Genomic DNA, 57,671 nt, shown 5'->3' with positions numbered 1-57,671 from the left:
GGTCATGTATTTCATCGTGATTGGCGAGTCTTATTCAGGTAATGCTATTCTCTGAATATCTAAACTGATGGGGAGATGAATGAGTAGATTATTGATTGTTCTGGGGTTGCTGCTGGTTACGTTCGGTAGTTTTGCTGCCAGTGATGACGAAATTGCAGATAGTGATAGAGATGATGCAATTTATGCTGAGTTATATGGTTCATGTACGCGACAGACTTGTCCGCCTGGTTCAACCGTCATTGTAACGGCGACAAAAGGGGATAGTGGTCTTGCCACAACGCCAGACGGTCAGGATTATGATCTTCTTGGGCTCAGAAAAATAAAGTTTATCGTGCTAAGTAACGATGATAGATATCTGTCTTTAGTTAATGTAAAAGCTCCTAGCGGGACTATTTATTCAATCCAAAGAATGTTCCTCAAAAGAAAATAATAAACAATAGTCCTACGACAACCTAGTTATAACGCTGGGTTTTTTATTGCTGTTCTTAAATCAGTAGAAGCCGGGCTTACCGTCAAAGATGTTTGTCGCGAGTCTGCCATTTCAGAATGCCTTTATCGAATGTTTCAATCGAACTTACCGTACAGAAATACTGGATTTCTATCTGTCCAGAAAACTGAATGAAGCACGGGAAATTACAGAGCGCTGTCTGAATGAATACAACACTGAACGCCCATGATGAACCCCGAACACCAATAAATTGCGATAAAAACATATGGAAACTGTATGGGTAATAACATTTATTTTACAGTGGGTTACGAAGAATTATGGAGTGCTATCGAAGGTGTGATGGTGTCCCTACAGGAATCGAATTGAACTTCAATTTATTGAAATTAAATGAATTTATTTTAATTGCTGTATTTTATACCCCTATTTGTACCCATTAATATTACCTTAATAGGTTAGTAGGGGCACCTGTGTCGACGCTTTGATGTGCACGGCTATTTAGGGTTAAAATTATGGACAATACTAACGATAGTATGTGGGATTGGTTCTTCAATTCTAAATCCTTCATCACTGAAGAAAACAAAATTCTTCCCTAAACCAAACGAACTTTCAAAAGCAATACCATCACAACTACTAAAACTCTTAAGAAATTCGCAAAGAAACTGTGTAGGTATATAATCTATACTTGAGCTTTCTGGTTTTACTGGTTTTGATAGCTCATTAGATAAAGTTTCTAGTAACTTGATTATTCCTATAATGGTTATGAAACGAGCTTCATCAAAGGCACAAACTGATAATTTTTTCCTTGGTTGAGTCAGGTCAATAATCGATAATTTTCTATTCGAAATAAAACTTGATATGTATATTGTACTTGTATTATTAGGTCTGACTTCTGCAATACATGTGTTTTTTTGATTGGCAAGATACAGATAGGATATTCCGATAGGATTTGCCCTGCCAGCTGTAGCCTTTTCCTTTGGCGGCATCCTCATCTCTTGTTGAGATAATGGGGTTTCATGTATTCTGGCGCGAAAAAAATCCTCACCTTCATCATATTCGACTTTTAACTGTTCAATTATTTGGAATAAATCACTTTCTGTGTTGCTAATCGTTGGATCAAATAAAGATGAGTAGAGTGTATTCTTGGGGAAAAATCTATTTTGATGTTTAAGTTCTTCTTTAAAATTTTCCCATTCACTGATGTGTTCTTGAAAACCCTGCTTCAAAGTATATCTTTTATCTTCGTAATCCTCACCCAAAACTTCTGATGTCAGGCGTTGAATAGATTTAACATCCCTATTAAAAATATAAAATAGCTCATTTAATATTTCACTTAATGGCAGACCATCATCTGACTCGATTACTAAACCTAAAAATGGTTCAAAAAAACGAGATAGTTCCTTAGGTTCAATGATGAACGTATTTTCTTTACGGCAATGACCACATCTTCCACTATGATGTGCCTTACCAATGAACTCAAATATTTCTTTATCATGAAAGCATTCAGAGCAACAGTATGGCATATACTATCTCACTTTTTTAAATAATTACAAATAGTCTCAATATGATGCTGTACTGTGATTTTTTTGACTAAACCCAACCCAGGGAAATGTTCAGTAATATGCAGTCTTCTTAATTCCTCAATGCCAAAAGTATCATCAAATATCGAAGGGTTTTTATCAATAAAGTGGATAGCATTATTTAATGCTTCTTCAAATTTCCCACCGGGGTTAGCAGGACTATTGCTTGGTGATGAGGAAAAATGTCGTACAAACATTTGCTGACTTTCTTTATCAATATAAGATAAATGGATCGTTACAACATATGCTGGCCCACCAGATTCAGAATATTCAGAGCCAACTATATTGTAGTCACTGAAACCGATAGTATTAGGTCGAAAACTATAATTTGTATGCAACGATGAAAATTTTGACCTGTCTCTGTAATCAGCGTTTCTACTTTTCTTCTGAAAAGGGTCATCGAGAAGAACAATGTTATTTATTTTTTCTATTTCGCTATCCGAGCTATCTGCAGGAACGATATTAAAATTTGATAATGAAAAAATTGCAGGATTTACATCTTCGACTATGTCTGGCACAAATATGGCTTTATCATTTTTAGGTAATTCTTGCAAAATTATTGAGTAGTCAACGATTCCATCTTGAATTTGAATGCATGGAGTAAAATTTAATGAGTTATCTAAAGACAAAAGTCTGGGGTAGAGATTAATGTTTTTAGATTTAAAATCCCCCAGTGAAGGATTGATAATAATTATTGGTTTAATGTTAAATTCATTTATAGACTTTATTGTTTTTACTAAAGGTAAAAGATTTTCTCTTACCGGCTCAACTATAGGTTTAAAAAGATAGTTAGGCAGCTTTGGAGCTAATTCTCTTATCGCTACCAATTCAAACTGCTTACCTCTTATAAATGGAAAGTACATTTTCTGTCCTTATTAATGGCTTGAGTAAGTATTTCTCCGAATGCCAATTTTTTTGATTTTGATAATTTAAAGCTAATTGCTGTGTTAATAAGAGATGGCGGTAATTTACTGACAAAAATAGAATCTGCCTTTCTGTTCATCTTAAGAACATGTTTAAATAGCACTCTTAGTTCCTTTGAACTAGCTTGGTTGAAAATATCAAGACACTGAGAGTATGTGTTCATATTGGATGTTGTTACGGGTTTATTTGTTAAACTCTCGGCCATATAAACATACTCAGGTTTTCTTAACGAACCAATTAGAACTTCTCGATCTATTTCGTGATTATTGATCTTGGCTTTCTTGATCTCTTTAAGAGCACCTCTTACTGTAAACTCTATAACACCAACCTCATCAGGAATACAAGACAATACGTTATTAATGTGGCAACCATCACAAACAACATATACTTTCTCAAAGATTTTTATATATGCTGAAAGCTGATCTTGCAATCTTTTTAAACTATCAAATTTAGTTTTTATTTCGTAGCATGTCGTATGACCGTTAACAATCACACAATCAGCTTTATTGCTTCCGACTCTGAACTCAGAAAGCATTGTGGCTTCTCGAGCAGAATGCCGCCCCAAATAAAGCTTATTAGCTATTGCATTTTTAAAAAAATACTCTGTTTTATAATCAGTCAATAGCTTGCTGAATGCTAGTTCAAATACCTGAGCAACGCGAAGGTTAGGAGTTCGAGGTGTTAAAAAATCGTTCAAGATACGATAGAGAAATGAAAGGTCACCATCGGCTATTTTATTGATAGCCTGACTAGTGAATAGTTGCGCCAAAACGCGGCTATCAACTCGTTTTTTCTCTACTGAAAACATAAAAACACCATCATATTCAATGAACCCAACCATAATGATAGCTCATTTTTTTCTTGCACCTCAACACCTCTTTCCAGATGCTATAGCAATCTTGAATAGCCCCGGGTTTCGTAGACACTTTTTTGCCTCATAATGGAGGCTCAATGAAGGAGTGTTTATGTCAGCCAAAAATTTCACTGAAGAATTCAAAATTGAAGCCGTAAAACAGATTAACGAGCAGGGATACCCTGTTTCTGAGGTTGCGGCTCGACTCGGTGTTTCCACTAACAGCCTTTACGCGTGGATCAAGCGTTACCAAAAACCTGAGCGATGCTATCCAGCTTGAAGTAAAACGTCTCAGACAAGAGCTTAAGCGGGTAACTGAGGAACGCGATATTTTAAAAAAGGCCGCGTACTTTGCAAAAACATCCGGCTGAAGTACGCCTTCATTAAAAAAATGTCGCCCTTTTACGCTGTACGCCGCCTGTGTCTGGTCCTTGGACTTCATTACAGCGGCTATTATCAGTGGCTAAAGCAGCCTAAATCGTTGCGTGCCCGACAGGATGAACGCCAGACAGGCCTCATTAAACAACGGTGGCTTGAAAGCGGTACGGTTTATGGGTATCGGAAAATCTGGCTCGATATGAAAGCTCTGGGTGAACGCGCTGGACGTAACAGGGTTGCGCGGTTAATGAGGCTCGCAGAATTAGCCTCTCAGACTGGATACCGAAAACGACGTTACTACGGTGGTGGAAAACCTTCGGTTGCCAGTCCCAATTACCTTGAACGGCAGTTCGTTGTCCCGACCCCAAATACGCATTGGGTGAGTGACATGACCTATGTAAGGACGCATGAAGGCTGGTTATATTTGGCCGTTGTTCTCGATCTCTTCTCACGGCGGGGTATCGGCTGGAGCATGGGAAGGCGAAGGACAGAAGAGTTAGTGATGGATGCAATATTTATGGCGGTATGGCGACGTAAACCACCGGCCGAGGTGTTGATCTATACAGATCAGGGTTCTCAATATACGAGCGAAAGATGTCAGCATTTTATGACAGCTCACAATTTAAAAAGCAGCATGAGTCGTGGGGGTAATTGCCATGATAACGCAGTGGCAGAAAGCTTTTTCCAGTGGCTAAAACGGGAACGGATAAAGAAACGGATCTATAAAAATAGGGAAGAAGCGAAGGCAGATATCTTCGATTATGTGGAGATGTTTTATAATGCTAAACGCTGCTACAGTGCCAGTGAGGGTCAACCCCCTGCAGTTTATGAAAGTGCCTGGTTCATGAGACACGGAACCGTCTAGGAAATTCGGATCTATTCAGTGATTCACATTACTAATCGAGAAATCTTCACCGTTTTTCAGTTTAAAGTCCGCTTCGGCCTGTCGTACTTCAGGATAAAGGCTAAAAGTCAGCGTTTGTTAAATCGGTAGCAAAGCTGCAAATGTCTGCAAACGATAAGACTTAGCCTGAAATTTGGCCGCCTCACCTGTTGATGAGAAGTGTGAGTAAAATCTTGGGGGTAAAAACTTTACCCACGTTTTCCCCATGATGAACTCTGAACACCAATAAATTGCGATAAATACATATTGAAACTGTATGGGCGATAACGCTTATTTTACAGTGGGTTACGAGGAGTTATTGAGTGCTATCGAAGGTGTAATGGTGTCCCCTACAGGAATCGAACCTGTAACTAGCCCTTAGGAGGGGCTTGTTATATCCGTTTAACTAAGGAGACGGTGCGGCATAAGCAGCGCGGGCACAGTATACCCATTTTTACCTGAAAAATAAGGCACTGCGGGTTTGTTTGCTTAATTCTTGGTCATTTTCCGGCTTTGCGGGTTGTTTGACGATCCTGTTTGCCGTTTTTACGCGCGTGGCTTAAATCGTTTCTAATTTGCGCATGGCTGATTAGCGCAAAGATAAAGGTGCCGCCGATGATATTGCCTGCCAGCGTTGGCAAGGCAAAGGGCCAGATAAACTGTTGCCAGGGCAGGGCACCAGAAAATACCAGATAGAGCACTTCCACCGAGCCGACGACAATATGCGTCAAATTGCCAATTGCCACCAGATAGGTCATCAGCAGGATCAGCCAGATTTTTGCTGAACCGGCACCGGGCAGCATCCATACCATGGTGGCGATTAACCAGCCAGAAACCACGCCGCCAACAAACATCTCACTGGGCATTTTTTCCATCACTTCCTGGCTGATTTGCTGGAAGGCCTGCATCACCTCGGGTGTAAACAGCGGCATAGCGATAAATGCCAGCGAGGCGCAGGCGGCGCCGACGACGTTACCGGCCAATACCACGCCCCACAGGCGAAAAAGAATCGCGAAGTTTTTTGCCGTTGGCTTATGCATCACCGGCAGTACCGCGGTGACGGTATTTTCGGTAAATAGCTGCTGGCGCGCCATAATCACGATAATAAATCCCACGGTATAACCGAGGTTTTCAATAAAGAAGCGAGCGGGGGTATCGGCCAGGCGGGCATGCAGTATGCCTTTGGTCACCAGCGATGCACTGATAGATAATCCGGCGGCAATCGCCGACCACATCAGCGCCAGGCTGTCACGCTCCAGCTCTTTTTCGCCTTCCATGCGGATTTGCTCATGGGTCGCGGCGGCGCGGGAAGGCAGGTTGTGTTCATCGGTTTCTATCTCAGTGCCTTGTTCACTTTCCTTGCTGTCAACGCGAGGGCCGTGAGAGGGGGAACCTTGAGTCGGAGCCGGGTTGTCGCGTCGGTTGATCATTTATTCCCTCGCTGGAGCTTGCAGATAGCCATGCAGTGCCAAGGCGGGTTTACCTTGGCTATCATTTTACAAGCTTAGGTCAGGACGGCTTTTTCTTTGTTGATTTGTTAAATTAAATTTAAAATAAGCGCGACATTGCGGGGTCATTGTGGCTACCGCTGGCGGCGAAAAATGCGCTAAATCGCTGATGGCTGGATAGTAAACTCCGCAGCCATAGCCTACAGGCGTGGTTAGGCTTATGTTATGATACTGTTCCCCATGCCAAGAGACTGGTCCCATGTTTGCAGCGCTTAACCTCAGTTGCGTTCGCGATGAGCGAACCCTGTTTAGCGGCTTGAGTTTTACTATCGAACCCGGTGAGATTGTGCAGATTGCCGGTCATAACGGCGCCGGTAAAACCAGTTTACTGCGTATTTTGGCCGGTCTTGCCAGCCCCGATGAAGGAGAAGTGACCTGGCAGGGGCAAAACACCCGGCGACAGCGTGAGCTTTTTCATCAACAGCTGTTGTTTCTTGGTCATCAACCTGGCATTAAATCTGTATTGACTGCCTATGAGAATCTGGCCTTTTATTATGATGTTAGCAATGGTGACGCCGCGCAGGCGATTTACCAGGCGCTGGAGCAGGTCGGTTTATTAGGCTATGAAGATGTGGCAGTGGCGCAGCTTTCTGCCGGGCAGCAGCGCCGCGTGGCGCTGGCCAGACTGTGGCTCAGTGACGCTCTGTTGTGGATCCTTGATGAACCGCTAACGGCAATAGATAAAGACGGTGTGGCAGCGTTGATGGCCCTGTTTGAACATCATGCCCTACGAGGCGGCATGCTGTTGTTGACTACCCATCAGGATTTGCCGGGCATAACGCGGGAAGTGCGTAAAATTCGTCTGACCAGTGCAGAGCTAGCATAATGTTTATAAAAGTATTGCGCCGCGAGCTGAAAATCGCATTTCGCAAAAGCGCGGAAATTATCAACCCGCTGTGGTTTTTTTTAATTGTGATCACCCTGTTTCCCTTAGGTATTGGCCCGGAGCCAAAACTGCTGGCCCGCATTGCGCCAGGCATTGTCTGGGTTGCGGCTTTACTCTCTTCATTACTCTCCCTTGAGCGTCTGTTTCGTGACGACTATCTTGATGGTTCATTAGAACAGTTGCTGCTGTTGCCTGCGCCCTTAACGCTGACGGTGCTGGGCAAGGTGTGTGCCCATTGGATGGTCACCGGATTACCGCTATTGATTATCTCCCCGCTGATTGCACTGCTGCTGTCTTTGGATTTTCATACCTGGCAGGCGGTGGCATTGACGCTGTTGCTGGGCACGCCGACGCTGAGTTTTATTGGTGCCATTGGTGTCGCTCTAACCGTCGGGCTGCGCAAGGGAGGCGTGTTGCTGAGTTTGCTGGTGCTGCCGCTGTATATTCCGGTATTGATCTTTGCCACTGGCGCGATAGATGCCGCCTCTATGGCCATGCCGATTGGCGGATATTTGGCTATTTTAGGGGCGATGCTGGCGGGCAGTGTTACGCTGGCTCCTTTTGCCACTTCGGCAGCGTTAAGAGTCAGCGTGCAATAGCGCCAAAACTTTGACGATAGGGCGCAGGCGGCAAGAGAAGCCTGCTGATTTTACTTGCGGTTACAATAAGCCTGAAAAAACGCAACCTTTGACTAACATCACACTTCTCGATAGGGAACAATAGGGGCGATACTGAAAAAGTACGCCAGGGGCCAGGCAGCTCGTCGGCATAATATGGCAACAACCTTGGGTTTACGGCTTTGTACGCCCTGTGATTTTAACGTGAGCAATGACAAATAATGTGGAAATGGTTACATCAACTCGCAAAGCCTGAGCGGCTTTACCACCTTTGCGGACGTTTTATTCCCTGGCTGGCCATGGCGGGTCTGGTTTGTCTGCTGATTGGCTGGGTGTGGGGTTTTGCCTATGCACCGCCGGATTACCAGCAGGGCGATAGCTACCGTATTATGTACATTCATGTGCCGGCGGCAATCTGGTCGATGGGCATCTACAGTGCAATGGCTATCGCCGCCTTTATCGGTCTGATCTGGCAAATGAAGATGTCTGAGCTGGCCCTTGCCGCCATGGCACCGGTGGGAGCAGTGTTTACCTTTATTGCGCTGGTCACCGGTTCGGCCTGGGGTAAACCCATGTGGGGAACCTGGTGGGTATGGGATGCGCGACTGACTTCCGAGCTGGTGCTGCTGTTTTTATATCTCGGGGCGATTGCTTTATATCACTCCTTTGACGATCGCCGCATGGCCGGGCGCGCAGCGGGTATTCTGGTGCTGGTGGGCGTGGTCAATCTGCCGATTATTCATTATTCGGTGCAGTGGTGGAATACGCTGCATCAGGGCTCCAGTGATTTTGGCAAAACCATCGATCCCAGTATGCGTTACCCGCTGTTCTGGTCGGTATTCGGCTATTTATTCTTCTTTATTACGCTGACATTAATGAGACTACGCAATCTGATTATCCATCAGGAGCGTTTACGCCCCTGGGTGGCTGCTTTGCTGCAAAAGGAGCGCGGTTAATGAATACTGCATTCCCCACCTGGCAGGCGTTCTTTGCCATGGGCGGTTACGCCTTCTATGTCTGGCTGTCGGTTATTGTCACGCTGAGTGCGCTGTTAGGGCTGGTAATGCATACCCTATGGCAACGGCGGCAACTGCTGGCTGATATTCGTCGTCGTCTGTCGCGCGAACAACGCATTAGTCAGTCGAAAAAATCGGTCGTTGCCGCGCAGCACACGGCGGACCCGGTATCATCGGGATCCAGCCGGGAGAAGTTATTGTGAATCCTCGTCGTAAAAATCGTCTCTACCTGGCGCTGTTTGTGCTGGTGGGACTCGGGCTGGCCATCAGCCTGGTGCTCTATGCGCTGCGTTCCAATATTGATCTGTTTTATACCCCCAGCGAAATTTTGCAGGGCAAAGGCCCGGATCATGAACTGCCTACTGTCGGCCAGCGTTTGCGCATTGGCGGTATGGTGATGCCCGGTTCGGTGAAAAGGGATGATAAAACCCTCGAAGTGCATTTTAAAATTTACGATGCCCGCGGTGCCATTGCGGTGACCTATTTTGGCATTTTGCCTGACCTGTTTCGCGAAGGGCAGGGCGTGGTGGCGCAGGGGGTGATGCAGGAAAACAATGTGGTGATGGCCAAACAGGTACTGGCCAAACATGATGAAAAATATGTGCCACCGGAAGTGGCAGACGCCATGAAAGAAAATCATACCGGACCCGCTTCGGCTTATGTTTCGCCTGTAAAAGGAAGTAGTCAGCCATGATCCCTGAAATTGGCACTTTTTCGCTTTGCCTGGCTTTAGGCCTGTCAGTATTACTGAGTATTTATCCCCAGTGGGGGGCGGCACGGCAGGATCATCGCATGATGGCGATGGCCCGTCCGCTTTCCTATGGCATGTTTGCCTGTATCGCGCTGGCGTTTATTATTCTGGTCCACGCTTTTGTGGTTAACGACTTCTCTGTGGCTTATGTTGCCAATAACTCCAACAGCCATTTGCCGGTATATTACCGGATGGCGGCGACCTGGGGAGCGCATGAAGGCTCGCTGCTGCTCTGGGTGCTGTTACTGAGTTGCTGGACCACGGCGGTAGCGCTGTTTAGCCGCCGCATGCCGAATGATGCCGTATCCCGCGTGTTGGCAGTAATGGGCATGATCACCTCGGGTTTTCTGCTGTTTATTCTGCTGACCTCCAACCCTTTTTTGCGTACTTTGCCCAATTTCCCTATTGACGGCAGTGACCTTAATCCGGTGTTGCAGGATATCGGACTGATCTTCCACCCGCCGATCCTCTATATGGGTTATGTGGGCTTCTCGGTGGCCTTTGCCTTTGCCATTGCCTCGCTGATGGCCGGTCGGCTGGATACGGCCTGGGCGCGCTGGTCGCGGCCCTGGACGCAGGCAGCCTGGGTATTTCTGACCCTCGGTATTGTGCTCGGCTCGGCCTGGGCTTATTACGAACTGGGCTGGGGCGGCTGGTGGTTCTGGGACCCGGTAGAAAACGCCTCCTTTATGCCCTGGCTGGCAGGCACCGCGCTGATCCACTCTTTGGCAGTCACCGAGAAACGCGGCACCTTTAAAGCCTGGACCGTGCTGTTGGCTATCACCTGCTTTTCACTCTGCCTGCTTGGTACCTTTCTGGTGCGCTCCGGCGTATTGGTTTCGGTTCACTCCTTCGCTTCGGATCCGGCACGTGGCATGTTTATCCTCGCCTATCTGGTGATCGTGATCGGCGGTTCCTTGTTGCTGTATGCCATTAAAGGCAATTCCGTCCGCGCGCCAAGCCGTCACGAACCCTATTCCCGGGAAAGCTTTCTGCTGGGCAATAATGTGCTGTTGGTGGCGGCGATGTTGGTGGTGCTGCTCGGCACCTTGCTGCCGCTGATCCATAAACAGCTGGGTCTGGGAAGTATCTCCATTGGCGAACCTTTCTTTAATACCATGTTCACCTGGCTGATGGCACCGCTGGCGTTGCTGCTGGGGATAGGTCCCCTGGTGCGCTGGCGTCGCGATGAGCCGAGTAAACTCTGGCGTCGGCTGGGCGTGGCGCTGCTGGTTACGCTGTTACTCTCTATTCTGTTGCCATGGTTATTGCAGGACAAGATTGTCGGTATGACGGTGGTCGGCATGTTGATGTCGGTGTGGGTGATTTTACTTACCCTGATGGAGCTGCACGAGCGCGCCACCCATCGCCACAGTTTCTGGCGCGGATTGACGCATTTGTCCCGCAGCCACTGGGGCATGGTGCTGGGGCATTTGGGCGTGGCGGTGACGGTGATCGGTATTGCCTTTAGCCAAAACTACAGCGTTGAGCGTGATGTGCGCATGAAGGCCGGGGATAGCGTTGATATTCAGGGCTACCATTTTGAATTTCGCAGTCTGAGCGATATTACCGGCCCCAACTACAGCGGTGGCGAAGCCAATATCGATGTCACCCGCAACGGCAAGTTTATCACCGTGCTGCATGCGGAAAAACGCTATTACAGCGTGGCCCACAGCATGATGACCGAAGCGGCCATCGACGGTAACCTGGCGCGCGATCTTTATGCCGCGCTGGGGGAAGAGCTGGATGATGGCTCCTGGGCGGTGCGTCTTTACTATAAACCCTTCGTTCGCTGGATTTGGCTGGGCGGGATCTTTATGGCTCTCGGCGGCGTGCTCTGTATTCTCGATCCGCGCTATCGTATGACCAAAAAACTGAAACGTCAGGGCAAAGACGCGGCGGAGGAAGTATGAATCGCAAAATCCTGTTTATCCCGCTGTTTCTCTTTCTGGCGCTGGCGGCGGCGTTTTTGCTGCAATTGACCCGCAATGCCCAGGGCGACGACCCTACGCTGCTGGAATCGGCGCTGGTGGGCAAACCTGTGCCACTCTTTAAACTGGAGTCGCTGTTCGAGCCGGGTAAAACTTTCGATCAGTCGGTCCTGCACACCGGTAAGCCGATCCTGCTTAATGTCTGGGCAACCTGGTGTCCAACCTGCCGCGCAGAGCACGATTATCTCAATTCGCTGGCGGCAAAAGGTGTACATGTTATTGGGCTGAATTATAAAGACGATCGCAGTAAGGCGATTAACTGGCTCAATACGCTGGGTAATCCCTATGCCCTGAGTCTGTATGACGGCGACGGCATGCTGGGGCTGGATCTTGGTGTCTATGGCGCGCCTGAGACCTTCCTGATCGACGGTAACGGTATTGTGCGCTATCGCCATGCCGGGGATGTCAATGAGCAGGTGTGGCAGCAACAGCTGCGTCCGTTGTACATCAAGTATGGAGGTCAGGCATGAGGCTGTTATCTCTGTTTCTCGGGCTGGTACTGAGCTTTAGCACGTTGGCGGCCATTGATACCTATCAATTTGCCTCGCCGCAGCAGGAGCAGCAATATCGTCAGTTGACCGGGCAACTGCGTTGTCCGAAATGCCAAAACACTAATATTGCCGCTTCCGACTCGATTATTGCCGCAGATATGCGCAGCAAAGTTTATCAGTTGCTGAAGGAAGGCCAGTCCAACCAGCAGATTATCGATTATATGGTGGACCGCTACGGCAATTTTGTAACTTACCAACCGCCAGTCACTCCCTCGACGCTGATTTTATGGGTGGGACCGGCGCTGTTTGTGATTATTGGCGCACTGGTTATTATTTTACGCGCCCGCGGCCGTTACTCGGTTGAGCAGATATCGTGGCACGATCAGCAGCGTCTGGCACAGTTGCTGGCTGACAACGACAGGAAAGAATCATGATTGTTTTTGCGCTGATCGTTATTACGCTGCTGGTGATGGCCACGGCGTTGTTTATTGTGCCGGTTATGCGCGGTGAACGGGGGGAACTGACCGCCAGTCGCGATGCACTGAATAAAGCTTTCTATCATCATCGCCTGAGCGAGCTGGAGCAAGACGAGGAGCAGGGCGTGGTGACCGAACGTCCGTTGTTTATCCGCGAACTGCAGGAAAATCTGCTTAGTGATATTCCCGGACAAACTGCCAGCGCGGCACGGCCTATTGCACGCTGGACGCTGGCTCCCGGAGTGATATTGTTGCTGGTGATCACCTGCGGTTTTTATCTCTATGCCGGGGGGCTCGGTCAGGTTAGCAACTGGCATCAGGTGATGAAACGCCTGCCTGAGCTGCGCGCGCAGGTGGCGGATGAAAATGCCAAACCGCTGACCATGGCGGATATCCAGGATCTGGGGCTGGGGTTACGCAGCGATTTGCAGGCTAATCCTGATAATGCCCGCGACTGGCTGATGCTTGGCCGGGTGGGGATGGCGCTGAATAATGCCAGCACCGCTACCCAGGCCTTTGCCCGCGCCTATCAGTTGTCGCCTGACGATGTGGATATCAAGCTGGGTTATGCCGATGTGCTGACGCGATCCGCCGATCCGCAAGATAACATTAACGGCGGCAACATCCTGCGCAGTATGCTGGCGCATCAGCAAGGTAATCTGCAAGTATTGAGTTTGCTGGCATATAATGAGTATCAGCAAGGTCATTATCCGCAAGCGATAGGGGCGTGGCAGGTAATGTTGAAGATCCTGCCGGCGGATGACAAGCGTATTGAAATGGTAAAAGCCAGCATTGCCCAGGCACAGGCCAAGTCCGGTATGGATAAGGTCAGGCTGGCAGTCGCCGTAACTTTGTCAGCGAAAGCGCAGCAGCAATTGCCGCAGCAGGGCGCGGTATTTATTTCGGTAACCGATGGTAGTAGTCCTGTGCCGGTGGCGGTGAAAAAGTTGCCACTTAGCCGTTTTCCACTGTCGGCCACGGTGGATGATACTAACGCCATGATGCCAGAGCATTTGCTCTCTTCATTGCATCAACTGCGTGTTCGGGTACGTATTTCGCAAAATGGCCTGGCGACACCCGCCTCGGGTGACTGGTATGGCGAGAGTGCATTGACCGAATTTTCGGGGAATAGCCAGGTCAATATTGAGATTAATCAGCAGGTTCCTTGATTAAGGAACCGAAGCATAAACAGGGAGAACAACATGGACTTTCGCCTGACTGGGCTGGCGTTTGCCACGGTATTATTAATCGGTTGCGCCAGTTCGTCGGATAAGCCGGCATCACTGGTGACACCGAGTGCGACCCCGCCGGCAAAATCGGGTACGGCGGTAGCCACGGATCTACAGAAGGTGGATCCCAAAATACAGGGGCGCAGCGATCCGTTGCAAAGCTTTAACCGTTCAATGTTCAACTTTAACTATAACGTACTGGATCCCTATATTGTGCGGCCGGTGGCGGTGGTATGGCGTGATTATCTGCCTATGCCAGCGCGTAATGGCATGAGCAATTTCTTCAGTAACCTCAGTGAGCCTTCGACCATGGTCAACTATTTTGTTGAAGGCAATGTCTATGCCGGGGCGAAGCACTTTACTCGTTTCTTCCTTAATACCATTTTGGGGATGGGTGGCCTGATTGATGTGGCGACCATGGCAAATCCAAAACTGGCAAAAGAAGAACCGCGTCGATTCGGCAGTACACTGGGTCATTATGAAGTGGGTTACGGCACCTATGTGGTATTACCGGGTTACGGCAGCTTTACCCCGCGTGAAGACGCCGGTGGCATGGTCGATCTGCTTTATCCACCGTTGAGTTATCTGACCTGGTGGATGTCGGCGGGCAAATGGGCCCTCGAAGGCATTGAGACCCGGGCACAGTTACTGGATTCTGACGGTCTGCTAAGAAACAGTGCCGATCCATACCAGTTTGTGCGTGCTGCTTACTTCCAGCGTCATGACTTCCTGGCCAGTGATGGCAAGTTGACACCGCAGGTTAACCCTAACGCGGCGGCAATTCAGGGTGATCTTGGCAGTATCGATGCCCCATAATGGCCGCGATATTTACCGATAATAAAAAAGCGCCGCTATGGCGCTTGAGTTTGGTGACCAAGTCGTCTTGATGATCGAGATACCCGGGCATAGCACACCTAGGGGCGCTCCGGCGGGCAAGCCCGCTACGACCCCAACGGTGCACTCTCCCTAATAACGGACTTTGTCAGCCGTCTGAAGCGCCGCTATGGCGCTTTTTTATTTACCTGTTGTGTCAATCATCTGCAATGACGATAAGTTTATCGATTCACCCTATTTAACGGACTGCCGGATGTTGATAATCAGCGTATAGCCACCAGAAGGGATACGCCATGAACACCTCAGGCATAAATAATTCAAACGAACGCTATTGCTATAGCCGCCAAGGGATGCGCACGCTTAAATTCAGTGCTCATGCTACTAAAACGACCCTGCGTCAGCAGCAGGTACGTTATCTGCCTGGGTTGGAGATCCGCACCACGCGCAGCGGCGATAAAGCCACTGAAACTCTGGGCGTTAGCGTAGTTAATGGTGCACGTATTCTGTACTGGCCGGGGAGAGAGAGTAATCAGATTCGCTTTAGCGTTGCTGACCGGATCAGCAGCAATACTCTGGAACTGGACGGCAACGGAAAAATCATCAGCCATGAGGGTTATTACCCCTTCGGCGGTACCGCGCTCTGGCTAGCCCGCAAGCCGACTGAAGCCGGCAACAAAACCTTTCGCTACTCTGGTAAGGAGCGAGATGCCAGCGGGTTGGTGTATTACGGTTTTCGCTATTACGCGCCCTGGATGCTGCGTTGGCTCAATGCCGATCCTGCCGGCACCGTGGATGGACAAAACCTTTTTGCCATGGTGAGCAATAATCCCGTCTCCTTAAAAGATTTCCTGGGATTAATGCCGGAAGGGAAAAGGAAAACTGACCGCGTATTTCATCGCTTTGATGCCACTTTATATCCCTCGCTGTTTCCCGGAGTTCGTCAGTCAAGACCGTACGAAATTGCAGGATCCGTCCCGGCAAGCAGTCAGCCAGAGAGGTGCGTGGGGGGAGCAGAAAGAATAGCATCCGTTACTGACGCCGCCGGGGCCACAACATCGTTGAAGGCCGGTGCAAGCGGTGATGGCGCAATGCGCAGAGCGGAACCTCTTGCCTATAATCGATCCCTCTCGGGCTCTTCGTTAAGCAGCAGTCTGTATCGATACGATCAGCGTTCGCCCAGGAAAATTATGCGCACAGGATTTGAGGGAACCATGACTGACCCCTTTTTGCATACTTTTGCGACTTTTGGGGAACGAACGGTATTCACCAGCCAATCATTACAGGGGGTAGCGCTTTTTCGCCAAAAAATTGAAGATTCACTGGCAATGAAAAGATCTTATTTCCGGCTCGATAGTAAAAAGCCCTTTTTTTTATATAAAATAAATCCTGTCGGTTTACCTGCCCTGGATTTTTCACGGCAATATTCAATTCAGCAAGATACTTTTATCGAACAGATTGCCAGAGTGAAAGAAAATCGGCTGTGGGGACACGACGATAACTGGCGTATGTCTTACCAATCGATATATAAACAAATTATCAATAATTTTGTGGCCTGTCGGGAAGTGCATATTCAAGGCCCCGTAGCGCCTGACAGAATAAGGGTAGCGATGGCACGACGTTTTGATTACCTTGATTTGGCTATTTAAATAGTCGGCTTGGGTCGGGGAGTGTAAACACTTTCTTGGCGAATGGCGCCGGGTTAGCGGCCGAGGGTAACTCGACCACTAACCCGAGCATTAGCCAGGCAGATTAAAACGCGTAATTAAAGTTTACGCCATACAGCATGGCGGTACCTTTGGCATCAAACTCATAGTTAGGCACGCCATCGGCCACTTTCTCGCTGATATGTACGGATTTGCCGTGCATATAGGAGATGCCAATGTCCACTGAAGCGTCTTTATTAAACGCATAGGTGGTCCCGGCGCTTATCCAGACGCGATCCTGATCCGGAATGGAAATAGTGCGGTTGTCCGCCGGAACCGGGCTATCATCAAAGGCGATACCGGTGCGGAAGGTCCACTGATCGCTGTAGTAGTAGGTGGTCCCTAACGCAATACGATAGGCATCATGATAGCCTTCATGTTTTTCAAACAGCGTATTGCCATTGCTGCCGGTGGCTTTCAGCTCCTGGAATTCACTCCAGCTGGTATAGGCCATGCTGTAATGCACTGCCCATTTCGGCGCGACGCGGTTGTAACCGGAAATCTCCCACATTTCCGGCAAGTTTAGCGTCAGCGCGCCAGGTACCGTGTGACCGCCGGTTCCGCCTGCTGCCACCGGCAGATCGCTGCGGTAGCTGCCATCAAAGTCGATATTGACTTTGGAACGGTAAGTCAAACCGTAGCGGTTATTTTCATCAACCTGATAGAGCAGGCCAGCGTTCCAGCCATAGCCCCAGGCGCTGCCGTCAAGATGTGCTGCGGTAGTGGACGCGGGAATAGTGCCACGACTCTGTAATGCCACCAGTTCCCCGGCGTTGCGTTCAATTTTGGCTTTCGCATACACGGCATCAAAACCGAGACCAAAACTGAAATGGTCGTCAATACGATATGCCGCGCTCAGATTGAGGTTGACCGTGGTCAGGTCGGTTTTACCCGCCAGTGGGCCTGCCGGATAGCTGCTGTTGTATTCGGTGGCCAAACCATAGTTTGAGGTAGCCGAGGTGCCAATTGCCCAGCGATCGTTGACCGGCATAATAAAATGCAGGTTGGGGATCCATTCGCCTGGGGCAATATTGTCGGCATTAGTGCTACTGCCGGTAACCGGCGATTTGCCGCTGACATTGACGTCGGGATCAACGTAAACAAAACCGCCTGAGAATGAAGGACGATCGAACATTGTCATGGTTGCCGGGTTACGGCTGCCTGAGGCGGCGGTATCTGCGATGGCACCTTCACCAGAAAATGAACGACCCAGGCCAGCGGCGGTGTATTCGTTTAATTGAAAGCCTGCTGCATAAAGCTGAGTGGAAACCAGTGCCATTGCAGCTGCCAGAGTGGATCTTTTAAACAGGTTTTTCTGGTTCATGACCAAAACCTCATTTTATGTTTTATAGAACAATGCTACTCGTGGGTAACAAAGAGCGCGGATTGTAGGGTCCGTAACTGACCTAACAAAGCAGACCAGTGAGCGAAGTATAGGTCCGACCTGTACATATGTTGCAATGGTGTTTCACACTTATTTCTACTTTGATTTTAAAAATTGGATCCACTTAACAAAAAAATAACTTTTGGCATTCATTTAACTTACAATTGCAGGCTAATTATTTAGGGCGAAAATAAATATGCTGCATGGCTAATTATTCCCCCTTTAATTTGAATCATTTAAAAGCCATGGCGAAAGTAAGGACTAGCCGTCAGGCCCTGGCAGGAGTAAAATAGCTAACAGATAATCGATATTTTAATGACTCATCACGGCCCGATGGCCAGGCGTGTCCAAGCGCCAGAAGGAGAAAACATGTCTGCTGCACTCGAAGCAAAAAAACCGGTCCATGCCATTAACCAATGCAGCGCACAAGAAACTGCTGCCTGCTGTTGCATTGATGTCGGCACTATCATTGATAACACCGACTGCACGGCTTCTTATCAGCAGCTTTTTGCTACCCGTAGCGAGGCTGAAGCCATGCTCGCCGATCTTACCGCCCGCGCTCGCAAGGCTGAATCCGATCCTTGCCTGATCAATAGCCAGTTTGCCGAGCAGGCAGATGGCGTTGAATTAACCGCCGACTTCACCTTTTGCTGCCAGATTGAATCCATCAATTTCCAGCTCGGCTTGCGTTAAGTATTATTCCGGTCATCCGCGGCGGTGAAAACCGCGGGTGACTGCCGTTTTTGCTCGCCCCTTCCTTACGCTCCCTGCTTGTCCTGTCCTTTGGTTTTATTCAAAAATTTGCTCTTGTTCGCAATTCAATACGTTAGACTTTGCCAAATGTAAACATATGGTTAACACTAACTCATCAGGTCAGACCTGTTCGCGCGGATAAACAGCGCACAGAGAATGCCAAGACATTGCATAAAAACCAAATAAGCCGCTAAGTTATTAACCATTGGCAGTGTGTATCAATCAGGAGCCCCTATGAACAAGGTAATCCCACTGGTGACGCGTCAGGGTGATCGCATTGCGATTGTTGACGGATTGCGTACGCCATTTGCCAAGCAGGCCACGGCTTTTCATGGTGTCCCGGCGGTTGATCTTGGCAAAATGGTGGTCAGCGAACTGTTGGCCAAAAGCGGTATTGACCCAGCCGTTGTTGACCAGTTGGTGTTCGGCCAGGTGGTGCAAATGCCTGAAGCGCCGAATATTGCCCGTGAAATTGTGCTGGGCACCGGCATGAATGTGGCCACCGATGCCTACAGCGTATCGCGGGCCTGTGCGACCAGTTTTCAGGCGGTGGCCAACGTGGCGGAAAGTATTATGGCCGGCACCATTAGCGTGGGTATTGCCGGAGGGGCCGACTCCTCATCGGTATTACCCATCGGGGTCAGCAAAGCCCTGGCCAGAACGCTGGTGGACGTCAGTAAGGCGCGCACTCTCGGACAGCGGCTGTCGTTGTTCAGCAAACTTAAACTGCGCGATCTGTTACCGGTACCGCCTGCCGTTGCCGAATACTCAACCGGCTTGCGTATGGGGGATACCGCTGAACAGATGGCCAAATCCCACGCCATTACTCGTCAGCAGCAGGACGAACTCGCCCACCGTTCGCATCAGCTGGCCGCCAAAGCCTGGGAGGAGGGGCTGCTGGCGACGCAGGTCATGGTGGCGCATGTCCCACCGTACAAGGATGTGCTGCAAAGAGATAACAATATTCGCTTTGATTCCAGCATTGAACAGTATGCCAAATTGCGTCCGGCATTTGACCGTAAACATGGCACGGTCACCGCGGCGACCAGTACGCCGCTGACTGACGGCGCGGCGGCAGTGTTGATGATGAGCGAATCGCAGGCGCGCGAGCTGGGTTTACGTCCGTTGGGCTATTTGCGCAGCTTTGCTTTTGCCGCTATTGATGTCTGGCAGGATATGCTGCTGGGTCCGGCCTATGCCACGCCATTGGCGCTGGATCGCGCCGGAATAACCTTGCAGGATCTTGATCTGATCGAGATGCACGAAGCCTTTGCCGCCCAGACGCTGGCCAATATAAAAATGTTTGCCTGCCCGCAATTTGCCCGCGAAAAGCTCGGTCGCGCGCAGCCAATAGGTGAAATTGACTGGCAAAAATTTAACGTTCTCGGTGGCTCACTGGCCTATGGACATCCTTTTGCCGCCACCGGTGCGCGCATGATCACCCAAACGCTGCATGAACTGCGTCGGCGCGGCGGCAAACTGGGGTTAACCACCGCCTGTGCCGCCGGCGGTCTTGGCGCCGCTATGGTATTGGAGGCAGCAGAATGAATCAGCCATCCCCACTTGTTAGTGAACAACAGCCCGCCACCTCGGCCTTTAGCCTGCGTTTTAGCGAGGAGGATATCGGCATTATTACCATCGATGTCCCCAACGAAAAGGTGAATACCCTAAAAGCCGAGTTCGTCGAGCAAATCAATCAGATCTTGCAGCAGGCCCAGGCTCATCCGCACCTGAAAGGGCTGGTGTTTATCTCCGGCAAACCGGACTCATTTATTGCCGGTGCCGATATCAGCATGATCGCCCGCTGCCAGCAGGCGCAGGAAGCAACAGAACTGGCGCAAAAAGGCCAGGCGATAATGGCGCATATTTCCGCCTTCCCGGTGCCGGTGGTCGCGGCGATCCACGGTGCCTGTCTGGGCGGTGGCCTTGAACTGGCGCTGGCCTGTCATGGTCGTATCTGTTCTGTGGATGACAAGACCCAGCTCGGTTTGCCGGAAGTGCAACTGGGTCTATTACCCGGATCGGGAGGAACTCAGCGGTTGCCGCGTTTGATTGGCGCGCCGCGCACATTGGATATGATGTTGACCGGACGCACTATTCGCGCCAAACAGGCGCTGCGTATGGGGCTGGTGGATGATGCCGTTCCGCAGGCTATTTTGCTGGCCACCGCTATTGAGCGGGTAAAACAAGGACGCAGGAGTAACGCCAGCCTGCCATGGTCAGCACGCTTGGTGAAAGGCCCGCTGGGCAAGGCCTTGCTGTTCCATTTTGTCCGCAAGCAAACCCGCGCCAAATCCCATGGTCACTATCCGGCTACCGAGAAAATTATCGATGTGGTGAAAACAGGATTGGATCAGGGCCGCGGCAACGGTTATCAGGCAGAAGCCAGGGCGTTTGGTGAATTGGTGATGACGCCGCAATCGGCGGCGTTACGTGCGCTGTTTTTTGCCGCCACGGCCTTGAAAAAAGAGTTTGGGGCGCAGGCTGAACCTTTGCCAATAAAAAAAGTGGCGGTATTGGGCGGCGGACTGATGGGCGGAGGCATTGCCTGTGTCACCGCCACCAAGGCCGGGCTGCCGGTGAGGATCAAGGATATCAATCAGCAAGGTATCAGCCACTCCTTAAAGTACAGCTGGGATCTGCTGCAGAAAAAAGCCAAACGCGGTTATCTTAAACGCGCCGAGTTGCAGCGGCAGATGATGCTGATCTCCGGGACCACCGATTATAGCGGCTTCCGGCAGGTCGATCTGGTGATTGAAGCGGTATTTGAAGATCTGGCGCTTAAACAGCAGATGATCCACGAGGTAGAAGAAAATGCCAGCCAGCATACCATTTTCGCTTCAAACACCTCTTCTCTGCCCATTCATGAGATTGCGCGCGGTGCCGCAAGGCCGCAGCAGGTGATCGGTCTGCATTATTTCAGCCCGGTAGACAAAATGCCGCTGGTGGAGGTGATCCCCCATGCGCAGACCAGCGCGCAAACTATTGCCACCACCGTCGCCTTTGCCAGAAAACAGGGTAAAACCGCCATTGTGGTGGGCGATAGCGCCGGGTTTTACGTTAACCGCATTCTGACCGCCTATATTAATGAAGCGGCGCGCTGCTTACTGGCGGGTGAAACTATTGAACATATCGATCGCGCGCTGGTTGATTTTGGTTTTCCGTTGGGGCCCTTACAGTTGCTGGATGAGGTCGGCATTGATGTGGGCACCAAAATTGTGCCTATTCTTGAGGCGGCATTTGGCGAGCGTTTTGCCGCTCCGGCCGGGCTGGAGGCGATGCTGGCTGACGATCGTAAAGGGCGGAAAAATGGTCGCGGTTTTTACCTTTATGCGCCAAAGGGGCAAAAGCGTCGCCACAAGCGGGCAGACCCCTCTGTTTACAAGCTTTTAAATCTGACGCCAAAAAATAAGCAGTCTGCGCAGCAGATTGCCGATCGCTGTGTGGCCTTGATGCTCAATGAAGCGGTACGCTGTCTGGATGAGGGTACCATTGGCAGTGCGCGCGATGCGGATATTGGCGCGGTATTTGGTATTGGTTTTCCGCCTTTCCTCGGTGGGCCCATGCGCTATATCGATAGTCTCGGCATTGTGAATCTGGTAAAAAAGCTGCAATTATTGGAACAGCAATGGGGCGCGCGTTTCGCTCCGTGCGAGGGTTTACTGCAACGGGCAGCGCAGGGACGGAAATTGTATCCCTGATCAATTAAGCGTAAAGTTGATTGTTTTTTAACCGTTGATCCGGCGCAATTTTCGCACTTTCCTGTGATCCTGATCACTGCTTAATTTAGTGTTTCAGGTAAATCTGGAGTATTCCTATTCCGTTTAGACGGAGGATTTGAATACGCATAAGTTATTTGAGTTAAGTATTTTAATCTTATTTAACAAGTAGCCAGAGGCTACAGAGCAGGGCAAAGAGAATGGCGCCTAGTAACAGCGAGATAACGGTCGGGTTGATTATTAAATGACCAGTGCTATTTACATCTCGCGGTGGTTGGTGTAAAAAACAGCGTTTTCTTTGTGATGACTTTCAGGCAAAATGCCCGGCCGCGATACATAGACGGCGCGTTTTGATGATGTAGTGCCCTGCTAGGATGTGGGCGGAAGGGTAATACAGCACGCGAGGCGTTTCTGTATAGCGCTATTTTTGTTAACAAAAGCGGTGCAATATGCAAGTTGTGATTATGCGTCACGGTGAGGCAGCTCTCGAAGCGGCCAGCGATTCAGTAAGACCTCTTACCGATTGTGGTTGTGACGAAACAGTATGTATGGCGTCCTGGTTAAATGGCCGCTCAGTGAAAATTCAGCGTGTACTGGTCAGCCCTTATTTGCGGGCACAGCAGACGTTAGAGAAAGTGCGACAGGAACTGACGCTTCCGGAACAGGTGGATGTATTGCCCGAGTTGACGCCGGGTGGCGATCCTGCTCAGGTTGCCGTTGAGCTTCAGGCGTTGGCCAAAGAAGGGGTCAGCGCGGTGCTGCTGGTTTCGCATTTGCCATTAGTGGGTTATCTGGTGGCCGAGCTTTGCCCGGGACACTGTCCGCCAATGTTTGCAACTTCGGCCATGGCCAGCGTAGAAATTAACGCGGAAACTGGGTTGGGGAGCTTTGATTGGCAGTTCAGCCCATCGCAGGTAATGACCAAAGTTTGCGGGTAGCGCAGACGGCAGGGCGTTTTGCTTGCTAAGCAGGCACCAAGAGTCTGAGGCACAGCTTGCTGTGCCTGAGTTTGATGACAAAGTCGTCTTGATGATCGAGATACCCGGGCATAGCACACCTAGGGGCGCTCCGGCGGGCAAGCCCGCTACGACCCCAACGGTGCACTCTCCCTAATAACGGACTTTGTCAGCAGTCTGAGGCACAGCTTGCTGTGCCTTTTGCTATTTTGACGACCGGCTATTGCTCGGCATTTCTGCTTTTATCATCGAGTTCAATCAGCACCAGCAAGGCGGCATTGCCCCCCAGTTCGCGCGGTGCCTGATGAAAGGCCTCAACGTCAGGGTGTTGTGCCAGCCACAGCGGTGTCTGCTGTTTGAGGATATTTTTACCATGGCCGTGCATCACACAGGCGCAATGCACATGCTCGCGGCGACAGGCGGCGATCAGCGCCCCCAACTCCTGCTTGGCTTCGTGCTGCGTTAATCCATGTAAATCAAGGAACAATTCCGGTGAATAATCGCCGCGGCGCAGTTTTTTTAATTCAAAATGACTGACGTCCGGTCTGATATGCCGTACCGGGCCTTCATTGTCCAACATCGGCTGAAATTCATCAGAGAAGTAATAAGTGGCGTCCACCTGCTCCTGGAGCAGGCGTTTGGGCGAGCTTATCACCTGCGGCTTGCGCAGGGGTTTATGCAAAATTGTATCGTTTTTCAATCGCTTGGTGCCGGGCACCGCCTCGCGGAACAAAGTTAACTCCTCCTTGCTCAGCGAAAATTTTTTCTTCATCGCCATATCATCGTTCGTCACACATTTTGACAGTGTACCTGCTCGCGCCGCGCTTTCTACATAAAAGTCATGGTTAATGACTTTCATTGCCCCCGGCGGCAGCGGCAATTACTTTGGGGATAGCTGCTGATTTGTTGCGGGCTTCGTGGCAAACTATGCGGAAATTTTATGGCTATCTGTCAAGGCCGCCCGCCGTACCCCAGGAGAGAAAATTGGATAAAATATTCGTCGACGAAGCCGTCAGTGAGCTGCATACCATTCAGGATATGCTGCGCTGGACCGTCAGCCGCCTGAATGCCGCTAATGTTTATTACGGACATGGAACGGATAATCCCTGGGACGAAGCGGTGCAACTGGTGCTGCCAAGCGTCTTCTTACCGCTGGATATTCCGGAAGATATGCATACAGCCCGTCTGACGTCCAGTGAGCGTCACCGCATCGTGGAGCGAGTGATCCGTCGGGTCAATGAGCGCGTGCCGGTGGCTTATCTGACCAATAAAGCCTGGTTCTGTGGTATGGAATTCTATGTTGACGAACGCGTGCTGGTGCCGCGCTCGCCAATTGGTGAATTAATCGATAACCGCTTCTCCGGCATTTTGCAGCAACAACCCACGCATATTCTCGATATGTGTACCGGCAGCGGCTGTATTGCCATTGCCTGTGCCTATGCCTTCCCGGAAACCGAAGTGGACGCGGTGGATATCTCTACCGAGGTATTGGCGGTTACTGAGCGCAATATCGAAGCCCATGGCATTGAGCAGTGGGTGACACCGATCCGCTCGGATCTGTTCCGCGAACTGCCTGCACTGCAATACGATCTGATCGTCACCAACCCGCCTTATGTTGACGAAGAAGATATGGCCGACTTGCCACAAGAGTATCGTCATGAACCTGAACTGGGTCTGGCGGCCGGTAGCGACGGCCTCAAGCTGGCGCGGCGTATTCTGGCTTGCGCACCGGATTACCTGACCGAAAATGGCGTGTTGATTTGTGAAGTGGGCAACAGCATGGTACATCTGATGGCCGAATACCCTGATATTCCGTTCACCTGGCTGGAGTTTGAAAACGGCGGTGACGGCGTATTTATGCTGACCAAACAACAGTTGCAGGACTGCGCCGAGCACTTTAGCCTGTATCGCAATTAATTCCGATTTTTCATTAACATAATGGTTAAGGAGCCGTGATGGCAGGGAACAGTATTGGGCAGTTTTTCCGCGTCACTACTTTTGGGGAATCCCACGGTATTGCGCTGGGATGTATCATTGATGGGGTGCCACCGGGCATTCCATTGACCGAGGCGGACCTGCAGCACGATCTCGACAGACGTCGTCCCGGCACCTCGCGTTACACCACGCAGCGCCGCGAAGCTGATGAAGTGAAAATTTTATCCGGCGTGTTTGAAGGCGTAACCACCGGTACCAGCATTGGTTTGATGATTGAGAATACCGATCAGCGTTCGCAGGATTACAGTGCGATCAAAGACGTGTTTCGTCCCGGCCATGCCGATTATACCTATGAGCAAAAGTACGGCGTTCGCGATTATCGCGGTGGTGGCCGTTCTTCTGCCCGCGAAACTGCGATGCGCGTTGCCGCCGGGGCGGTGGCGAAAAAGTATCTGGCACAGAAATTCGGTATCAAGGTGCGCGGTTATCTATCGCAGATGGGCGATATTGCCTGTGAGCTGAAGGACTGGGATCTGGTAGAAACCAACCCGTTCTTCTGCCCGGATGAGACCCGGCTGGAAGCGCTGGATGAGTTAATGCGCGAGCTGAAAAAATCCGGTGATTCCATCGGTGCCAAAATTACCGTGGTGGCAGAAAACGTGCCAACCGGTTTAGGCGAGCCAGTATTTGACCGTCTGGATGCCGATATCGCCCATGCCCTGATGAGCATTAATGCCGTTAAAGGGGTGGAGATTGGTGATGGTTTTGCCGTGGTGGCCAAGCGCGGCAGTGAAAACCGCGATGAAATTACTCCGCAAGGGTTCGACAGCAATCATGCCGGCGGTATTCTCGGCGGTATCAGCAGCGGTCAGCCTATTGTCGCCCATATGGCATTAAAACCGACCTCCAGTATTACCGTGCCGGGTCGTACCATTAATCGTCAGGGTGAACAGGTCGAGATGATCACCAAGGGTCGCCACGATCCTTGCGTTGGCATTCGCGCTGTGCCCATTGCCGAAGCGATGCTGGCGATTGTGCTGATGGATCACCTGCTGCGCCAACGTGCCCAGTGTGGCGATGTGCATTCTACCGTGCCACGTTGGTAAGCGGAAACGAGTCATAGTATGCGAATAAAAATTTTTCTGGCCGCGCTGGCGCTGGCTGCGTCGTTGCCTGCCCTGGCGTCAACCCCGTGGCAGCGCATTGCGCAGCCGATCCCGGGTGCTCCTCAGGCGGTAGGCAGCTATGCCAATGGTTGCCAGATTGGTGCGCAGCCTTTGCCGCTGGACTCGGCGAATTACCAGGTAATGCGTACCGACCAGCGTCGTTTTTACGGCCAGCCCGACTTGCTGACCTTTATCAAGCGCCTGACTGCCGAAGCACATGTGCAGGGGCTGGGTAATGTGTTGATTGGTGATATGGCCATGCCGGCCGGTGGCCGCTTTAGCAGCGGTCACGCCAGCCATCAGTCAGGTCTGGATGTAGATATCTGGCTACAGCTGCCGCGCAGTCGCTGGACTGAGCAGCAGTTATTGACCCCGCAGCCCATTGATCTGGTCAGCCGTGACGGCAAAAGTATTGTTAAAAGCCAGTGGCAACCGCAAATCGAGACCCTGATTAAAATGGCGGCCCAGGATAACGACGTGGTGCGTATTTTTATCAACCCGGCGATCAAGCAGCAGCTGTGCCTCGATGCCGGTAGCGACCGTGAGTGGCTACATAAAGTCAGGCCGTGGTTTGGACATCGCGCCCATATGCATGTGCGTTTGCGCTGTCCGGTGGGCGATCACAACTGTGAGAGTCAGGCGCCTCCTCCTCCGGGCGATGGCTGCGGTGCCGAGCTGCAAAGCTGGTTCCTGCCACCAAAACCGGGAAGTGGTATTGAGAAAAAATCTTCACCGCCACCTTTGCCAGCACTGTGTCAGTCGCTGTTGGACCATCATGTCGGGGCGCTTTAACCGCCGATTTTGATACCGTATTGTCTTATTTTGAGTTATTTGAACACTATGTCATCACAACAAGAACATCATTATCAGCAGCTTATTGATATTTTCGACGGCTGTTTCAGTCAGGAATTCAACACACGCTTAATCAAGGGCGATGATGAACCTATCTATCTGCCAGCCGATGAGCAGGAAGATTTTAATCGCATTGTGTTTGCTCATGGTTACTACGCCAGCGCCATGCATGAGATTGCTCACTGGTGTGTCGCCGGGGCAGAAAGACGCAAGCTGGTAGACTTTGGTTACTGGTATTGCCCGGATGGCCGCGATGCACAAACACAAAGCCAGTTTGAAGTGGTAGAAATCAAGCCTCAGTCTTACGAGTGGATGTTTTGTGCCGCCGCCGGTTTTCGTTTTAACGTGAGCTGTGACAATTTAAGCGGTGACTGCGAGCCGGATCGTATTGGTTTCCAACGCAAAGTTCATGAAGAAGTGCTAAAAAACCTGGAAAAAGGTGTGCCTGAACGTACGGCGCGCTTTATCACTGCGTTACAATCGTTTTACAATACGGCTCCATTGAGTGCCGCGTCCTTTCCGGCACCCCAAGAGCTGGAATAAGATATCCCCTGACTTGCGGGTAGGGGAACGGCAAGATCGCCGGTAAGTAAGAGGAAGGTAGATGATCGCAGAATTTGAAGGGCGTATTTTCGCACTGATTGAAGACATGGTTGAAAGCGCCAGCGATGACGAGCTGTTTGCCAGCGGTTATCTGCAGGGGCATCTCACCGTATCGGTGGCCGAGTCGGAAGCCAACGGTGAGCATAGTTCCGAGCAGCTAAAAGCACGGGTACAAAGTAGCCTGGATAAGGCCATTGAGGCGGGCGAGCTTTCTCCTCGCGATCAGGTACTGGTGTTGAAAATGTGGGAAACCCTGTACCAGAGAGCCTTACCGGAAACCGAACGCTGATCTTTAAATAAAAGGGCCATTCAGGCCCTTTGTGTTTGATGACAAAGTCGTCTTGATGATCGAGATACCCGGGCATAGCACACCTAGGGGCGCTCCGGCGGGCAAGCCCGCTACGACCCCAACGGTGCACTCTCCCTAATAACGGACTTTGTCAGCCGTCTGAAAGGGCCATTCAGGCCCTTTTTTACATCCGGGGTTTAGCCATGATGGCTGACCGGACGTCCTTTCAATAATTTTCTTACCCACATGCGATCGGGATTAAGCGCCGCCAGCGTCTCTGCGTCCAGCGGTTGCGGTTCTCCGGCGATTTGTGCTGCCAGAATTTCGGCGGCCAAGGGAGCCGAACTTAAACCGCGCGATCCCAACGCGCCGAGCAAAAACAGATTGGCATGCACCGGGGTGGGTGCTATCGCGCTACCCCGTTGGCGCTGTTGCGGCAAATCGGCATAGTCGGCAAGCAGTCGGTCATAGTCCGGAACGGCACCGACCATCGGTAAATGATCGCGGGTAGCACAGCGTACGCCGTTACGCGCTTCGCCGTCACTGACATCCACCTCTTGCGGCCAGTCGACTTTGGTTAAACAGTCGAGCAAACGTTGTCGGTTTTGCTGCTGATCCTGGTCACGATAGATGGCCTGCTGCTCTCCGCGATGGTAGCTGGCACCTATACAGTGATGCTGATTATGCGGATTGACTGGCGTCAGATAGCCGTCATAGCACAATACCTGTTTCAGCGCGCTCAGTGAGGCGGTGGTCGGTATATGCGACACCTGACCGCTGACCGCATACACCGGCAGTTTTTCGCTTTGGCTAAACGCGGTGATGGCGGCGCCATTGGCCAGTACCAGCGTTGCATGCTCGCGCGCTGCCTGCTGGGCAAAATGCAACTGCCAGCCCTGAGTTGCCGTCGGGGTTAACTGCGTTACCTGATGATGGTAGTGCACCTTCAGGCCCAGGGTCTGCGCCAGGGCGATAGCCTTGGCGGTCAGCTCGGCAGGGCATAGCCAGCCGCCAAGCGGATAGCGCACCCCGCCGTGGCCGCACGGCAAACCTGCCTGTTGGGTAAACGCTTCTTCATCCAGTGCCGTGGCCAGCGTCGGTGGCCAGTCAGCGGCGAGGATGTTGTCGATTTTGCCCTGACTTTTTTCGTCGTAACCTAATTGCGCTACACCGCACCAATCATGATCAAAGGCAATATTGTCGTTGGCAAACTGAGTATATTGACGTCGCGCAAAGGTGAATGCCTGGGCAAAAAACTGTTCCAGCGCATCATGTCGGCCATTTAGCAGCGGATAGAGCGCTCCCTGGCGATTGCCGGAGGCACCCAGTGCTGGTCGGGGATCGGCGCAGTACAGCGTGACCTGGTAACCACGACGCAGCAGCGACAACGCCAGCAGCGCACTGGCCACCCCGCCGCCGAGAATGGCGATGTCGGCAGGGTGGCTGGCCGCAGGTCGCGCAGACCAGGGCGTGGGATGGGGCGTTAGCGCTGCGGTTTCTCGCCAGCCGCTGAGCATTTCGCGTTTTTTGCCGTGACCTTTGACTTTGCTGACGTTAAAGCCTGCCTGCTGCAAACCGCGGCGGACAAAACCGGCGGCGGTAAAGGTGGCAAAAGTGCCTGCGCTGCGAGTCAGTTGCGCCATTGCGGCAAACAGCGCATCGCTCCACATTTCCGGGTTTTTGGCAGGGGCGAAGCCGTCGAGGAACCAGGCATCCACCTGTTGATACAGGCTGGGATCGCTGTTGGGCAGCAGTTGGGTGACATCACCAAACCACAGGTCGAGGGTGATACGTCCCCCGGCCAACAACAGGCGATGGCATCCGGCAATAGGCAGTGGCCATTGCTGACGCATTTCATCGGCGAACGCCGCCAGTTCCGGCCAGTGGCGATGGGCCATTTCGAGGTCGCTGACCGACAGCGGGAATTTTTCGTAACTGATGAAGTGCAGACGTTGCAAGGTGGACTGAGGCTGCTGTCGCTGAAATTCGGCAAAGCATTGCCAGAGCGTCAAGAAATTTAAACCGGTGCCAAAACCTGTTTCGGCGACGACTAACAGCGGGCGCGGGTGGGCAGTAAAACGGTCAGGAAAATGGTTGCCATGAAGAAACACGTGTCGGGTTTCATCGAGGCCGCCCTGATCCGAAAAGTAGATGTCATCAAACTGTCGGGAAACAGGTGTACCCTGTTCGTTCCACCGCAATTCGGCCGGTTGGATAGGGGAGTATTCCACGTAAAACTCTCTTGGTTCGAGGCTGTGCGCGAAGTTTAACTGTCTGCCTGTCATCACGCAAATTTCGATTCTTTACATTCAGAATTGCTGATCGGACTTGTTCGGCGTACAACTGTACGCTAAAGTGCGTGACGAAATCCCGAATAGTTTACTAGTAAAAGAGGTATTAAATGAAACGTGCTGTGATTACTGGCCTGGGCATTATCTCGAGCATCGGTAACAACAAGCAGGAAGTTCTGGCGTCTCTGCAGGAAGGTCGTTCTGGGATCACCTTCTCGCAGGAATTTAAAGATGCCGGGATGCGATGCAACGTCTGGGGCAATGTGAAACTGGACACGGCTGGCCTTATCGATCGCAAGATTGTGCGTTTCATGAGTGATGCCTCTATCTACGCTTATCTTTCCATGGAGCAGGCGATTGCCGACTCGGGTCTGACACCAGAAATGGTCTCTGACGAACGTACCGGTTTGATCGCAGGTTCCGGCGGTGGTTCACCACGCAACCAGGTTGCGGGTTCTGACGCCATGCGTTCACCACGTGGCCTGAAAGGTGTCGGTCCTTATATGGTGACCAAAGCCATGGCTTCAGGTGTTTCTGCCTGCCTGGCGACGCCTTTTAAAATTCGCGGTGTCAACTACTCCATCAGCTCTGCTTGTGCCACCTCTGCGCACTGTATTGGCAACGCGGTTGAAATGATTCAGCTGGGCAAACAGGACGTGGTATTTGCTGGCGGCGGCGAAGAGCTGTGCTGGGAAATGGCCTGCGAGTTTGACGCTATGGGTGCGATGTCTCGCGGCTATAACGAAACCCCGGAAAAAGCCTCCCGTACCTATGACAGCGCCCGTGACGGTTTCGTCATTGCCGGCGGTGGCGGTATCGTGGTGGTCGAAGAGCTGGAACATGCTCTGGCCCGTGGTGCCCATATTTATGCCGAAGTTGTTGGCTATGGTGCCACCTCTGACGGTGCCGATATGGTGGCTCCATCTGGTGAAGGCGCAGTACGTTGTATGAAGATGGCCATGCAGGGTGTGGACACCCCAATTGACTACGTCAACGTGCACGGTACTTCGACCCCGATTGGTGACGTAAAAGAACTGGGTGCTATCCGCGAAGTGTTTGGCGAGAATACCCCGGCTATCTCTTCTACCAAAGCCATGACCGGACACTCACTGGGTGCCGCCGGTGTGCAGGAAGCGATTTATACCCTGCTGATGGCCGAGAATAACTTTATTGCGCCAAGCATCAATATTGAGACGCTGGACGATGCGGCTGCGGGCATGAATATCATTACCGAACCGACCCAACGTCAGTTGACTACCGTGATGTCAAACAGCTTTGGTTTTGGTGGCACCAACGCCACGCTGGTAATGCGTAAAATGCCAAACGACCGTTAATCGCTTTTGTTTTAACGTTGGTTATCAAAGGCCCGCTTATTGCGGGCTTTTTTGCGTCTATGGTCGGCATCTCAAGGTCTTTTATGCCGCTATGGTGTTGCCAGATATCGCACTAACCCTCTGGCGTAAGCTGTCGGCTTAGGGTAACGTCAGCACCTCTCTCGCTGTTCGAATTCTCGGTGTTTTTAATGATGATACAGGCGTGCAAAACATTATTTCGTCCCTTTCTCCATGACCGATTCCTGCACGTTTTACTGCTGCTTGCTGTTGTATTAAGTCTGCTGCAACCGGAGAAAATCCTTCAGTTTGCCGACTTTATTGACTGGACGACCATTGTCACGCTGCTCGGGTTGCTGTTGTTGACCAAGGGCGTCGAAATCAGTGGTTATTTCGATGTTGTCGGTCGCAAAATGATCAATATCCTGAGCAATGAGCGGGCGGTCGCCCTGTTTTTAGTGGCCGCTGCTGCTGTGTTGTCGACCTTTATGACCAACGACGTGGCGCTGTTTATTGTGGTGCCCCTGACCATCACCTTAAAGAAACTGACATCCTTACCGGTCACCCGGCTGATTATCTTTGAGGCACTGGCGGTTAACGCCGGTTCCCTGCTTACCCCGGTGGGCAATCCACAAAATATCTTGCTGTGGAACCGCTCCGGGCTCTCTTTTGCCCATTTTATTTGGCAAATGTCGCCGCTGGCACTGATCACCTTGCTGGCACTGCTGCTGGTCACCTGGTTTAGCTTTCCATCTCATGCTTTAAAGAAAAAGCAGACACAACCGGGCAGCGCTTTTAATAAGCCGCTACTGTTGAGTTGCGTGGTTCTATATCTGTTGTTTATTGTCTGCGTTGACTTTGGACTGGCGCTTTATGGTTTGGCCGTGGTGTTAATCTGTTTTTTATTGCTGTCGCGGCAGGTATTACTGCGTATTGACTGGCCATTGATTGCGGTGTTTATGGTCATGTTTATTGATGTCAGGCTTATTGTCGGCCTGGGTCCCCTGCAGGCAGCCTTTGGCCAAATAGCTGGCTTGCCGGAGTACGGCCATTATCTGCTGGGGATTGGACTGTCACAGATTATCAGTAACGTTCCCGCCACGATTTTGCTGGTCAATTATCTGCCGGCAAACGCCTTGCTGGCCTATGCGGTGAATGCCGGTGGCTTTGGGTTGGCCATTGGTTCGCTGGCCAACCTGATTGCCTTGCGCATGTCGGGAGAGAAACGAATCTGGCTGACTTTTCACGGCTATTCGTTTCTTTTTCTACTGTTTAGCGGTCTGGTCGGCTGGTTTTTGCTGGCCTGGCGGTAAGCGTTTAAATGACTAACCACAGCACAACAACGATCACCAAAAACAGCACGATCGCCAGTGAGGTCCCACCGCTGGCGCGCATCGACTCCGGCAGCATGGCAATAAAGGGGTTAGCCCACGGCTTGGGCTCAGTACGCGCCACGCGGGTCAACTCCTCGTCCTGACGTTCGCTGCGCGGTGAGCGATCGACTCGCTGGTTAAACAAGACGCCAATCAGATCGTTGATTTGTATTGGTGTTAGCGGGGTATCGGGTGTGGCATTGAAATTGGTGGCCACAAACTCGGTCAGACGATGCTGCTCTTGCGGGGTTGCCGGTTGTTTAAGCACGCTAAGCATGGTTGCCAGGGTCGGCGAGTTTTGCTGGCTGACGGTGATTTTTACCTGTGCAAACTGGGTCAGCAATTGAAAATGCTTTGCCGGAATAGGTTCACCGACTTTTACCCCGACCATCACAAACAACTCCTGCCAGATTTTGGCCGGGGCTTCACCGGTGGCGGCGCTCAGCTTGGCCACCGATTGTTGCAGGCTGCTTTGCTCGGCAGGCAATAGAGCGCGATCCATCACCGCCGTTTGCTGCGGTTGTGGAATGGTCATTTCGCGGGACTGAATGGATACCAGCACAGTTTCGAGCTGTGCGTGGCTAAGCTGACTCAGTACCGTATGACCGTAATTCTGGCGAATAAAATCACTGACCGCCTGGCGATTATTGCCTAGCGGCAAGAGTTCGGTAAGCTGCTGCATCAACTGGCGCGTGGCGTGGCTATCCTGCGCCTGGGTGAGCTTGCCCTGTAACAACGACTCCGCCCGCGGAAACTGGCTGGTGGTTAGTTCACTGTCATGGGCAACGGCCAGATCGTGGCGCAGGGTGGCCCAAATCTCTGGGGATTTCATGGTGGTCAGCGCCATGATCTTGACGATCAGCTTTTCCAGCGTGGTACGCTGCGCTGGCGTCAACGGCTGATTTTCGCCGGGTCCGGCAGGGACTGTTGGGCCGTTGGGCTGAGCCCGATTACCGCCAACGGGTGAGCTTGGGCCACTCAAAGGTTGCATATTACCAGTCCTTGCTATGGAGATTTAAACCCCTCGAGGTGCTGCCTGTTGAGGGAATATAGATGTGTTAAACACTGCGTCGAGCGCATGGCGACGACATCATACCTGTAAATGGCGGCAATCGACATCCCCTTCGTACTTGAAGCCGTAGCGGCGTTAGCTACTCTCACTCACCCGAATCACTTACTGATGTAAGCTCTGGTGTTGGCCTTGCGTTTGCTGACAAGGTTGTCTTCAGTATCGAGATACCCGGGCATAGCACACCTAGGGGCGCTCCGGCGGGCAAGCCCGCTACGACCCCAACGGTGTACTCTCCCTAATAACGGACTTTCCCGCTGCCGGAGTAATATCTTTCATTCTCACTCACCCGAATCACTTACTGATGTAAGCTCTGGTGTTGGCCTTGCGTTTGCTGACAAGGTTTTCTTCAGTATCGAGATACCCGGGCGTAGCACACCCAGGTGCGCTCCGGCGGGCAAGCCCGCTACGACCCCAACGGTGTACTCTCCCTAATAACGGATTTTCCCGCTGCCGGAGTAATATCTTTCATTCTCACTCACCCGAATCACTTACGGAATCAGTTTATTCCGGTGTCACTTCTTTTATCGAGGACCGTCGCGCGCCAAACAGCGGCTTACGCAAGCGCTGGGCCAAAATAACCCCTACCAGCGTGATGCCGCCACCGATAAGGTGATAGCTTTGCAGATGCTCATGTAAAAAGAATACCGCAATAATGGCGGTAAAAATGGGAGTCAGATTCATAAATATGCTGGCAGTATTGGCACCGAGGTGATGCACTCCCTTGATCCATAGAAAAGGGGCGATGATCGATGCCGGGATGCCGGCAAACAGCACCAGCGGCATATTTTGCCGGGTCAACTCGGCATCACTGACCAGTAAAAAATTGGGTATCAGCATTAGCACGCCAAACACAATCTGCATATACAGCGATTGCCAGTTGCCAACCGGGATTGCCCAGCGCTTGGTCAATACGCCATAGAGTGCATAGGACGCAGTAGCGGCAAACATCATCAGTTCACCCACGCCGATACCTTGTTGCAGCAGTTTTTCGGGATGGCCGCCGCTGACCAACCAAACCAGGCCAGCCAGTGACAGCAGACTACCGGCGGCAATTCCCACCGTGGGTACTACGCTGAGCAATACCAGGCTGATCAGCACGGTCAGTAACGGGATCAGCGAGGCGATAATCCCCATAAACAGTGCACTGACGCTGTGTGCTGCGTAATAGGCCAGACTCTGATAGAGCACCATACCCAATAGACCGAGCACCAGAAACTTCCACCAATACTTTTTTATCTCGGCGCGGTTACGCCATACGCCGGGAAGTACAAAAGGGGTCAGGGTCAGCAGCGCGAGCAGCCAACGATAAAATGAGATCGCAGCCGGATCGATGGCGCTGGCCGCTGCCTTGCTGACCACGGCGTTTAACGACCAGATAAGTACTGCAAATAGTGGGAAAAGCAGATTCATAAATCAGTATCCAAGGTTGATAGTCAACAGCGCCTGCGCAACCCTGCGAGACACGCCATAGTGTAATGCGATTTGTTCTCTTTTCTATATTGATTTACAGACATCGTGTGCCGTTAATCGGACAATCGCACGAAGTGGCTCGGCAACCGGGTGACCAAACGGGCGTTGTCCTGTGCATTGGCTATATATAGCGAAAAAGCTATGGCAAAATGGCCGCCCTTTATGGCGTTATCTTTTACGTTGCAGGTGCAGCCACAAATACGACGCGTATATTGTTCATTATTCTTTTTGCAGCGGTAGCGGAGACAAGCGTGAAAATCCTGGTTGATGAAAATATGCCTTATGCGGTTGAGTTGTTTAGCCGGTTAGGCGAAGTTCAGGCCGTTCCTGGTCGTCCCATCCCTAAAGATGCTCTGGCTAACGCCGATGCGCTGATGGTGCGTTCGGTGACCAAGGTTAATGAAAGTCTGCTGACAGTGACGCCGATAAAATTTGTGGGTACCGCAACGGCAGGGACCGATCATGTGGACGACAGCTGGTTGCAGCAGGCGGGGATCGGTTTTTCTGCCGCACCGGGTTGCAATGCCATTGCCGTGGTGGAATACGTTTTCTCTTCGTTGTTGATCCTCGCCCAGCGCGACGGATTTTCCCTGCGCGACAAAACCGTCGGTATTATCGGCGTCGGCAATGTTGGCTCGCGGTTGAATGCGCGTTTGCAGGCACTGGGTATTCGCACCCTGTTATGCGATCCACCGCGCGCGCGCCATGAAGGCGGTGATGCGTTCAGCTCTATCGAGCAACTGGTGGCGGAAGCGGATATTTTGACTTTCCATACGCCATTAAATCAGTCCGGAGTGGATAAAACCTATCACCTGGTGGACGCCGCGATGCTGGCAGCCCTGAAACCGGGCGCTATTTTGATTAACGCCTGTCGAGGGGAAGTAGTCGACAATGCGGCCTTGCTGACCGCGCTAAACGGTGAGAAAAAACTCACTGCCGTACTCGATGTCTGGGAGCCCGAGCCGGAACTGTCGCTGGCGCTACTGGATAAAGTGGCTATTGGCACCGCGCATATCGCCGGATACAGCCTGGAAGGCAAAGCACGCGGCACCACGCAGGTGTTTGAGGCCTATAGCCAGTTTATCGGTCAGCCGCAGCATGTGCCGCTGGCCAGCCTGCTGCCGGCCCCCGAGTTTGCCGAGGTATGCCTGCGCGGTGAGTTAACCGAAGCTAAACTGCTGCGTCTGGCGCACTTGGTGTATGATGTGCGCCGTGATGATGCGCCGCTGCGCAGAGTCGCGGGCAAAAGCGGTGAGTTTGACCGTTTACGCAAATTCTATGAAGAGCGCCGCGAATGGTCTTCGTTGACGGTCCACTGCGATAATCCGCAGACAGCCAGCCTGCTACAGCAACTCGGTTTTACCAGCGACGTTTCCTAAGGTTTTTATCAGGGATGCGCGCCATACTGTCGCATCCTGTCAACGCACCCGAAACGATATCCCGCGGCGGCAGTCAATATTGATGCCGCTTGCTGTAGTACGGCTATTCATAGCTAAATTTAGCGGGGGCGGTGATGACCGTCCCTTTTAGTCTGTAGTTTGAACATTTCTGGAGAAAACCAACATGTCTGATGGCTGGAATATTGCGCTGCTTGGCGCCACGGGTGCCGTAGGTGAGGCGCTACTGGATCTGCTGTCTGAACGTCAGTTCCCGGTTGGTGAGATTTTCCCTCTGGCGAGCGAGCGTAGCGCCGGACAAACCCTTCGTTATAACGGCAAAAGCGCGCTGGTGCACGATGCTGCCGAGTTTGACTGGTCGCAAGTGCAACTGGCCTTTTTTGTCGCCGGTGTCGAGGCTTCGGCCAAATACGCCGAAGAAGCCGCCAACCAGGGTTGTCTGGTGATCGACAGCAGTGGCCTGTTCGCCATGGAGCCGGATGTGCCGCTGGTGGTACCCGGAGTCAACCCCGATGTGCTCTCCCATTACCGCAATCGCAATATTGTGGCGGTGGCCGATAGCCTGACCTGCCAACTATTGACGGCAATTAAACCGCTGACCGAGCTGGCGGGCCTTTCGCGTTTGCATGTCACCTCTCTGCTTTCCGTATCCGCGCTGGGTAAAGCGGCGGTAGACGATTTGGCGGGCCAGAGTGCGCGTCTGCTTAACGGTATTCCGGCCGAAGAGGGCGTATTCCGCAAGCAGTTGGCATTTAACCTGCTGCCGTTGCTGAGTGATGACGAAGGCAGCGTGTTGCAGGAGCGTCGTCTGGTCGATCAGGTGCGTAAAGTGGTGCAGGACGAAGGGCTGCCGATTTCCGTCAGTTGCGTGCAGTCGCCGGTATTTTATGGCCATGCCCAGGTGGTGCATCTCGAGGGATTACGTCCGCTTTCAGCCGAAGAAGCCCGGGCTGAACTTGAACAAATTGCTGACATTAATCTCAGTGAAGAGGATGATTTCCCGACGCAGGTTAGTGATGCCTCAGGCAATGCTTCGTTAAGCATCGGTTGCTTGCGTAATGACTACGGTATTCCCGAGTTGCTTCAGTTTTGGTCGGTGGCGGACAATGTTCGTTTTGGCGGCGCGCTGATGGCGGTGGAAACCGCAGAAAAACTGATCCAGGAGTATTGGTACTGATGTCTGCAGAATTATGCCCTGAGCCAGCACCGAGAGGGGTGGCTGAACGCATTGCGTTAGGGGTTGAGTATCAGGGTAGCAGTTATTACGGCTGGCAGCGTCAGCAAGAAGTCGACAGCGTGCAGGCCTGTGTCGAAAGGGCGTTAAGTCGAGTTGCCGATGCACCGATCACCGTACAGTGCGCCGGACGCACCGATGCGGGCGTCAGCGCTACCGGGCAGGTAGTGCATTTTGATACGCCGGTATGGCGCAAAGATGCTGCCTGGACGATGGGGGTGAATACCCATCTGCCCAAGGATATCGCCGTGCGTTGGGTTAGTCACGTCAGCGAAGATTTTCACGCGCGTTTTAGCGCTACTGCGCGCCGTTATCGCTATGTGATTTATAATCATCGCTACCGCCCGGCTATTTTGCAGCAGGGCATTACCCATGTGCATATGCCATTGGACGTTGAAAAAATGCAGCGGGCGGGGCAATGTCTGCTTGGCGAGAATGACTTTACCTCATTTCGTGCCGTGCAATGTCAGTCGCGCACGCCCTGGCGCTTTATGATGCATCTGCAGGTGAGCCGCTATGGGCATTATGTGGTGGTTGATATTAAAGCCAATGCGTTTGTGCATCATATGGTGCGCAATATCGTGGGTAGCCTGGTGGAAGTGGGGGCGGGCAATCAGTCTGAAAACTGGATGGCCGAGTTGTTGGCTGCCAAAGACCGTAATCTTGCCGCTGCCACCGCCAAGGCAGAAGGTTTGTATCTGGTTGCTGTCGATTATCCTGAAAAATTTGCTTTGCCGAAGGTCACACTGGGGCCTCTGTTCCTGGCCGATTGAAGTCATTTGAGGGAATACCATGGAATATATTCACTATATCATTGATTTTATTCTGCATATTGATGTGCATTTAACCGAGTTGGTTGCACAATATGGCGTATGGGTGTATGCCATTCTGTTTGTGATTTTATTCTGCGAAACCGGACTGGTGGTGACACCTTTCTTGCCTGGCGATTCACTGCTTTTTGTTGCCGGTGCGCTGGCGGCATTGCCAGCCCACAGCCTGAATGTGCATACCATGGTATTTTTGATGGCGCTGGCAGCGGTGGCCGGAGATGCGGTGAACTACACCATTGGTCGGCTGTTCGGTGCCAAATTGTTCGCCAATCCTGATTCGAAAATTTTTCGTCGCAGTTATTTGGAACAAACTCACAAGTTTTACGAGAAACATGGCGGTAAAACGATTATTCTTGCGCGCTTTGTTCCGATTGTTCGCACCTTTGCCCCCTTTGTTGCCGGGATGGGGCATATGTCCTATCGCCATTTTGCCGCCTATAACGTGGCCGGGGGGCTATTATGGGTGTTACTGTTGACCTACGCGGGCTATTTTTTCGGCAACCAGCCCTTTGTGCAGAACAATCTGAAATTTGTGATTGTCGGTATTATCGTCGTGTCGGTGTTGCCGGCGATTATTGAGGTGCTGCGTCACCGCCGGGCTGCGGCCAAGACGCAATAAAGGTAAACCTGATGGTCAGGGGTGACCCTGACCTCGGGCGATATTATTAATTTAAAATTGTTAAACCACTGGATGGAACCATTTTTTTATCCACAGTCTACGGCTGTTATGGTTTAATGAGCGACATTTATGGTCTGTTCCTGCGAACAACCTCCTGATTTCCACGATTTCAGCGGCGATAGCCGAATGAAATTCCGAAATTAATCGAGGGCGGTTTTTGAGTTAAATGCAGGGGACTGGTTACAGCATGAACAGCGAACTGGCGTTTGCCAGGTTCAAACAGAAAGGTCATCGATGAGCTGGATTGAACGAATTCTTAACAAGAGCAACATCTCGCAAACCCGTAAAGCAAGCATTCCAGAAGGTGTCTGGACCAAATGCGATAGCTGTGGTCAGGTGTTATACCGAGCTGAACTTGAGCGTAATCTGATGGTTTGTCCGAAATGTGATCACCATATGCGCATGTCTGCGCGTATGCGTCTGTTCACCTTTATGGATGAGGGCAGTGAGGTCGAATTGGGTAGTGAGCTTGAGCCAAAAGACGTGCTCAAGTTTAAAGACTCGAAGAAATATAAAGATCGTCTGGTAGCGGCTCAAAAAGAGACTGATGAAAAAGACGCCATGGTGGTCATGAAAGGCACGCTGTTTGGTATGCCTATCGTGGTGGCGGCGTTTGAATTCGCCTTTATGGGCGGTTCAATGGCCTCGGTGGTTGGTGCGCGTTTTGTCCGTGCCGTTGAACAGGCGATGGAAGATAACTGCCCACTGGTCTGTTTCTCTGCCAGCGGCGGTGCCCGTATGCAAGAAGCCCTGATGTCGCTAATGCAAATGGCCAAAACCAGTGCGGCGCTGGCTAAACTGCAAGAACGCGGTCTGCCTTATATTTCCGTACTGACTGACCCGACCATGGGTGGCGTCTCTGCCAGCCTGGCAATGTTGGGCGATATCAATGTGGCTGAACCCAAGGCGCTGATTGGCTTTGCCGGACCACGCGTTATCGAACAGACTGTGCGTGAAAAACTGCCGCCGGGCTTCCAACGCAGTGAGTTCCTGATCGAAAAAGGGGCGATCGATATGATTGTTCGTCGTCCTGAGTTGCGTAACAAGTTAGGCAGCGTATTAGCCAAATTGACTGGACGCCCTGAACCTAAAGTCACTGAAGTTCCTGCGGTTAGCGCAAGTGATGCTTCAAGTGATAATCATCAGGATGCCTGACAGGCAGGGATAATAGCCTGTTCGTATAACCTGGGCGGCAAGCCTTTTGCCGCCGTACTGTACCCAAAGTCATTGGCGTTGCAGCCAGGCAGTCAGTGCGAGCCGCGGGCAGCAGTCAGTGATGCGGATGCATTCGTGCAGGCGCCACGTCAAGTATGACGGGTATAAGTAATAAAGGCTGTTATCCCGAGTCCGTAAGCAATTCTGATTGCAAGTACTGACAAAAGGGCATTGCCATGCAAAATATACCTATCCCCCAAGCCACGTCGCCTTTGGCCACGTGGCTTTATTATCTTGAAAATCTCCATTCTCAGGCGATTGAACTCGGTCTCGATCGGGTCAAGGCGGTGGCAACCCGTATGGATCTGCTAACCCCGGCCCCCCAGGTCTTTACCGTGGCCGGGACCAATGGTAAAGGCACCACCTGCCGTACGCTGGAAGCCATTCTGCTGGCAGCGGGGCTGCGTGTCGGTGTCTACAGTTCGCCACATCTGGTGCGTTATACCGAACGGGTGCGCATTCAGGGACAGGAACTGACGCCAGAGCAACATTGCCAGTCGTTTGCCCTGCTGGAGGCGGGTCGTGGCGATATTTCGCTGACCTACTTTGAATATGGCACGCTGTCGGCGCTACAACTGTTTAAACAGGCGGCGCTGGATGTGGTGATCCTCGAAGTGGGCCTCGGTGGCAGGCTTGACGCTACCAATATTGTTGATGCCAATGTGGCTGCCGTCACCAGTATTGCCCTCGATCATACCGACTGGCTGGGGCCTGATCGCGAAAGTATTGGCCGTGAAAAGGCCGGTGTCTTCCGCCATGCGCGCCCTGCGGTGGTCGGCGAAGGCGATATGCCGCATTCCATTGCCCTGGTTGCCGAAGAAAAGGGCGCTCAGTTGCACCGCGTCGGTCAGGACTGGCATTACACCAGCAACAATAATAACTGGCAGTGGCATTGTGCTGGCGCTGACAATTTACCCGCTGTCACCTATGATCAATTGCCGCTGCCCCAGGTGCCGCTGCCCAATGCTGCCACGGCGCTGGCCGTGTTGCATTACTCGAGCTTAAGGGTCAGCGAGGCAGCCATTCGTCAGGGGTTGCAGCAGGCAGCGCTACCCGGACGTTTTCAGTTGGTTAGTGACTCGCCACGGTTGATCCTCGATGTGGCGCACAATCCGCATGCGGCAGGTTATCTGGCCGGTAAACTTTCTGATTTGCCAAGGCGAGGGGGGAAAATCCGCGCGGTTATCGGTATGTTGTCAGATAAAGATATTGCCGGTACGTTGGCATGTCTCAAACCGCAGGTTGATGTCTGGTATTGTGCCCCTCTTGAGGGGCCACGCGGCGCACCGGTTAGCGCGCTGACTGAGCACTTGCCTCAGGCCATGGCCTTTACCGACGTTGCGAGCGCATGGAAGCAGGCGATGCAGGATGCTGATAGTCAGGATATCGTCATTGTCTGTGGATCATTTCATACCGTAGCCCATGTTATGGCTGCGATGGATACGGGGAATACCAGTGGCAAGTAAGTTTCAAAATCGTCTGGTTGGCACCGTGATCCTGGTAGCCTTGGGAGTGATCCTGCTACCGGGTCTGCTGGATGGCAAAAAAAAACACTACGAGGATGAGTTTGCCTCCATTCCGCTGGTTCCCAAACCGGGGGATGTTCAGGAGCAGGAGCCCGCTGGCCCAATAACCCAGTCGTTACCGGCTCAGCCGCCGGAAGGGGCAGGGGAAGCGGTCAATGCCGGTGCTGCCGAGGCGGCTCATGCCGTTGCCTCCTCGCAAGACGCCCCGGATACGGAAACCGAGGTAGCACCACGTGCCCCTGCGGCCAAGGCCACACCTAAAACGCTGACGCCACCACCGGTAGCCGAGTCGCGACAGCAGCAACTGAAAGCGCAGCAACCGCCAAAAGCGGTAACCGCGAAAAAGGCGGAAGCCAAACCGGTAGAGTCACCAAAAGCCGAAACGAAACCGCAGGTTGAGGCAGCAGCCAAACCACCGGCCGAAGCGAAAGAGCCAGCCGCAGAAAAACCGCCGGTGGCCCAATCCTATGTGGTGCAGTTGGGTGCGCTGAAGAATGCCGACAAAGTTAATGAAATTGTCGCCAAACTGCGTTTGTCCGGCTATCGCGCCTATACCCTGCCGGCGACCCCGGTTCAGGGACAGATTACGCGCGTATTTGTCGGTCCGGAAGCCAACAAGCAAAAGCTTGAAGGTTCGCTGGATAAGTTAAAAGATCTTAGTGGTTTGAGCGGGCAAGTACGCGGTTATAGCGCCGCGCACTAAAGGCTGATGACGCCCGCCATGGCGGCGGGCAGCATCGGGCTTTATGCCGTCTGAACAAGTAATAATTTGTTATCTTTTTGCGGTGATTGATGTTTTTTTCACCCTTATGATTAATTTGGCTGACCGGCAGATTTACCCTACGCAAACGTTTTCTTTTTCTGTTAGAATTCGCAGCGATTTGGATGCCGGGCAAGTTGTACCCAGAGTCATTGCCGCTTTTGCGACAAAAACAACGGGTCTTTTCCTGGATGAGAGACTGGATAGAGTGATGGTCTGGATTGATTACGTCATTATTGCGGTTATCGGGTTTTCTGCGTTAGTCAGCCTGATTCGAGGTTTTGTTCGCGAAGCCTTATCATTGGTAACCTGGGGGTGCGCCTTCTTCGTTGCCAGCCACTATTATCCTTACCTCGCCGTCTATTTCACGCGTTTCGAAGACGAAGTCGTTCGAAACGGGATCGCAATTGCCATCTTGTTCATCGCGACGTTGATCGTAGGTGCAATTGTCAACTATGTGATTAGTTCGCTGGTCGAGCGTACCGGACTATCGGGAACCGACCGGGTATTAGGTGTCTGTTTTGGCGCACTGCGCGGGGTGTTGATTGTCTCGGCAATGCTGTTCTTTCTGGATACCTTTACCAGCTTTTCGCACAGTGAAGACTGGAAACAGTCGCAGTTGATCCCACAGTTTAGTTATATCATCAGGTGGTTCTTTGACTACCTGCAGAGCACGTCGAGTTTCTTGCCAAAGCATATCTAGCTTTGGCAGCGCTGATGAGGAAAAGACAACATGTGCGGTATTGTCGGTATCGCCGGTTTTATGCCGGTAAACCAGTCGATTTATGACGCGTTAACGGTGTTACAACACCGTGGGCAGGATGCCGCAGGCATCGTCACCATTGATGGCAACAACAACTTCCGTCTGCGGAAGGCCAATGGTCTGGTGAAAGATGTGTTCGAAGCACGGCATATGCAACGTTTGCAGGGCAACATGGGCCTTGGTCACGTTCGTTACCCTACGGCTGGCAGTTCCAGCGCTTCAGAGGCTCAACCTTTTTACGTCAACTCTCCGTTCGGCATCACCCTTGCCCATAACGGTAACCTGACCAATGCCCACGAATTAAGAAGTACGCTGTTTGAAGGCGCTCGTCGCCATGTCAACACCACTTCTGACTCTGAAGTTTTGCTGAATATTCTTGCCAGTGAACTGGACAGATTCCAGCATTATCCCCTGGAAGCAGACAACATTTTCGCGGCGATTTCTGCGGTGAACCTGAAGATCCGCGGCGCTTATGCCTGCGTGGCGATGATCATCGGTCACGGCATGCTCGCCTTCCGCGATCCGCACGGCATCCGTCCTTTGGTGATCGGCAAGCGTGTGCTTGACGAAAACCGCACCGAATATATGGTGGCGTCCGAGAGTGTAGCTCTCGATACCCTCGGCTTTGAATTCCTGCGCGACGTTGCGCCAGGCGAAGCCGTGTATATCACCGAGAAAGGCCAGCTCTTTACCCGCATGTGTGCTGAAAATCCTCAGTACAACCCATGCCTGTTCGAGTTTGTCTACTTTGCGCGTCCTGATTCGTTTATCGATAAGATTTCCGTCTACAGCGCCCGCCGCCGTATGGGACAAAAACTGGGGGCCAAGATTGCCCGCGAGTGGGAAGATCTGGAGATCGATGCCGTTATCCCGATCCCGGAAACCTCCAACGATATCGCGCTGGAAATCGCTCGCATCCTTAACAAACCCTATCGCCAGGGATTTGTAAAAAACCGTTACGTTGGCCGCACCTTTATCATGCCGGGTCAGCAGGAGCGTCGCAAATCGGTTCGCCGTAAATTGAACGCCAACCGCGCCGAGTTCCGTGACAGAAACGTGCTGCTGGTGGATGACTCTATCGTGCGTGGTACCACCTCACAGCAGATCGTCGAAATGGCCCGTGAAGCCGGTGCCAAAAATGTCTATCTCGCTTCGGCCGCGCCGGAAGTTCGCTTCCCGAACGTCTATGGTATTGATATGCCTAGCGCCAATGAACTGATTGCTCACGGTCGTGAAGTGAGTGAAATTAAACAGATGATTGGTGCCGATGCGTTGATTTTCCAGGATCTGAGCGACCTGATTGACGCTGTGCGTGAAGAGAATCCGGATATCGAGAAATTCGAATGCTCGGTATTTGATGGTATCTACGTCACCAAAGACGTTGATCAGAGCTATCTTGACTACCTTGAAGCCTTGCGTAATGACGATGCACAGGCCTTGCGTGGTCAGCAGGAAGCTGAAAATCTCGAAATGCATAACGAAGGCTAATGGCAAAAAAAAATGCCTTCCCACCGCTTGTCCTGCCAGTCAGGGCAGGCGGTTTTTTTATTCCGCTTTTCCCCTTATTTATCCTATCATCTGCTCGCTGTGGCAATGCGCCCGGCTGTTGCTTGCTAAAGGCTTTTTAATCCGGCAAAGTCATTCGTTAAAATGTTCTGCAGATCCTTAAGGCAGTATTTATGAAACAACTTATTGTTGGCATCTCCGGCGCCAGTGGCGCAATTTATGGGGTGCGTTTGCTCGAGGTGCTGCGTGATGTTGCTGATGTCAAAACCCATCTGTTAATCAGCAATGCCGCCAGGCAGACCCTGGCGCTGGAAACCAACTTCAGTCTGCGTGAAGTTCAGGCATTGGCCGACGAGGTGTACGATCCCCGTGATATCGCCGCCAGCATCTCCTCAGGCTCTTTTAAGACCTCAGGTATGGTCATACTGCCTTGCTCGATCAAAACGCTGTCAGCCATCGCCAACAGCTATAGCGACGGCTTGCTGTCGCGTGCTGCCGATGTGGTATTAAAAGAACGCCGTCCGCTGGTGCTCTGTGTGCGTGAAACCCCGCTGCACCTCGGTCATTTGCGACTGATGACCCAGGTGGCCGAATTGGGTGCGGTGATTATGCCGCCGGTACCGGCGTTTTATCATCGCCCGGTCACTATCGATGACATCATCAATCAGACGGTCAACCGCGTGCTTGACCAGTTTGATATTGAACTTCCCCAGGACCTTTTTGTTCGCTGGCAGGGCAGCCACTAAGTTTTTGTAACCCTTTATGCCCTAAATTTGTACATATTGATAACGATGCACCAAAATTGAACTTTGCTTGTTTTATTTTGGTGCATCTGTGTTTCAATCAACGGCCAAGGTGCAGCGAGCGTATGATTTTGCACAGACATTTTTGGCCGTATCGCACACTAAAGCAGCAGTCGATCAAAGTCGGCACGATTACTGCATAAGTATTGCATAATTATTGCATAGTAGTGAAAGTGGGAAAAAGTTACCGCCACAGACAGGTAACAGAAAAATAAAAGGGTTGTTTCGGCAACCAGACACAACAACACACGATTAATGGCTGAGGGTAATGTATGAAAAAGTTGTTCAAGGTTCTTCCTCTGGTATTAGTACTGGCCAGCGCCGGTAGCGCATTTGCTGCAGCGCCAAAAGCAATTAAAATCGGCACGGATCCAACCTATGCGCCTTTCGAATCCAAGGATTCCAGCGGCAAACTGGTCGGTTTTGATATCGACCTGGCTAACGAAATGTGTAAGCGCGCGGCTATTAAATGTACTTACGTCGAAAGCGATTTCGATGCATTAATCCCATCATTAAAAGCGAAGAAAATCGACGCTATCATTTCTTCACTGTCGATCACCGAAAAACGTCAGCAAGAAATTGATTTCACTGAAAAACTCTACGCTGCCAATGCGCGTCTGATCGCGCCAGCCGGTTCTAAAGTGCTGCCTACTCTGGAAGCATTGAAAGGCAAAAACGTCGGTGTGCTGCAAGGCTCGACTCAGGAAGCTTATGCCAACGCCATGTGGCAGCCAAAAGGCATCAACGTCGTGGCTTACCAGAACCAGGATCTGATTTATGCTGACCTGGCATCTGGCCGTCTTGATGCTGCATTCCAGGACGAAGTTGCAGGTAGCGAAGGCTTCCTGAAACAGGCTGCGGGTAAAAACTACGCCTTCGCAGGTCCTTCAGTTAAAGATGACAAATTCTTTGGCGTGGGTACCGGTATGGGACTGCGTAAAAACGAAGACGACCTGAAAGCCGCATTGAACAAAGCCTTTGATTCAATGCGTAAAGATGGTACCTACGAAAAAATGGCGAAAAAATACTTCAACTTTGATGTTTACGGCGGGTAAGCATTAACTGACAACGTCAGGGAATGCGTTGTCACAGCCGAAGTGACGGCTTGCCCAAACGGGTAAGCCGTTTTTTAAAGCAGAGTGCTTAACCCCTAATCGTTGTTGCTGTTACGGCCTGAGACGCGCCTGCTGCCAATAATAAAGGGCTCTCTCCTGCGAAACACAGTCTGATTTTCGTCAAAGACAGGATACGTACATGCTATATGGGTATTCCCAGGTCATCATCCAGGGCACGTTGGTTACCTTAGAACTGGCACTGTCATCCGTGCTGTTGTCGGTGATTATCGGTTTGATCGGTGCCGGTGGCAAACTGTCCAAAAATCGATTTATTTCGGCGATCTTCGGCGCCTACACCACCTTAATTCGCGGTGTGCCGGACCTGGTATTAATGCTGTTGATTTTCTATGGATTACAAATTGCCTTAAACAGTCTGACCGAATCCATGGGGATGGATCAGATTGATATCGATCCTCTTAGCGCCGGTATTATCACCCTCGGGTTTATTTACGGTGCCTATTTTACCGAGACTTTCCGTGGTGCCTTTATGGCCGTGCCTCGCGGGCAAATCGAAGCCGCAGTGGCCTATGGCTTCAGCAGTTCACAAATTTTCCGCCGTATTCTTTTCCCGGCGATGATGCGTTTTGCGCTTCCGGGCATTGCCAATAACTGGCAGGTTATTCTCAAGGCTACGGCACTGGTTTCGTTGCTCGGTCTTAACGATGTGGTCAAGGCGACGCAGTTGGCGGGCAAGGGCACCTATCAACCTTTCTATTTCGCTATCGTTGCCGGTGTTATCTATCTGGTATTTACTACCTTATCCAATGGTGTTCTGCTATGGCTTGACCGTCGCTATTCACTGGGTGTGAAGAGGGCTGAGCTATGATCGATATTTTGCAGCAATACGGTTTATCGCTGCTGTGGAGCGATGGTTACCGGTTTACCGGTCTGGCGATCACCCTGTGGCTGCTGATTAGCTCGGTGGTGATGGGGGGATTACTGGCGGTGCTGATGGCCGTAGGGCGAGTGTCGCCAAACCGCTGGATCAGTACCCCAATCTGGTTGTTCACCTATGTTTTCCGTGGTACGCCGCTGTATGTGCAGCTCCTGGTGTTTTATTCCGGGATGTACAGTCTGGAAATTGTCCGCGGCAGCGATTTTTTAAACGCTTTCTTCCGTAGTGGTCTGAATTGCACCATTTTGTCTTTAACGCTCAATACCTGCGCCTATACCACCGAAATTTTTGCCGGTGCCATTCGCGCCGTGCCGCACGGTGAGATTGAGGCCGCCAACGCCTATGGTTTTTCGCGTTTTAAACTTTATACCTGCATTATTTTACCTTCGGCGCTGCGTACCGCCATTCCGGCCTATAGCAATGAAGTCATTTTAATGCTGCACTCCACCGCCCTGGCCTTTACCGCCACGGTGCCGGATGTGCTGAAAATTGCCCGAGATATCAACTCCGCCACCTACCAGCCGTTTTATGCCTTTGGTATTGCAGCGGTCATTTATCTGGCTGTGTCGTTTGTCCTGATCACTCTCTTCCGCAAGGCGGAAAAACGCTGGCTGGCGCACGTTAAGCCCCAGTCTTCTCATTAGGCGGGATGCAGTTTTGAAAGCATTAACAGCGAAAACGTTAAACCTGTGCGGGAAAAATCATGTCAGAAAATAAATTAGCCGTCGTGGATTTGCATAAACGTTATGGTGAACAAGAGGTACTGAAAGGCGTTTCGATGTCGGCGAATGCAGGTGACGTTATCAGTATTATTGGTTCTTCCGGATCGGGGAAAAGTACCTTTTTGCGCTGCATTAACTTTCTGGAGAAACCCAGCGAAGGCTCAATCAGCGTCAATAACCAGGATATTCGCATGGTGCGCGATACCGATGGTCAGTTAAAGGTGTTTGATAAAAAACAGCTGCAACTGCTGCGTACCAAGCTGACCATGGTGTTTCAGCACTTTAACCTGTGGAGCCATATGACCGTTCTCGAGAACGTGATGGAAGCGCCAATTCAGGTGTTGGGACTGAGCAAGGCAGAAGCCAAAGAGCGCGCGATCCTCTATCTCGATAAAGTGGGCATTGACGAGCGCGCCCGTGGTAAGTATCCGGTTAATCTGTCAGGCGGACAACAACAGCGTGTTTCTATTGCTCGCGCGTTGGCCATGGAGCCGGAAGTGCTGCTGTTTGATGAGCCAACCTCGGCGCTGGATCCTGAGCTGGTGGGCGAAGTACTGCGCATTATGCAAAAGCTGGCAGAAGAGGGTAAAACCATGGTGGTGGTTACCCATGAGATGGAGTTTGCCCGTCACGTTTCCAGCCATGTGATTTTCCTGCACCAGGGGGTCATTGAAGAGCAAGGCAATCCGGCCGATGTCTTTGGCAACCCGAAAAGTGCGCGTTTGCAGCAGTTTTTGTCTGGCGCACTAAAGTAAGTTACCCCAAAGACCTGCTAACGCTAGCGACGAAAAAAACGCCCGAAGGAACTTTTCTTCGGGCGTGTTGCTTTATAAGGCTAAGGGGTAAAGCAAAAAAATTAACTGACTTTGGTTAAATCATAGAGCTGATGCATATCGCCTTTCAGGTTTTTATAGACTGAACGATAGGTTTTAAAGATCTCGTTATACCTTTCGTGACGCTTGGCGTCCGGGGTAGCGCGTGGCTGCAAGGTAAACCATTGTCTGATCTCATCGGCATTCTGAATGATCCCGGCCGCTTTGGCAGCCAGGAAACAATCGCCAAGCGGAGCCTCCACTTCCTCTTTGATGGTCAGCACCGGATAGCCGGTGATATCGGCAATAATCTGCATCCACATATCGGAGAACGCAGCACCCCCCACCACAATCAGCTCATTGTCCAGCCGTTCGGCGCAGGCTTTGCCCGACTCGATATTATCTTTCAGAGCAAAAGTTACCCCTTCGAGTACTGCACGGTACATATGGTAGCGAGTATGGTACAGGCTTAGCCCCACCAGGGTGCCGGAAGCCTTGGCATCCCAAATGGGACTGCGCTCGCCCATCAGATAGGGCAGAAAGATCAACCCTTCTGCCCCCGGTGCCAGGTCTTGGGCTTTTTCTTCCAGCAACTGATGTACCGAACAGCCTTGGCTTTTCGCCTGCTGTTTTTCTGCGCTACAGAACTGTTCGATAAACCAGGTGACGGAAGCACCAGCCGTAATGGCACCGCCGAAGGTGTAGATATCCTGCTGGGGGTTATTGACGTGCGGCATACTGATCAAGCCATGCCGCGCATCAACCTGATGATTGACAAATCCCCAGCACATGGAGGTGCCAATCATGGCAACGTGGTTACCCGGTGCTACCACCCCGGCCGCCAAGGTGGCGACCGCCGCGTCTACGCCACCGGCAACGATCGGCGTACCGGCGGCCAGTCCGAGCTTGTGCGCCATTTCCGGCAACAATCCTCCCACTATGCCGTCGGAGGGCACCAGGCGCTCCGGCAGCATGGTTTTCGGGATCCCCAGCATTCGGCAGGCCTTGGTGGACCAGTCTCGTTTTTCGATATTATAAACGCCACCAATATTACCGGCAGAGCAGTGATCAACGGCGATTTCCCCGGTGAGCTTGTAGTTGATATAACTATTGGGCGGCAGGAAATAACGGGTTTTCGCCCACACCTCAGGTTCGTTTTCCTTGATCCACAAGATCTTGGTATAACCGTAGTAACTGTCCAGCGAATTGCCGGTGATCCTGAAGAGCTCTTTGGTGTCCACATAGTTTCTGACCCAGTCAACGCGGTCAGAGGCTCGGCGGTCCATCCAGATCAGACAGGGGTAGAGCGGGCGGATATCCTCATCGACCGGGATCCCCGAACCGCCATACAGGCTGCTGATGCACACAGAGGCGATCTGCTGTTTATCGACGCCTGCGTTAGAGACCACCTCCGCCAGCACCTCCAGCGTCGCTTCCAGCCAGACATCAGGCCACTGCTCGGCCCACAAGGGTTTTGGCGTCTCAACCGCATAGCCGCGCGAGGCACTGGCGAGAATACGTCCGTTGGCATCCATCAGAATGCCTTTGGTACTTTGCGTACCGATATCGACTCCAACAACATATTTCATCGGCAAGCGTCCTTAAGGGATCAGCAAAACTTTGACTGACTCGGCACCGTGCGCTTTATGGAATGCCGCTTGCCAGTCATCCAGTGAGTAGGTATCGGTCACCACGCCTTCGGCGCTAAACAGCTTGCGTTCAAAAAAGTCGATCACCGTTTGGTAGCAGTTTGGCCCAAGGTGGGCACCGCGGATATCCAGCTCTTTGCGGTCGCCAATGATTGACCAGTCAACGGTGGCTTCTTCGCTAAAGACGCTAAACTCGACGAAGCGACCCATTTTACGGATCATATTCAGGCCTTGTGGCACGCTCCTTGGGTTACCGGTGGCCTCGATATAGACATCGCAGCCATAGCCGCCGGTCAAGGCTTTGACCTTGGCTACCACGTCTTCCTCCAGCGGATTCATCACCAGATCGGCACCGAATTTCCTGGCCAGCGCCAGGCGTTCCGGGATGGTGTCGAGGACGATCAGTTTTTTAGGCGTTTTCAGGCGAATGGCCTGCACCATCCCCAGCCCGAGAGTGCCGGCACCGGCCAATACCACCACATCTTCAAACTGAATATCGGCACGGTTGACGGCATGCACCGAACAGGCGAAGGGTTCGATCACCGCGCATTCATTCATGGTCAGCGTGGTCGGAATTTTATGCACCCGGCTGGTGGCTTTCAGCAGCATGTATTCCGACATACCACCATCGGCATCTTTGCTTTGAAAACCGTAGATATCGTGTTTTTCACACATCCAGTAATCGCCGCTCTTGCAGAAGCGGCACTTGTCGCAGGGGACGATCTGTTCGGCAATGACCCGGTCGCCGAGGGCTACGCCAAAGTGTTCTAATGCTCCCTCGCCAAAACCGGCGACTTCGCCGTAGAACTCATGCCCTGGCACTACTGGCGGTTTTACCCATGATGGCGCGCTGTCACTTCCCCAGAACATTTGTGCCCCGCCGAAGCAGTGAACGTCTGAGGCACAGACGCCGCAGGCGCTGATTTTTATTAATAGCTCATTGGCCTTGGGAACCGGCAGCGGAGAAGAAACAAGACGGTAGTCGTTAGGGCCATAATTAACTAATTGCTTAATTTGTTGCGGTAAAATATTCATATCGGCTCTCTTCCTTGCTTTTGTGTGTTTTTTAGAAACTAGTTTTATAAAATGTTTACGTCAACATTTTTGTTATTATTTTAGATGCTGGTCACTTTTTAAATTGTATTTATAAACACAAGTTGATCGTTCATTTTAGCTAACCGATTAATTGCTATGGCCAATTCTATTATTTTAACCGGCTATTATGTGACAGCATTCATATTAATGAGACTATTTTATTGACGGAGGAGGGGGGTGATATGCTTACCTTTTTTAGGCAATAAGAAAATAAAACCTCCGGAGAAGTATTAATTAAAATTAATATAAGGTACTGAAATGAAAGTTAATAGCGATCACTGGATGGGACTGCCCACCAATTTGTTATGGGGCTATGTGGCCATTTTCCTGTTTATGACCGGGGACGGTTTTGAGCTGGCGTTTCTCTCCCGGTATATTGTCGAGCTCGGTTTTTCCCCGGCGCAGGCAACGCTGGCGTTCACAGTCTATGGGCTATGTGCAGCGCTGGCGGCCTGGGGTTCAGGGGTTATTGCCGAGGTGATCACCCCGCAAAAAGCCATGCGAATTGGCTTTTATATGTGGGTGGTGTTCCACGTACTCTTTATGATTTTTGGCCTGTCCCATAAAAACTATTATTTTATTCTGCTGTTTTATGGTATCCGCGGACTGGCCTATCCGTTATTTCTTTATTCATTCATTGTGGTGATTGTTAATAATGTTCGCGAGGAGTTAGTTGGCTCGGCCTGTGGCTGGTTTTGGGCAGCATACTCATTAGGAATTGGCGTAATAGGTAGTTATTTGCCAAGTTTAATTATTACACATATTGGCGAGATGAATGTTTTATGGTTTTCATTAGCGTGGGTTTGCGCGGGAGGAATTATTGCTATTCTTTCGCTGAATAATATTAAAGTATCCAATCGTATGATGAATTTATCTACCAAAGAAAAATTCGCTGAAATGAGTCGTGCGGTGACGCTGTTGGCAAGCAACCGAAATATTTTTCTATCCAGCATTGTACGTATTATCAATACGCTGTCGCTATATGGCTTTGCCATTATTATGCCACTGGTATTTGTCGACAGCTTTGGTTTTTCCGTGCCTGACTGGTTGCAGATCTGGGCTATTTTCTTCTTCTCGACTATTGTCTTTAATGTCTTTTGGGGCATTGTCTCGCAGAAACTGGGCTGGCTGCGAGTGATCCGCTGGTATGGCTGTTTGGGTTGTGCGGTGTTTAGTATCACTTTTTATTTTCTGCCGGCCATCTTTGGCGATAACTTCTGGTTGGCAGCGCTGGGAGCGACCCTACTGGGAGCCTCCACTGCCGCCTTTGTGCCAATGACCGCGCTATTTCCGGCGCTGGAACCGGAACATAAGGGGGCGGCTATCTCGGTGTGCAACCTTTCTGCCGGTTTGAGTAACTTTTTTGCGCCAGCCATTGCAACCTTGTTACTGCCTACTGTTAGCGTGATCGGGGTGGTGCTTGCCTATAGCGCCCTCTATATTCTGGCGTTTATCCTGACGCTGTATATCGAGTTTAGCCAAAAGCAGTACCCTGCTGCGGGTAGTGAGCCTCTGGAGAGCAGTGCGACATCCTGAGGTGGTGCAGAAAATAAAAGCGTCCCCACCGAGCGGGGACGCTTGCCTTACTCTTTGGCTGCCAACAGGCACAGCGCGCGGGTTAACTCATAGGATTTTATAAATGAATTAACCGGTAAGAATTCAAATTTTGAATGGAAGTTATGGGCGCCGGTAAAATAATTGGGCGTCAGTAACCCTTTGGCCGATAACGCCGCGCCATCGGTACCGCCACGCATCGGGATCACTTTGGGCGTCACGCCTATCTCTTCCAACGCGGTAAAAATCAAATCGATAGCCTGCCGGTTTTCGCCAATCGCGCTGCTGATATTACTGTAGGTATCGCTGATAGTGACGGACACTTTTGCCGTCGGATATTGCGCGGCAATCATGTTGGCCACTTGCTCGATCTTCTGTTTGCGGGCAGCAAAACTGGCACTGTCAAAGTCGCGAATGGAGGCTTTTAGCGTCGCGGCTTGCTGATTGGCGCTAATATCATTGAACCAGATATAGCCTTCACGCCCCTGGGTTTTTTCCGGTGTCTCCTGACGATCAAACTGGCTAATAAAATCATGTGCCATCAACAGCGGATTAACCAGCACGCCAATGGCGGACATGGGATGGGCGCTGACGCCGGTAAAGGTAATTTCTGCCGAGGCGGCGTTAAAGTTTTCATAGACCACTTCACCCAGTTCGCAGCAATCGATGGTGTAGGCAAAATCGACGTCAAAGCGCTGAAGATCCAGCGCTTTGGCACCGCGCAGACCAATCTCTTCATCGGGAACAAAGGCAACGACAATATCGCCATGGCAATCTTCTGCCTGCAGGTTGGCCAGCAGGGTCATCACCACGGTGACAGCGGCTTTATTATCTGCTCCCAGCACGCTGGTGCCATCGCTGAAAATAATGGCTTCTCCCTGATAGGGCAGGATCTCAGGATGTTCACTGGTGCGCAGCCAGATATCTTGCGCCTGATTAAGGCAGAGGTCTTCGCCGTTAAAGATCAGCGTTTGCGGGTGAATATCCGCAGCTAAGCCGACGTCGACGGTATCAATATGGGTGATAAAACCGATCCGCGGCCCGCCTTTTTTCGTACCGGGTTTAACGGCGGTCACCGTAGCATGCTGATCAACCTGAACGTTTTCCAGCCCCAGCGCAATCAGCTCCTTAGCCAGTAAATTGGCCAACTCTTGCTGTCCTGGCGTACTTGGCAAACAGGTCGCCTTGGCATCGCTTTGCGTGGCTATCGCCAAATAGCGGTAAAAACGTTCTGTGAGTTGTGTGGCAATTTCAGTCGACATTGTGACCTCTGAGTTTTTACATATAAGATTTTCATATATAACAAAGTATTACTAAGCTTATCCTGAATGGTAGTCTGTTTTTGAATGCTGTTCCAGGTGATGTCGCGTATCGGGTGGCACTGTCCCCGACGACCATCGCCTGCACAACCACGGGGCGCCTGACCTGGCGCGTTCGCTATCTTAATGACAGGGAAAAGCATGAAACAGAAAATAGCAATATTGACTACCGGCGTTTTGGCGCTGGCCATGGCGGCCAGTGCTTCGGCTAACACGCTGGTCTATTGTTCCGAAGGCTCACCGGACATCTTTAATCCTCAGTTGTACACCTCAGGCACCAATGTCGATGCCAGCGCAGTGCCGATCTACAACCGCCTGGTTGACTTTAAAACCGGCACTACCGAGCTGATCCCCAGTCTGGCCGAGAGCTGGGATATCAGTGCCGACGGTAAAACCTACACTTTCCATCTGCGCAAGGGGGTTAAATTCCAGAGCAACAAGCTATTTACCCCCAGCCGTGATTTTAATGCCGATGATGTGATTTTTTCTTTTATGCGTCAGAAGGATAAAAACAATCCTTATCATCAGGTTTCCAATGGCACCTATCTTAACTTTGACAGCCTGGATATGAGCAACCTGATCGCCAGTATCGATCGCGTGGATGACAATACGGTACGATTTAACCTCTCGCGGCCGGAAGCGCCTTTTATTGCCGATCTCGGCTGGTATTTTGCCTCGATACTGTCCGCGGAATATGCAGATGCAATGCTTAAGGCTGGCACTCCGCAAAAAGTGGATACCGATCCTATCGGCACCGGCCCCTTTGAGTTAGTGCAGTATCAGAAAGATACACGCATTTTATATGCCGCTTTCCCGCAATATTGGCAGGGCAAGTCAAAGATTGACCGCCTGGTATTTAGTATCACGCCGGATGCTGCGGTAAGAATGGCCAAGCTGGAGAAAAACGAGTGTCAGGTAATGCCGTTCCCTAACCCGGCAGATCTTGATCGGCTGCGTGCCAACAAAGATATTACCTTGCTCAGTAAGTCCGGTCTGAATACCGGCTTTTTATCGTTTAATACCCAGAAAAAACCGTTGGATAATGTCAAGGTTCGCCAGGCATTGGCAATGGCAATCAATAAGGCGTCCATTATCGAAGCGGTGTTTCGTGGCACCGGCACGGCCGCCAAAAATCTGTTGCCACCGGCGGTGTGGAGCGCTGACAACGGCATAGAGGATTATGCCTATTCACCGGAAAAAGCCAAAGCCTTGTTGGCAGAAGCTGGCTATACCGAGGGGTTTGATATCGATCTCTGGGCAATGCCGGTTCAGCGCCCTTATAACCCTAATGCACGGCGTATGGCTGAGATGATCCAGGCGGACTGGGCGAAAATAGGTGTTAAAGCGCATATCGTCAGTTACGAATGGGCCGAATATCAGACGCGGATACGCAACGGTGAACATCAGGCGGCCTTGATGGGCTGGACCACTGCCAATGGTGATCCGGATAACTTTTTTGGTCCGTTATTTACCTGTAAAGCCGCGCAGGGCGGTTCGAACTCGGCCAAGTGGTGTTATCCACCGTTTGATCAGTTGATCAATGAAGCGCGCGTCACCACCGATCATGCCAAACGCGTAACCCTTTACCAGCAGGCCCAGCAGATGATGCACGATCAGGTCCCGGCGGTAATGATTGCGCATTCGACGATTTTTGAGCCGGTGCGTAAAGAGGTATCAGGCTATGAGATTGACCCGTTCGGGAAGCATATTTTTTATCAGACTGAGTTAGTTAAATAATAATTTTGGCTTAAAGGTCAATTTTTGGTTTTAAAGTCAAGGTCAAGGGCATTCGCTGCGCTCACTGGGCGGCGGCCCAGACCGCCCAAAGGAGGCGAAGGCGCGCCTCCTTTGGAATCCTGCGCCTTGTCCAAATTGATAAGTGTTGTGCCCTCGGTTCGAGTTCTTTCCAGTGACTTCTGTGTGTGGCCTAAACCACGCCGCTACGCGGTCCCTTCACTCGGTCGCGAGCCAAAAGCGTCTCGCTCCACGTCGCTCAGCGTAGGTTTTGAATCGGCCAGGAAACATTTAAAGCAAAACC

At 51.4% G+C, this 57,671-nt stretch carries 51 protein-coding genes, 1 tRNA gene and 2 pseudogenes; 41 read left to right on the top strand and 13 right to left on the bottom strand.

What is annotated here, in order from left to right:
* Nucleotides 1–79 precede the first annotated feature (79 nt).
* Together GW590_RS20020 and GW590_RS20015 are read left to right on the top strand one after the other, a co-directional pair.
* Nucleotides 80–430, top strand: coding sequence for a hypothetical protein (locus GW590_RS20020; protein ID WP_169404846.1), 351 nt, complete (start codon nucleotides 80–82; stop codon nucleotides 428–430).
* Between the two features lie 106 nt (nucleotides 431–536).
* A pseudogene (locus GW590_RS20015) lies at nucleotides 537–674 on the top strand (integrase core domain-containing protein); the annotation flags it as partial.
* A gap of 265 nt (nucleotides 675–939) precedes the next feature.
* On the opposite strand, the gene GW590_RS20010 reads toward GW590_RS20015, so the two are convergent.
* The 3 genes from GW590_RS20010 to GW590_RS20000 are packed head-to-tail and all read right to left on the bottom strand — an operon-like array spanning nucleotide 940 to nucleotide 3,790.
* On the bottom strand, nucleotides 940–1,968 hold the full coding sequence (locus GW590_RS20010) for an RES domain-containing protein (protein ID WP_169404845.1): 1,029 nt from the start codon (nucleotides 1,966–1,968) through the stop codon (nucleotides 940–942).
* Nucleotides 1,969–1,976: 8 nt separating this feature from the next.
* Nucleotides 1,977–2,888, bottom strand: a complete 912-nt coding sequence (locus tag GW590_RS20005) for a sce7725 family protein (protein ID WP_169404844.1) — start codon at nucleotides 2,886–2,888, stop codon at nucleotides 1,977–1,979.
* Nucleotides 2,870–3,790, bottom strand: coding sequence for a sce7726 family protein (locus GW590_RS20000; protein WP_169404843.1), 921 nt, complete (start codon nucleotides 3,788–3,790; stop codon nucleotides 2,870–2,872). Before GW590_RS20000 ends, GW590_RS20005 begins: the two co-directional genes overlap by 19 nt.
* Nucleotides 3,791–3,914: 124 nt before the next feature.
* On the opposite strand from GW590_RS20000, the pseudogene GW590_RS19995 reads away from it, so the two are divergent.
* A pseudogene (locus GW590_RS19995) lies at nucleotides 3,915–5,045 on the top strand (IS3 family transposase).
* Between the two features lie 359 nt (nucleotides 5,046–5,404).
* Here GW590_RS19995 and GW590_RS19990 read toward each other — a convergent pair.
* Nucleotides 5,405–5,479 (bottom strand) — tRNA-Arg (locus GW590_RS19990).
* A gap of 84 nt (nucleotides 5,480–5,563) precedes the next feature.
* Entirely contained in the window at nucleotides 5,564–6,493 is a 930-nt protein-coding gene (locus GW590_RS19985) for a formate/nitrite transporter family protein (protein WP_169404842.1), read from the bottom strand.
* A 277-nt stretch (nucleotides 6,494–6,770) separates the two neighbouring features.
* On the opposite strand from GW590_RS19985, the gene ccmA reads away from it, so the two are divergent.
* The 11 genes from ccmA to GW590_RS19930 all read left to right on the top strand — a co-directional run bounded on the left by ccmA (nucleotide 6,771) and on the right by GW590_RS19930 (nucleotide 16,508).
* The gene (ccmA, locus tag GW590_RS19980) at nucleotides 6,771–7,397 is read left to right on the top strand and encodes a cytochrome c biogenesis heme-transporting ATPase CcmA (protein WP_169404841.1); all 627 of its coding nucleotides are present in this window, start codon (nucleotides 6,771–6,773) and stop codon (nucleotides 7,395–7,397) included.
* On the top strand, nucleotides 7,397–8,056 hold the full coding sequence (ccmB, locus tag GW590_RS19975; RefSeq protein ID WP_169404840.1) for a heme exporter protein CcmB: 660 nt from the start codon (nucleotides 7,397–7,399) through the stop codon (nucleotides 8,054–8,056). The genes ccmA and ccmB overlap by 1 nt, the downstream gene beginning before the upstream one ends.
* Before the next feature lie 239 nt (nucleotides 8,057–8,295).
* Nucleotides 8,296–9,030 (top strand): heme ABC transporter permease, encoded by a 735-nt coding sequence (locus GW590_RS19970; protein ID WP_169404839.1) that lies wholly within the window; start codon nucleotides 8,296–8,298, stop codon nucleotides 9,028–9,030.
* Nucleotides 9,030–9,293, top strand: coding sequence for a heme exporter protein CcmD (ccmD, locus tag GW590_RS19965; protein WP_169404838.1), 264 nt, complete (start codon nucleotides 9,030–9,032; stop codon nucleotides 9,291–9,293). Before GW590_RS19970 ends, ccmD begins: the two co-directional genes overlap by 1 nt.
* Nucleotides 9,290–9,784 (top strand): cytochrome c maturation protein CcmE, encoded by a 495-nt coding sequence (gene ccmE, locus GW590_RS19960; protein WP_169404837.1) that lies wholly within the window; start codon nucleotides 9,290–9,292, stop codon nucleotides 9,782–9,784. The genes ccmD and ccmE overlap by 4 nt, the downstream gene beginning before the upstream one ends.
* A complete protein-coding gene (locus GW590_RS19955; protein WP_169404836.1) occupies nucleotides 9,781–11,754 on the top strand; it encodes a heme lyase CcmF/NrfE family subunit in 1,974 nt (657 codons plus the stop codon). The genes ccmE and GW590_RS19955 overlap by 4 nt, the downstream gene beginning before the upstream one ends.
* Nucleotides 11,751–12,302 carry a DsbE family thiol:disulfide interchange protein gene (locus tag GW590_RS19950; protein WP_169404835.1) on the top strand — a complete coding sequence of 184 codons (552 nt, stop codon included), beginning with the start codon at nucleotides 11,751–11,753 and terminating at the stop codon, nucleotides 12,300–12,302. Before GW590_RS19955 ends, GW590_RS19950 begins: the two co-directional genes overlap by 4 nt.
* Entirely contained in the window at nucleotides 12,299–12,757 is a 459-nt protein-coding gene (locus GW590_RS19945; RefSeq protein WP_169404834.1) for a cytochrome c-type biogenesis protein, read from the top strand. Before GW590_RS19950 ends, GW590_RS19945 begins: the two co-directional genes overlap by 4 nt.
* Nucleotides 12,757–13,968, top strand: coding sequence for a c-type cytochrome biogenesis protein CcmI (gene ccmI, locus GW590_RS24705; RefSeq protein ID WP_456239018.1), 1,212 nt, complete (start codon nucleotides 12,757–12,759; stop codon nucleotides 13,966–13,968). The genes GW590_RS19945 and ccmI overlap by 1 nt, the downstream gene beginning before the upstream one ends.
* A 33-nt stretch (nucleotides 13,969–14,001) precedes the next feature.
* Nucleotides 14,002–14,844: a phospholipid-binding lipoprotein MlaA gene (mlaA, locus tag GW590_RS19935; protein WP_169404832.1), complete on the top strand. Its 843-nt coding sequence runs from the start codon at nucleotides 14,002–14,004 to the stop codon at nucleotides 14,842–14,844.
* A gap of 311 nt (nucleotides 14,845–15,155) precedes the next feature.
* Nucleotides 15,156–16,508 carry an RHS repeat-associated core domain-containing protein gene (locus GW590_RS19930; protein ID WP_169404831.1) on the top strand — a complete coding sequence of 451 codons (1,353 nt, stop codon included), beginning with the start codon at nucleotides 15,156–15,158 and terminating at the stop codon, nucleotides 16,506–16,508.
* 103 nt (nucleotides 16,509–16,611) lie between these two features.
* On the opposite strand, the gene fadL is transcribed toward GW590_RS19930, so the two are convergent.
* Complete coding sequence (fadL, locus tag GW590_RS19925; RefSeq protein WP_169404830.1) at nucleotides 16,612–17,889, bottom strand: long-chain fatty acid transporter FadL; 1,278 nt, start codon at nucleotides 17,887–17,889, stop codon at nucleotides 16,612–16,614.
* Between the two features lie 429 nt (nucleotides 17,890–18,318).
* On the opposite strand from fadL, the gene GW590_RS19920 reads away from it, so the two are divergent.
* The 4 genes from GW590_RS19920 to sixA all read left to right on the top strand — a co-directional run bounded on the left by GW590_RS19920 (nucleotide 18,319) and on the right by sixA (nucleotide 23,359).
* Entirely contained in the window at nucleotides 18,319–18,642 is a 324-nt protein-coding gene (locus GW590_RS19920; protein ID WP_169404829.1) for a YfcZ/YiiS family protein, read from the top strand.
* Between the two features lie 294 nt (nucleotides 18,643–18,936).
* Nucleotides 18,937–20,250, top strand: a complete 1,314-nt coding sequence (gene fadI / locus GW590_RS19915; RefSeq protein ID WP_169404828.1) for an acetyl-CoA C-acyltransferase FadI — start codon at nucleotides 18,937–18,939, stop codon at nucleotides 20,248–20,250.
* The gene (fadJ, locus tag GW590_RS19910; RefSeq protein ID WP_169404827.1) at nucleotides 20,247–22,403 is read left to right on the top strand and encodes a fatty acid oxidation complex subunit alpha FadJ; all 2,157 of its coding nucleotides are present in this window, start codon (nucleotides 20,247–20,249) and stop codon (nucleotides 22,401–22,403) included. Before fadI ends, fadJ begins: the two co-directional genes overlap by 4 nt.
* A 467-nt stretch (nucleotides 22,404–22,870) precedes the next feature.
* Nucleotides 22,871–23,359, top strand: a complete 489-nt coding sequence (gene sixA / locus GW590_RS19905; protein WP_169404826.1) for a phosphohistidine phosphatase SixA — start codon at nucleotides 22,871–22,873, stop codon at nucleotides 23,357–23,359.
* 238 nt (nucleotides 23,360–23,597) lie between these two features.
* Here the strand turns inward: sixA and smrB are convergent, their stop codons facing one another.
* On the bottom strand, nucleotides 23,598–24,149 hold the full coding sequence (smrB, locus tag GW590_RS19900; RefSeq protein ID WP_169404945.1) for an endonuclease SmrB: 552 nt from the start codon (nucleotides 24,147–24,149) through the stop codon (nucleotides 23,598–23,600).
* Nucleotides 24,150–24,361: 212 nt separating this feature from the next.
* On the opposite strand from smrB, the gene prmB reads away from it, so the two are divergent.
* From prmB to GW590_RS19875, 5 genes are all read left to right on the top strand, one after another.
* On the top strand, nucleotides 24,362–25,294 hold the full coding sequence (gene prmB / locus GW590_RS19895) for a 50S ribosomal protein L3 N(5)-glutamine methyltransferase (protein ID WP_169404825.1): 933 nt from the start codon (nucleotides 24,362–24,364) through the stop codon (nucleotides 25,292–25,294).
* Nucleotides 25,295–25,332: 38 nt separating this feature from the next.
* Nucleotides 25,333–26,418 (top strand): chorismate synthase, encoded by a 1,086-nt coding sequence (gene aroC, locus GW590_RS19890; RefSeq protein WP_169404824.1) that lies wholly within the window; start codon nucleotides 25,333–25,335, stop codon nucleotides 26,416–26,418.
* 18 nt (nucleotides 26,419–26,436) lie between these two features.
* Nucleotides 26,437–27,270, top strand: a complete 834-nt coding sequence (mepA, locus tag GW590_RS19885) for a penicillin-insensitive murein endopeptidase (RefSeq protein ID WP_169404823.1) — start codon at nucleotides 26,437–26,439, stop codon at nucleotides 27,268–27,270.
* A 48-nt stretch (nucleotides 27,271–27,318) separates the two neighbouring features.
* On the top strand, nucleotides 27,319–27,873 hold the full coding sequence (locus GW590_RS19880; protein WP_169404822.1) for an elongation factor P hydroxylase: 555 nt from the start codon (nucleotides 27,319–27,321) through the stop codon (nucleotides 27,871–27,873).
* Between the two features lie 61 nt (nucleotides 27,874–27,934).
* Complete coding sequence (locus tag GW590_RS19875; RefSeq protein ID WP_169404821.1) at nucleotides 27,935–28,222, top strand: YfcL family protein; 288 nt, start codon at nucleotides 27,935–27,937, stop codon at nucleotides 28,220–28,222.
* Nucleotides 28,223–28,419: 197 nt separating this feature from the next.
* Here GW590_RS19875 and mnmC read toward each other — a convergent pair whose 3' ends face one another.
* On the bottom strand, nucleotides 28,420–30,453 hold the full coding sequence (mnmC, locus tag GW590_RS19870; RefSeq protein WP_169404820.1) for a bifunctional tRNA (5-methylaminomethyl-2-thiouridine)(34)-methyltransferase MnmD/FAD-dependent 5-carboxymethylaminomethyl-2-thiouridine(34) oxidoreductase MnmC: 2,034 nt from the start codon (nucleotides 30,451–30,453) through the stop codon (nucleotides 28,420–28,422).
* 170 nt (nucleotides 30,454–30,623) lie between these two features.
* Between mnmC and fabB the strand changes: the two genes are divergently transcribed.
* Both fabB and GW590_RS19860 read left to right on the top strand, forming a co-directional pair.
* Nucleotides 30,624–31,847, top strand: a complete 1,224-nt coding sequence (fabB, locus tag GW590_RS19865; RefSeq protein WP_169404819.1) for a beta-ketoacyl-ACP synthase I — start codon at nucleotides 30,624–30,626, stop codon at nucleotides 31,845–31,847.
* Between the two features lie 188 nt (nucleotides 31,848–32,035).
* Nucleotides 32,036–33,157: an SLC13 family permease gene (locus GW590_RS19860; protein ID WP_169404818.1), complete on the top strand. Its 1,122-nt coding sequence runs from the start codon at nucleotides 32,036–32,038 to the stop codon at nucleotides 33,155–33,157.
* A 4-nt stretch (nucleotides 33,158–33,161) separates the two neighbouring features.
* Here the strand turns inward: GW590_RS19860 and flk are convergent, their stop codons facing one another.
* On the bottom strand, nucleotides 33,162–34,208 hold the full coding sequence (flk, locus tag GW590_RS19855; RefSeq protein ID WP_169404817.1) for a flagella biosynthesis regulator Flk: 1,047 nt from the start codon (nucleotides 34,206–34,208) through the stop codon (nucleotides 33,162–33,164).
* 582 nt (nucleotides 34,209–34,790) lie between these two features.
* Nucleotides 34,791–35,699 (bottom strand): DMT family transporter, encoded by a 909-nt coding sequence (locus tag GW590_RS19850; RefSeq protein WP_169404816.1) that lies wholly within the window; start codon nucleotides 35,697–35,699, stop codon nucleotides 34,791–34,793.
* 311 nt (nucleotides 35,700–36,010) lie between these two features.
* On the opposite strand from GW590_RS19850, the gene pdxB reads away from it, so the two are divergent.
* From pdxB to hisP, 14 genes are all read left to right on the top strand, one after another.
* Nucleotides 36,011–37,138 carry a 4-phosphoerythronate dehydrogenase PdxB gene (gene pdxB, locus GW590_RS19845; protein WP_169404815.1) on the top strand — a complete coding sequence of 376 codons (1,128 nt, stop codon included), beginning with the start codon at nucleotides 36,011–36,013 and terminating at the stop codon, nucleotides 37,136–37,138.
* A 184-nt stretch (nucleotides 37,139–37,322) separates the two neighbouring features.
* Nucleotides 37,323–38,333, top strand: coding sequence for an aspartate-semialdehyde dehydrogenase (locus GW590_RS19840; protein ID WP_169404814.1), 1,011 nt, complete (start codon nucleotides 37,323–37,325; stop codon nucleotides 38,331–38,333).
* Nucleotides 38,333–39,163, top strand: a complete 831-nt coding sequence (gene truA, locus GW590_RS19835; RefSeq protein WP_169404813.1) for a tRNA pseudouridine(38-40) synthase TruA — start codon at nucleotides 38,333–38,335, stop codon at nucleotides 39,161–39,163. The genes GW590_RS19840 and truA overlap by 1 nt, the downstream gene beginning before the upstream one ends.
* A 19-nt stretch (nucleotides 39,164–39,182) precedes the next feature.
* Nucleotides 39,183–39,839, top strand: a complete 657-nt coding sequence (locus GW590_RS19830; RefSeq protein WP_169404812.1) for a DedA family protein — start codon at nucleotides 39,183–39,185, stop codon at nucleotides 39,837–39,839.
* Nucleotides 39,840–40,133: 294 nt separating this feature from the next.
* On the top strand, nucleotides 40,134–41,054 hold the full coding sequence (gene accD / locus GW590_RS19825) for an acetyl-CoA carboxylase, carboxyltransferase subunit beta (RefSeq protein WP_169404811.1): 921 nt from the start codon (nucleotides 40,134–40,136) through the stop codon (nucleotides 41,052–41,054).
* 236 nt (nucleotides 41,055–41,290) lie between these two features.
* Entirely contained in the window at nucleotides 41,291–42,580 is a 1,290-nt protein-coding gene (gene folC, locus GW590_RS19820; protein ID WP_169404810.1) for a bifunctional tetrahydrofolate synthase/dihydrofolate synthase, read from the top strand.
* Nucleotides 42,570–43,343: a cell division protein DedD gene (gene dedD, locus GW590_RS19815; protein WP_169404809.1), complete on the top strand. Its 774-nt coding sequence runs from the start codon at nucleotides 42,570–42,572 to the stop codon at nucleotides 43,341–43,343. Before folC ends, dedD begins: the two co-directional genes overlap by 11 nt.
* A gap of 268 nt (nucleotides 43,344–43,611) precedes the next feature.
* On the top strand, nucleotides 43,612–44,103 hold the full coding sequence (gene cvpA, locus GW590_RS19810) for a colicin V production protein (RefSeq protein ID WP_169404944.1): 492 nt from the start codon (nucleotides 43,612–43,614) through the stop codon (nucleotides 44,101–44,103).
* A 30-nt stretch (nucleotides 44,104–44,133) separates the two neighbouring features.
* On the top strand, nucleotides 44,134–45,651 hold the full coding sequence (purF, locus tag GW590_RS19805; RefSeq protein ID WP_169404808.1) for an amidophosphoribosyltransferase: 1,518 nt from the start codon (nucleotides 44,134–44,136) through the stop codon (nucleotides 45,649–45,651).
* A gap of 191 nt (nucleotides 45,652–45,842) precedes the next feature.
* Nucleotides 45,843–46,415 (top strand): UbiX family flavin prenyltransferase, encoded by a 573-nt coding sequence (locus GW590_RS19800; RefSeq protein WP_169404807.1) that lies wholly within the window; start codon nucleotides 45,843–45,845, stop codon nucleotides 46,413–46,415.
* 329 nt (nucleotides 46,416–46,744) lie between these two features.
* Nucleotides 46,745–47,527: a lysine/arginine/ornithine ABC transporter substrate-binding protein gene (locus GW590_RS19795; RefSeq protein ID WP_169404806.1), complete on the top strand. Its 783-nt coding sequence runs from the start codon at nucleotides 46,745–46,747 to the stop codon at nucleotides 47,525–47,527.
* A 199-nt stretch (nucleotides 47,528–47,726) separates the two neighbouring features.
* On the top strand, nucleotides 47,727–48,413 hold the full coding sequence (locus tag GW590_RS19790) for a histidine ABC transporter permease HisQ (RefSeq protein WP_169404805.1): 687 nt from the start codon (nucleotides 47,727–47,729) through the stop codon (nucleotides 48,411–48,413).
* Nucleotides 48,410–49,126, top strand: a complete 717-nt coding sequence (locus GW590_RS19785) for an ABC transporter permease (RefSeq protein ID WP_169404804.1) — start codon at nucleotides 48,410–48,412, stop codon at nucleotides 49,124–49,126. Before GW590_RS19790 ends, GW590_RS19785 begins: the two co-directional genes overlap by 4 nt.
* 59 nt (nucleotides 49,127–49,185) lie before the next feature.
* Complete coding sequence (hisP, locus tag GW590_RS19780) at nucleotides 49,186–49,959, top strand: histidine ABC transporter ATP-binding protein HisP (protein ID WP_169404803.1); 774 nt, start codon at nucleotides 49,186–49,188, stop codon at nucleotides 49,957–49,959.
* A 101-nt stretch (nucleotides 49,960–50,060) separates the two neighbouring features.
* Here the strand turns inward: hisP and GW590_RS19775 are convergent, their stop codons facing one another.
* Both GW590_RS19775 and GW590_RS19770 read right to left on the bottom strand, forming a co-directional pair.
* The gene (locus GW590_RS19775) at nucleotides 50,061–51,605 is read right to left on the bottom strand and encodes an FGGY-family carbohydrate kinase (protein WP_169404802.1); all 1,545 of its coding nucleotides are present in this window, start codon (nucleotides 51,603–51,605) and stop codon (nucleotides 50,061–50,063) included.
* A 12-nt stretch (nucleotides 51,606–51,617) separates the two neighbouring features.
* Entirely contained in the window at nucleotides 51,618–52,700 is a 1,083-nt protein-coding gene (locus GW590_RS19770) for an alcohol dehydrogenase catalytic domain-containing protein (RefSeq protein ID WP_169404801.1), read from the bottom strand.
* 318 nt (nucleotides 52,701–53,018) lie between these two features.
* Between GW590_RS19770 and GW590_RS19765 the strand changes: the two genes are divergently transcribed.
* Complete coding sequence (locus GW590_RS19765) at nucleotides 53,019–54,296, top strand: MFS transporter (RefSeq protein WP_169404800.1); 1,278 nt, start codon at nucleotides 53,019–53,021, stop codon at nucleotides 54,294–54,296.
* A gap of 47 nt (nucleotides 54,297–54,343) precedes the next feature.
* On the opposite strand, the gene pepT is transcribed toward GW590_RS19765, so the two are convergent.
* On the bottom strand, nucleotides 54,344–55,576 hold the full coding sequence (pepT, locus tag GW590_RS19760; RefSeq protein ID WP_169404799.1) for a peptidase T: 1,233 nt from the start codon (nucleotides 55,574–55,576) through the stop codon (nucleotides 54,344–54,346).
* A gap of 246 nt (nucleotides 55,577–55,822) precedes the next feature.
* Here pepT and GW590_RS19755 point away from each other — a divergent pair, with 246 nt between their 5' ends.
* The gene (locus tag GW590_RS19755; RefSeq protein WP_408014952.1) at nucleotides 55,823–57,370 is read left to right on the top strand and encodes an ABC transporter substrate-binding protein; all 1,548 of its coding nucleotides are present in this window, start codon (nucleotides 55,823–55,825) and stop codon (nucleotides 57,368–57,370) included.
* Nucleotides 57,371–57,671: the final 301 nt, after the last annotated feature.

The sequence above is a fragment of the Rouxiella aceris genome (assembly GCF_012933545.1).
Lineage (GTDB): Bacteria > Pseudomonadota > Gammaproteobacteria > Enterobacterales > Enterobacteriaceae > Rouxiella > Rouxiella aceris.
The sequence above is the reverse complement of the archived record's forward strand: the minus strand, read 5'-3'. Positions and strand labels throughout refer to the sequence as shown.

Coding starts and splice junctions, on each gene's coding strand:
- GW590_RS19930 (WP_169404831.1), top strand. CDS start 15,156: ATGAACACCTCAGGCATAAATAATTCAAACGAACGCTATTGCTATAGC.
- GW590_RS19970 (WP_169404839.1), top strand. CDS start 8,296: ATGTGGAAATGGTTACATCAACTCGCAAAGCCTGAGCGGCTTTACCAC.
- fabB (WP_169404819.1), top strand. CDS start 30,624: ATGAAACGTGCTGTGATTACTGGCCTGGGCATTATCTCGAGCATCGGT.
- GW590_RS19850 (WP_169404816.1), bottom strand. CDS start 35,699: ATGAATCTGCTTTTCCCACTATTTGCAGTACTTATCTGGTCGTTAAAC.
- GW590_RS19800 (WP_169404807.1), top strand. CDS start 45,843: ATGAAACAACTTATTGTTGGCATCTCCGGCGCCAGTGGCGCAATTTAT.
- GW590_RS19860 (WP_169404818.1), top strand. CDS start 32,036: ATGATGATACAGGCGTGCAAAACATTATTTCGTCCCTTTCTCCATGAC.
- flk (WP_169404817.1), bottom strand. CDS start 34,208: ATGCAACCTTTGAGTGGCCCAAGCTCACCCGTTGGCGGTAATCGGGCT.
- hisP (WP_169404803.1), top strand. CDS start 49,186: ATGTCAGAAAATAAATTAGCCGTCGTGGATTTGCATAAACGTTATGGT.
- purF (WP_169404808.1), top strand. CDS start 44,134: ATGTGCGGTATTGTCGGTATCGCCGGTTTTATGCCGGTAAACCAGTCG.
- accD (WP_169404811.1), top strand. CDS start 40,134: ATGAGCTGGATTGAACGAATTCTTAACAAGAGCAACATCTCGCAAACC.
- GW590_RS19840 (WP_169404814.1), top strand. CDS start 37,323: ATGTCTGATGGCTGGAATATTGCGCTGCTTGGCGCCACGGGTGCCGTA.
- GW590_RS19945 (WP_169404834.1), top strand. CDS start 12,299: ATGAGGCTGTTATCTCTGTTTCTCGGGCTGGTACTGAGCTTTAGCACG.
- GW590_RS20000 (WP_169404843.1), bottom strand. CDS start 3,790: ATGGTTGGGTTCATTGAATATGATGGTGTTTTTATGTTTTCAGTAGAG.
- GW590_RS19950 (WP_169404835.1), top strand. CDS start 11,751: ATGAATCGCAAAATCCTGTTTATCCCGCTGTTTCTCTTTCTGGCGCTG.
- mepA (WP_169404823.1), top strand. CDS start 26,437: ATGCGAATAAAAATTTTTCTGGCCGCGCTGGCGCTGGCTGCGTCGTTG.
- GW590_RS19775 (WP_169404802.1), bottom strand. CDS start 51,605: ATGAAATATGTTGTTGGAGTCGATATCGGTACGCAAAGTACCAAAGGC.
- smrB (WP_169404945.1), bottom strand. CDS start 24,149: ATGAAGAAAAAATTTTCGCTGAGCAAGGAGGAGTTAACTTTGTTCCGC.
- GW590_RS19765 (WP_169404800.1), top strand. CDS start 53,019: ATGAAAGTTAATAGCGATCACTGGATGGGACTGCCCACCAATTTGTTA.
- truA (WP_169404813.1), top strand. CDS start 38,333: ATGTCTGCAGAATTATGCCCTGAGCCAGCACCGAGAGGGGTGGCTGAA.
- GW590_RS19795 (WP_169404806.1), top strand. CDS start 46,745: ATGAAAAAGTTGTTCAAGGTTCTTCCTCTGGTATTAGTACTGGCCAGC.
- GW590_RS19920 (WP_169404829.1), top strand. CDS start 18,319: ATGTCTGCTGCACTCGAAGCAAAAAAACCGGTCCATGCCATTAACCAA.
- ccmA (WP_169404841.1), top strand. CDS start 6,771: ATGTTTGCAGCGCTTAACCTCAGTTGCGTTCGCGATGAGCGAACCCTG.
- GW590_RS19755 (WP_408014952.1), top strand. CDS start 55,823: ATGGCGGCCAGTGCTTCGGCTAACACGCTGGTCTATTGTTCCGAAGGC.
- fadJ (WP_169404827.1), top strand. CDS start 20,247: ATGAATCAGCCATCCCCACTTGTTAGTGAACAACAGCCCGCCACCTCG.
- GW590_RS19985 (WP_169404842.1), bottom strand. CDS start 6,493: ATGATCAACCGACGCGACAACCCGGCTCCGACTCAAGGTTCCCCCTCT.
- folC (WP_169404810.1), top strand. CDS start 41,291: ATGCAAAATATACCTATCCCCCAAGCCACGTCGCCTTTGGCCACGTGG.
- GW590_RS19830 (WP_169404812.1), top strand. CDS start 39,183: ATGGAATATATTCACTATATCATTGATTTTATTCTGCATATTGATGTG.
- fadI (WP_169404828.1), top strand. CDS start 18,937: ATGAACAAGGTAATCCCACTGGTGACGCGTCAGGGTGATCGCATTGCG.
- ccmD (WP_169404838.1), top strand. CDS start 9,030: ATGAATACTGCATTCCCCACCTGGCAGGCGTTCTTTGCCATGGGCGGT.
- pepT (WP_169404799.1), bottom strand. CDS start 55,576: ATGTCGACTGAAATTGCCACACAACTCACAGAACGTTTTTACCGCTAT.
- GW590_RS19785 (WP_169404804.1), top strand. CDS start 48,410: ATGATCGATATTTTGCAGCAATACGGTTTATCGCTGCTGTGGAGCGAT.
- aroC (WP_169404824.1), top strand. CDS start 25,333: ATGGCAGGGAACAGTATTGGGCAGTTTTTCCGCGTCACTACTTTTGGG.
- GW590_RS20010 (WP_169404845.1), bottom strand. CDS start 1,968: ATGCCATACTGTTGCTCTGAATGCTTTCATGATAAAGAAATATTTGAG.
- GW590_RS19770 (WP_169404801.1), bottom strand. CDS start 52,700: ATGAATATTTTACCGCAACAAATTAAGCAATTAGTTAATTATGGCCCT.
- GW590_RS19880 (WP_169404822.1), top strand. CDS start 27,319: ATGTCATCACAACAAGAACATCATTATCAGCAGCTTATTGATATTTTC.
- GW590_RS19955 (WP_169404836.1), top strand. CDS start 9,781: ATGATCCCTGAAATTGGCACTTTTTCGCTTTGCCTGGCTTTAGGCCTG.
- GW590_RS19875 (WP_169404821.1), top strand. CDS start 27,935: ATGATCGCAGAATTTGAAGGGCGTATTTTCGCACTGATTGAAGACATG.
- sixA (WP_169404826.1), top strand. CDS start 22,871: ATGCAAGTTGTGATTATGCGTCACGGTGAGGCAGCTCTCGAAGCGGCC.
- cvpA (WP_169404944.1), top strand. CDS start 43,612: ATGGTCTGGATTGATTACGTCATTATTGCGGTTATCGGGTTTTCTGCG.
- GW590_RS20005 (WP_169404844.1), bottom strand. CDS start 2,888: ATGTACTTTCCATTTATAAGAGGTAAGCAGTTTGAATTGGTAGCGATA.
- mlaA (WP_169404832.1), top strand. CDS start 14,002: ATGGACTTTCGCCTGACTGGGCTGGCGTTTGCCACGGTATTATTAATC.
- GW590_RS20020 (WP_169404846.1), top strand. CDS start 80: ATGAGTAGATTATTGATTGTTCTGGGGTTGCTGCTGGTTACGTTCGGT.
- GW590_RS19790 (WP_169404805.1), top strand. CDS start 47,727: ATGCTATATGGGTATTCCCAGGTCATCATCCAGGGCACGTTGGTTACC.
- ccmB (WP_169404840.1), top strand. CDS start 7,397: ATGTTTATAAAAGTATTGCGCCGCGAGCTGAAAATCGCATTTCGCAAA.
- fadL (WP_169404830.1), bottom strand. CDS start 17,889: ATGAACCAGAAAAACCTGTTTAAAAGATCCACTCTGGCAGCTGCAATG.